Below are 44,344 nucleotides of genomic sequence, written 5' to 3'. Positions count from 1 at the left end.
GCTTCGGGGGGTGGGGATGTTGGTTCTTTTTTGTGCCTCTCTGTGGAAGCTCCCTCTCAGCCGGTGGGGGGGATTTCTGTGGGGGAGTGACTTCCCCCGCGAACGAGGGCGCAGCCCTCGCAGGGATTCTGCACAGAATAAAGTATTCGAGTGCACTCAGACCGATGCAGTGCCATCGGATTTCGGTTGCTCCAGCGGGATCATCTGCTGCTTGCCGCCCTTGGTGTCCATCAGGAACACCTCCACCTGGCGGACCGAGATCTTGATGTCGTGGGCCTTGAACTCACGGTTGATATAGCGGTTGATCTCGTCCAGCGTCGGGTTGCGGTCGCCCAGGTCGCGCACGTGCATGCGCAACTCATGATCCAGCGAGCTTTCGCCGAACTGCAGGAAATACACGATCGGCTCAGGGTCCTTGAGCACACGTGGGTTTTCATGGGCGCCCTTGAGCAGCAGCTCGCGCACCAGGTCCAGGTCGGAGCCGTAGTCGATGCCCAGCTTGAGCGTCACCCGTGTAACGGTGTCGGTCAGCGACCAGTTGATCAACTGGCCAGTGATGAACGTCTTGTTGGGGACGATGATGTCCTTGCGGTCGAAGTCGGTGATGGTCGTGGCGCGAATGCGGATCTTGCTCACCGTGCCGGACAGGTTGCCGATGGTGATGGTGTCGCCGATCCGCACCGGGCGCTCGAACAGGATCATGATGCCGGAGATGAAGTTGGCGAAGATCTCCTGCATGCCGAAGCCCAGGCCCAGAGACAGGGCGGCGACCAGCCATTGCAGCTTGTCCCAGCTCACCCCGAGGGTGGCCAGGGTGCTGACGATGCCCACGCCGACAATCACGTAGGACAGCAGCGTGGTGATCGCGTAGGCACTGCCCTGGGCCAGGCTCAGGCGCGACAGTACCAGCACTTCCAGCAGGCCCGGCAGGTTGCTGGCCAGGGCAATGGTGATGCCGGCGATGACCAGTGCACCGAGCAGGTCGCCGAGGCTGATCGGCACCATGCTGGCCGTTGCGCCGGTGCCGCTGGCGTATTCGTACAGGGTGACGTTGTTGAGGTAGGAGAATACGGTGATCAGGTCCGACCATACCCAGTACAACCCACCGATGAAGCCGCCGAGCAGGGCCAGGCGGATCAGGCGCAAGGACTGCTGGTTGACCTGCTCGATGTCCAGGGTCGGTTCCTCGACGATGACTTCGCCGTCCAGGCCTTCCTTGGCGGCCGCGCGCTTGCTCAACGCGCGCTGGTAGGCCAGGCGCCGCGCTGCCACCGACAGGCCGCGAACGAATGCCGCCTCGATCACCAGCCAGAACAGCAGCAGGTAGAGGGTGTAGATCAGGCGGTCGGTGAGTTTCAGTGCGGTGTAGTAGTAGCCGAAGCACACCGCGACGAACAGCGCGATCGGCAGCGCGGTGAACGCTACCCCGACCGCCTTGCGGAACAGCGATGTGTCACGGTGCGCCGGGCTGCTCAGCAGCAGACGGCTGAGCAGCCAGGCCATCAGTGCATAGCAGGCCAGCACCACGCCGATGCCCAGCACATCGTCGGCCAGCGCCGAAGGCTGGTGCTCGGCCACCGCGACCACGCCCACCAGGGCCAGCACCACGGTGCCGAGCCTGCGCACCCAGCCGCGCAGGAACTCGACCTGCGGCTTGTGCCAGCGGAAGTGCACCTCGGCCACGCCCCCGGGGGCCAGCACGCGATAGGCGGTGTAGAACACCAGCCAGGCCTGGGCCAGTTGCCACAGCGCGGCGCCGAGGTTGGCGTTCTGGCCGCGGGCGTCGATCTGCAAGGCATAGCTGCATAGCGCCAGGCCCAGGCTTACCGGCATGGCCAGGAGGATGTTGATCAGGATCGCCTGGGGGGTGTGCCACTGGCTGTCGCGACGGAAGTGGCCGATATCCTGGTGCACCTTGCCCAGGCGCTGGTACAGGTACTTGCGCCTCCACAGCAGTGCGCCGATCACCAGCAGCAGCGGCAGGAACAGCAGTGGGCGCTGGCTCAGGCCGTCGGCCAGTTCCTTGATGCCCGAACCCCAGGGCAGGCTGGCGACCTGGTCGGCGAAGCGCTCGGGCACATAGCGCAACCAGTCCCAGTCCAGCGGCTTGTTGCTGGGGATCCAGAACATCTGCTCATCGAGGGTGGTGCGCAGATTCTGCGCGGTGCCCAGCAGCTGCTTCTGGTTGAGCTGCAGGGTGATGGATTCGTTGAGCAGTGCCGACAGTTCGCGGTTCAGGCGCTCGAGCAGGTCGCTGCGGGTGATGGCGACTTCCAGCAGTGCCTTGCGCAGTTGCGGGGTGACGTCCTGCTCAGGCTGGGTGGACAGCAGCTTGTCGACATAGTTGACCGGGCTGCTCATCTGCTCGCGCTGCTGGTTGACCTCGAACTGGTACAGGCGGATATCGGCGATCTGGTCGGCCAGGTCGCGATCCACCTTAAGGTGCGGCAACGCCTGCTTCTGCTTGTAAAGGATCTTCGACAGCAGCAGGCTGCCCTTGAGTACGTTGATCTGCTCGTCCAGCGCCTGGTCGGCCTGGGTCAGTGTGTCGAGCTGCTGCTTGGTCTGCAGGTTCTGCTGGGTGAGTTCGTTGAGGCGGTCGGTGCTGCGCAACAGATAGTCGGAGAGCTTGAGGTTGGCGGCGCTCTCGTTGGCCAGCAGGGTGCTGCCGCCGGCCTTCTGCGCTTCGATCGACTGCTGGGTGACGGTCTGTTGCGACTGTGCCAGGCGTTTCTCGTTGATCAGTGTCTGCAGGTCCTGGATTTCTTGCTCAAGGCGTGTGGCACGCTCGATCAGCAGATCGTGGCGGGCGTTGCCCAGGTCCTGCAGCAGGCTGTTGCCGGCCAGTTCCTGGCGACGCAGCAGGGTGAGGGCGTTGAGCGAGGCCAGTTCGGCGTTGAGCTGGTTGCGCTGGTCGACGGAAATCGCCTTGCCGTTGTCCTTGCCCGATTTCAGCGCGTTGTTGATCTGCTGGGCGCGGGTCTGGTTGTTGCTGATCTCGGCCTGGGCACGTTCGGGGCGGGTCTGGGAGTTGATGATCAGGCTGTTGGCTTCGGACAGCGCCTTTTGCAGCTCGCCCTGCTGGGTGCTGCGTTCGCTGAGCATCTGCTCGAGCTGCGGCACGCTGAGGCTGGCATAGCGCTGGGCCACGGGCGTGACCTTGGTGTCCTTGAGCTTGGCCAGTTCGCGCTGGCTGTCGCGGGTTTCCTGAGGGGCGCCGGCCAATTGCTGCTTGAGGTCGGCGAGTTTCTTCTCGCTATCCTCTTTGCTGGCGATCAACGCGAGGGTCTGCTCCAGCACCTGCTGGAGCGCCTTCTGCTCGGGCTCCGGCAGCTTGCGCTCGGCAATCTTGTCGAGGCTGTTCTGGATGCCGGGAGCGGCCGGCACCTCGGCCGCCACGGCGGCGAACGACAGGGAAAGGCACAGCCCCAGCAGGGCTGCGCGGACATACACGCGCAGGGACATAGGCAGACTACTTGCGAGAGGGCACGAACGGAGTTTAGAGGAACAGCCCCGGGCCGGGCCGGGTTCCTTCGGGGAATCTGACGCCCACTTTCTGGATCTTGTTCCCGTCCATGGTCGCGACTGTCCAGATCGTGCTGTGCCATTCGACCTGGTCGCCTACGACTGGAGCGCCTCCGACCTTCTGTCGGATGAACTGCGCCAACGGCATTTTCGCATCCAGCCCGTCGAGCTTCAGGCCATAAAGTGCTGCCACCGCGCCGAGCTCGGCATCGCCTTCGAGGACGAAGTCACCGAAGAAGCGCAGGTCCAGGCCGCGCTGTGGCGCCTGGCTGAACAGTTTGCCCAGGGCTGGCAGGTTGTGCTCATGGCCGATCACGCAGAGCATGTCGCCGACCTCCAGCACGGTACTGCCCGAGGGGTGCAGCAACTGCTCGCCACGGAACAGCGCGGCAATGCGCGTGCCCTCGGGCATCTTCAGCTCGCGCAGGGCTGCGCCGATGCACCATTTTTCCGCGCCCAGGCGGTAGACGAACAGCTCCCATTCGCTGGTGATGTGCACCTCCAGCGCCGAGCGCGAGATCGGCGCTGGATCTGGCGGCACCGTGACCTTCAGCAGCTTGGCCATCCACGGCAGGCTGGTGCCTTGCACCAGCAGCGACACCAGCACGATGAAGAACGCCAGGTTGAAGAACAACTGCGCATCGGGCAGGCCCGCCATCAGCGGGAACACCGCAAGGATGATCGGTACCGCGCCGCGCAGGCCAACCCAGGAAATGAAGCCCTTTTCGCGGCCGTGGAACGCCTTGAACGGCAGCAGTGCGGCCAGCACCGACAGTGGGCGGGCGAAGAGGATCATCCACAGCGCCAGGCCCAGGGCGGGCAGGGCGATGGGCAGCAGGTCGTGTGGGGTGACCAGCAGACCCAGCACCAGGAACATGCCGATCTGCGCCAGCCAGGCCATGCCGTCGAGCATGTGCAGGATGCCGTGGCGGCTGCGGATCGGCTTGTTGCCCAGCACCAGGCCGCACAGGTAGACGGCAAGGAAGCCGCTGCCGTGCAGGGCGTTGGTCAGGGAGAACACCACCAGGCCCCCGGCGATCACCAGGATCGGGTACAGGCCACCGGCCAGGTTGATGCGGTTGACCAGTTGCAGCATCAGCCAGCCGCCACCCAGGCCCAGCAGGCCGCCGATGCCGAACTCGCGGATCAGGTGGGTCAGCAGGCTCCAGTGCAGGCCGGTCTGGCCGCTGGCGATCATGTCGATCAGGGTGACGGTGAGGAACACCGCCATCGGGTCGTTGCTGCCCGACTCGATCTCGAGCGTCGCCGTGACCCGTTCGTTCAGGCCTTTGCCACCGAGCAGCGAAAACACCGCCGCGGCGTCGGTAGAGCCGACGATGGCGCCGATCAGCAGGCCCTGGATCAGGCTCAGGTCGAACAGCCAGGCGGCGACCATGCCGGTCAGGCCGGTGGTGATGAGCACGCCCACCGTGGCCAGTGACAAGGCCGGCCACAGGGCCACGCGGAAACTCGCTACCCGCGTACGCAGGCCGCCGTCGAGCAGGATCACGGCCAGCGCGAGGTTGCCCACCAGGTAGGCGGTCGGGTAGTTGTTGAAGATGATGCCGCCACCATCGACACCGGCGACCATGCCGACCGCGAGGATGATGACCAGGATAGGGATGCCCAGGCGCGACGACAGAGAGCTGACCAGGATACTTGCGCCCACCAGCAGTGCGCCGATCAGGAACAGGCTGTTGATGGTGCTGGCATCCAAAGGCAGGTACTCCGGGATATCGCGGAAAGATGACTTGACTCGCAAGTCGCGTGCCAATCGATTCTAACCTGATGAATTGCCAGCATGTAAAGCGTTTCTGCAGATGTACAAAAGGCACCGCGGTGGGTGCCTTTTGTTGTGTTGCCTATGCGGGCCCTTTCGCGGGCAAGCCCGCTCCCACAGATTCACCACAGGCATGAAGACTTGTGCAGTACCTGTGGGGAGCTGGCTTGTCGGGGCGACGAACCGCCGCGAAGAGCCCGGTGCAGGATTACGCCTGCTTCACCTCACGCATCGGCTTGCCCTTCACCGGCGCACCGTTGGCCTTGTAGTACTTGGCCGTGCTGCGTGGCAGTGGCTTGCGGCCACGGATCTTGTCGGAGATTTTCTCGGCGATCATGATCGTGGTGGCGTTGAGGTTGCCGGTGATGATGATCGGCATGATCGACGCATCGACCACACGCAGGCCTTGCATGCCATGCACGCGGCCTTCGCCATCGACCACCGCCATGTCGTCGGTGCCCATCTTGCACGAGCAGGATGGGTGGAACGCGGTTTCGGCGTGCTCGCGGATGAATTTGTCCAGCTCTTCATCGGTCTGCACGTGCGCGCCCGGGCTGATCTCGCGACCGCGATACGGGTCCAGCGCAGGCTGGGCCATGATCTCGCGGGTCAGGCGGATGCCGTCGCGGAACTCTTGCCAGTCCTGTTCGGTGGCCATGTAGTTGAACAGGATGCTCGGGTGCTGGCGCGGGTCCTTGGACTTGAGTTGGATGCGGCCACGGCTTGGCGAACGCATCGAGCCCATGTGCGCCTGGAAGCCATGTTCCTTCACGCCGTTGGAGCCGTTGTAGTTGATCGCCACCGGCAGGAAGTGGTACTGGATGTTCGGCCACTCGAACTCAGGGCGGGTGCGGATGAAACCACCGGCCTCGAACTGGTTGCTGGCGCCGATGCCGGTGCCGTTGAACAGCCACTCGGCACCGATGGCCGGCTGGTTCCACCACAGCAGCGATGGGTACAGCGACACCGGCTGGGTGCAGGCGTACTGCAGATACAGTTCCAGGTGGTCCTGCAGGTTCTCGCCGACGCCCGGCAGGTCGTGGACCACCGGAATGTCGAGGCTCTCCAGCAGGGCGCGCGGGCCGACACCGGAGCGCTGCAGCAACTGCGGCGAAGCGATGGCGCCGGAGCTGACGATGACTTCCTTGCGGGCACGGGCTTCGACGCGCTCTTCGCTGTCACCGACCAGATAGGTCACACCCACGGCGCGCTTGCCTTCGAAGAGTACGCGGTCGCTCAGGGCGTGGGTGACGATGGTCAGGTTCGGGCGCTTCTTGGCCTGGTCCAGGTAGCCGCGGGCGGTGCTGGAGCGACGACCGTTCTTGGTCACCGAACGGTCCATCGGACCGAAGCCTTCCTGCTGGTAGCCGTTGAGGTCTTCGGTGCGTGGGTAACCGGCCTGTACACCGGCTTCGACCATGGCATGGAACAGCGGGTTGTTGCCGGCTTTTGGCGTGGCAACGCTGACCGGGCCGTCGCCACCGTGGTAGTCGTTCGGGCCGATGTCGCGGGTTTCGGCTTTCTTGAAGTAGGGCAGGCAGTCCAGGTAGGTCCAGTCTTCCAGGCCTGGCAGTTCGGCCCAGCCGTCGAAGTCCATGGCGTTGCCGCGGATGTAGCACATGCCGTTGATCAGCGAGGAGCCACCCAGGCCCTTGCCGCGGCCACATTCCATACGGCGGCCATCCATGTGCGGCTCAGGGTCGGTCTCGTAGGCCCAGTTGTAGCGGCGGCCCTGCAGCGGGAAGGCCAGGGCGGCTGGCATCTGGGTGCGGAAATCGAAGCGGTAGTCGGGGCCGCCGGCTTCCAGCAGCAGCACCGAGACGCTGGCGTCTTCGGTCAGGCGGGTGGCCAGGGTGTTACCGGCCGAACCGGCACCGACGATGATGTAATCGTATTCTTGGGACATGCAAAGTACCCTCGTTGGCAGTGTTCAGGGGGCGGGAGCGCCCGTGCGCAAAGGCACGGGCGTGGCCAGACCGGTCTTAGAAGACCGAGTTGTAGCCGCCCAGCTCGACCTGCACCGACTTGATGCGAGTGTATTGAGCCAGCGAGCTGACGCCGTTCTCACGGCCGACGCCCGACTGCTTGTAGCCGCCAACCGGCATTTCGGCTGGCGATTCACCCCAGGCGTTGATCCAGCAGATGCCGGCTTCGAGCTTGTGGATGATGCGGTGGGCGCGGGTGATGTCGTTGGTGCATACGCCCGCAGCCAGGCCGTACTCGGTGTCGTTGGCGCGGCGGATGACTTCTTCTTCGGTTTCGTAGGTGAGGATGCTCATCACCGGCCCGAAGATTTCTTCCTTGACGATGGTCATGTCGTCGCGGCAGTCGGTGAACACGGTCGGGGCGACGAAGGCGCCCTTGGCGAACGCGCCTTCGGTCAGACGCTCACCGCCGCACAGCACGCGGGCGCCTTCTTCCTTGCCCTTGGCGATGTAGCCCAGGACGCTTTCCATGTGCTGGAAGCTGACCAGCGGGCCGAAGTTGGTGTTCTCGTCTTCCGGGTTGCCGATGCGGATGCGGGCGACGCGCTCGGCGATCTTGGCTTCGAACGCCGCTTTCATCGCGACCGGGACGAACACGCGGGTGCCGTTGGTGCAGACCTGACCGGAGCTGTAGAAGTTGGCCATCATGGCGATGTCGGCGGCCTTGTCCAGGTCGGCGTCGTCGCAGATGATCAGCGGCGACTTGCCGCCCAGTTCCATGGTCACTTCCTTGAGCGAGGAGCTCGAGGCGCTGGCCATGACCTTCTTGCCGGTGGTGGTGCCGCCGGTGAAGGAGACTTTCTCGATGCGTGGGTGCTCGGTCAACAGGGTGCCGACTTCACGGCCGCTACCGGTCAGGACGTTGAACACGCCATCCGGCAGGCCGGCTTCGGTGAAGATCTCGGCCAGTTTCAGGGTGGTCAGCGAGGTGACTTCCGACGGTTTGAAGATCATCGCGTTGCCAGCGGCCAGGGCAGGCGCGGACTTCCACAGGGCGATCTGGATCGGGTAGTTCCACGCGCCGATACCGGCAGTCACGCCCAGTGGCTCGCGACGGGTGTAGACGAAGGACGATTCGCGCAGCGGGATCTGCTCGCCTTCGATTGCCGGGACCAGGCCTGCGTAGTACTCCAGTACATCGGCACCGGTGACGATGTCGACGTAGCGGGTTTCGGAGTACGACTTGCCGGTGTCCAGGGTTTCCAGCATGGCCAGCTCGTCGTTGCGCTCGCGCAGGATGTCGACGGCGCGGCGCAGGATGCGCGAACGCTGCATGGCGGTCATCGCGGCCCAGACTTTCTGGCCACGTTCGGCGCTCTCGACGGCGCGCTCGACGTCAGCCTCGGTCGCACGCTGGACGTGGGCAAGGACTTCGCCGGTGGCCGGGTTGATGGCCTCGAAGGTGGCATCGCTGCCAGCGTCGACATAACCACCATCGATGTAGAGTTTTTGCGTTCCGAAACGGGCCATAGAGTCCTCGCAAGTGCAGTGTGTGATTGGCTAGCCGCGTCGGGCTCCTGCCGATTGGGCAGTCGCTGCGTGCGATCGTTCAGCCGCCTGGGGGTTGGAATCCAGGTCGTGCTGCTTAGCCAGTTGTAGATCCATGTATTCGTAGGCGATCCGTATTGCCTGCTCGGTGTCGAACGCGTCGCCCGAGAGCGCACCGCGCAGCCACAGGCCGTCGATCAGGGCCGCCAGCCCGCGAGCGGCCTTGCGCGCATGGTAGAGCGGCAAGACACGGCGGAACTGGCAGCACAGGTTGGAGTAAAGGCGGTGATCGTTGATCCGCTGCAACCTGTGCAAGGACGGCTGGTGCATGCTGGCGGCCCAGAAGGCCAACCAGGTTTTCATTGCCGGGCCGCTGACCTGGCTTGCGTCGAAGTTGCCTTCGACGATCACTCTCAGGTGCGCCCGCGGGCTGTCGTCTGTGAGGGCTTGTCGGCGGGCGACGGTGCCTTCGCTCAACGCGTTCATGAGGTAGCGCATGGTCGCTGCGATCAGGCCGTTCTTGTCCTGAAAGTAGTGACTGATGATGCCGTTCGACACACCGGCCAAACGGGCAATCAGCGCAATGCTGGCATCTCCCAGACCGACCTGGTCGACAGCCTGCAATGTGGCGTCGATCAACTGCTGGCGGCGGATGGGTTGCATACCGACCTTGGGCATCTTGCTATCTCCTCAGGCCTGCGAGCGGACGACCTGCATCCGACTCGGCAAGGGCCAGTCTATTTTGTTTTGATTGAACGTTCAATCAATAAAGAATAAGCTCTGCGACAATTTGTGCCATTGACAGTTTTTCAGGCGGTCGAGAAAGCACGGATTGACACCCCAGGAAAACGTGTAACCCCCGGAATACAAGGCGTTGACGGGCAAGAACGATGCATGGACAGATTCTGCCGAGCGGTCGATGACCGCGCGGACGACCCTTGGAGCGGGTCAGGCGAGCTGTGACGAATGCGCGCATCCAGCAAGGATGGCAGCGTTCAGGCAGTGCCCGCCGGTCTGTTTAATTGCAGCGTTTCGATTCGGGATCACGGTTTCCAGGGTGCTTTTATAACACCTGACGCAGTGGGGCTATTGCACCAATTGCGCGGGAACTGACTGATTAGCCTCCACAGCCTTACTGCCCGGAGCATTCGTGCAATGAGTTCTGCCTCCCTGACAAAGCCCCCCGCCGAGAGGGTTCGGGTCAACCGCGTGGTGTTCTTCACCTCCGCGCTGCTGGTCCTCGCGTTGACTGCCTTGCTTATCGCTGTACCCGAAACCGCCGGCCAGGTGCTGGGCGTGGCCCAGAGATGGCTGACGCGCACCTTCGGCTGGTACTACATGCTGGTGATCTGTGGTTACCTCGTGTTCGTCGTCTTCCTGGCCTTCTCCGACTACGGCAAGCTCAAGCTGGGCGGCAAGGATGACCAGCCCGACTTCAGCTATGGCGCCTGGGCCGGCATGCTGTTCTCGTCCGGTATCGGTATCTCGCTGCTGTATTTCGGCGCATCCGAACCGCTGGATCACTACTTCAACCCGCCCGAAGGCTCCCCCGCGAGCCTCGAAGCTGCGCGCCAGGGCCTGCAACTGACCTTCCTGCACTGGGGCCTGCATGGCTGGGCGATCTACGCCCTGGTGGGCCTGGCCGTGGGCTACTTCGCCTACCGCCACAACCAGCCGCTGGCGCTGCGTTCGGCGCTGTACCCGCTGGTCGGTGAGCGCTGGGTCAAGGGCGCGGCGGGCAACGCCGTGGACATCTTCGGCATGTTCGTCACCCTGCTGGGCCTGGTGACCAACCTGGGTATCGGTTCGATGCAGGTGTCTTCGGGCCTGGAGTACCTGTTCGGCATGGACCACAGCAAGACCAACCTGCTGGTGGTCATTCTGGTGATGGCTGGGGTGGCCACCGTCGCCGCCGTGTCGGGGGTGGAAAACGGCATTCGCCGCCTGTCCAACCTGAACATCATGCTGTTCAGCGGCTTGCTGATCTTCGTCCTGCTTGGCGGCAACACCCTGCACCTGCTCAACGGCTTCGTGCAGAACGTCGGCGACTACCTCAACGGCATCGTGCTCAAGACCTTCGACCTCTACGTCTACGAAGGCGAGGCGGGCAAGTCCGAGCGCTGGCTGGGCCTGTGGACCGTGTTCTACTGGGCCTGGTGGATCTCCTGGGGCCCGTTCGTCGGCATGTTCATCGCCCGTATCTCCAAGGGCCGTACCGTACGCCAGCTGGTCAGCGGCGTGCTGCTGATCCCGCTGGGCTTCACCCTGGCGTGGCTGTCGATCTTCGGCAACACCGCGTTGGACCTGGTAATCAACCAGGGCGCCGTGGAGCTGGGCAAGACCGCGTTGGAACAGCCGTCGATGTCGATCTACCAGTTGCTGGAATACTTCCCGGCGGCCAAGGTGGTGATCGGTGTGGCGGTGTTCGTCGGCTTCGTGCTGTTCCTCACCCCGGCCGACTCGGGTGCGGTGATGATGGCCAACCTTTCGTGCAAAGGTGGCCAGGTCGACGAGGACGCGCCGCACTGGATGGTGGTGTTCTGGTCGGTGATCATCACCCTGGTCACCATCGGCCTGCTGTTCGCCGGCAACTTCGAAGCCATGCAGACCATGGTTGTGCTGGCCGGCCTGCCGTTCTCGGTGGTGCTGGTGCTGTTCATGTTCGGCTTGTACAAGGCGATGAAGCAGGATGTCGCGGTCGAGCAGGAACGTGCGGAGCTGGCTGCCCGTGGCCGTCGTGGCTTCAGCGAGCGCCTCACGCAACTGGAGCTCGAGCCGACCCAGGCGGTGGTGCAGCGCTTCATGGACAAGCAGGTCAGCCCGGCCCTCAAGGAGGCGGCTGAACAACTGCGCGCCCAGGGCTTCGAGGTGGAGACCCGCGTCGGTCAGTCGCGCAACATGATGGGTGTGCGGGTGATGATGGAAGAGGGCAACCCCTTCGTCTATGAAGTCAGCCTGGACGGCTATCTGGCGGCACCGAGCGAGGCATCTGCCGGGGGCGAGCCTGAAGTGCGCCAGCGCTTCTACCGCGCCGAGGTGTACCTGCACAACGGTAGTCAGGAGTACGACCTGATGGGCTTCCTGCCCGAGCAGATCGTGCGCGATGTGCTCGATCAGTTCGAAAGCCATCGCCAGTTGCTGGGGCGTGTCTACAGCTGATCGCCCCTACGCGTGCTGTCATGAAAAGGCCCTGTCACACGACAGGGCCTTTTTGTTTGTCTCAGCGAGCTACAGGCGCAATCACGTCGGTGCGCAGCGCAGATTGTTGGCGGATGATGTCCTCGCCTCGGGTGCAGATCTTCAGCGGCAGCTTGCTGGCCTCGAAGGTGAAGTGGGTGTGACGCAGGAGGCCAAAGCCCTTGGGGTCGTCACAGTCGATCTTCGCTGCCGGGCCTTGCTTGACCCGGTAGTGGACCACGTCCGGTGGATGGCGTGTCCAGGTGACTCGCACGCCACCATTGTCCTGATACGCATAGGTCACGTCGGGGAAGGGCACGTCCTTGGCGGGCAACAGTTCCGTCGCCAGCGTCAGGCTGTTGGCCATCAGCGCGACCGAGGGCGCCTGCTCGGGGGTATTCACGCCGATCAGGCAGAGAAAGTGCCAGCCGGGCTCTGGGCCGACGGGGGCGTCGATCGGCACTTCCCCCGCAGCGATGGTGCCGCTGTAGCCGGTCGGCTCTTCACAGGCCAGTGGGTCGGTCGTGGTCTTGAAGCGATAGCGGGGCGTGTCGAGGGTGAAGTGCAGGTTCCAGCCGGGCGGGGTGTACTGCCCTTGCTCATCGCTGGCGATCTTTTCCAGAAAGCGAGGCCGCTTGGTCACCGTTGCCGAGAAGCCGGGCAGTAGCTGGCAGCTGTCCAGTGCCAGGTCGGCCACACCTTGCTTGAAGCAGCCGAGGACCCTGTTCAGCGGCATGGCGATGTTGCGTGGCGGGGCGTCTTGCGAGCCTTGCGCATTTACGCAAGGGCTGTTTGTAGCGCAGGGCGCGCTGGCGTCGCTGGTGACACTGTTGATCACTGCGATCACCTGCTGGTCGTCTGGCGTTATCACGGGGCTGCCTGAGGCACCGGCACTGACCCCGGGGCAGTCGTTGACGCGTATGTTGCGCCAGACCCAGGGGTGCTCCAGGGCAAAGTCGGCGGGGTGCTCGGTACAGCTTGCCACGCGCAGGCCCTTGCCGATGCTGCCGGGTTCACCAATGACCACAACCGGTTTTTCTTTGGCCGGGTTGCTGCCCATGCGCAGCGGCATGATGCCTTGCGACATGACTTCATCGAGCGTGGCGTCCAGCTCAAGCAGTGCCAGGTCGGTGCCCTGCATGCTGTTCCACAGGCTGCGCTTGAGAGCGAAGGTCTTGCGCTGCTCCTGGGTGTCGATGAAGTAGTTGAAGGCGATGCTGCCGTGTGTCGGCTGGTCCTGGCCGATGCGGCCATTGCGCGTGTCCACGCAGTGGCCGCTGGTCAGGATGTAGGCGGGGCCGCTGTCGGTCGTGGGCGGGTTGTCGCGGCTGTCGATCAAGGTGGCGATGCACAGTCTGCCGTTGTCCATGGTCAATCGGCCGATTCCGCTCCAGTGCGCATGTTGCGCCTGGGCATTCAACACGGGGCTTGGTGTGCTTGCAGGTTCTGCCATGAGGGCTGCAGGGGCTAATGCACCGAGCAGGGCGGCGAGGCTCCAGGGAGATAGTGAGGGCATCAGTAGGCTCCGTTGTGGGGACACGCAGCAGCCTGTTCCGACAAGAGAGGGTGTGGGCGGTAGATATCGCGTGACCTGATGCAGGGGAGCGCGCTATTCGCGCGGCAAAGCATTATGTACCCCCCTGTGATATCGGCTGGCGCCGAGGCTATGGCTTCACTTCACAGCGAGCCTTGAGCATGTCTACTACCGCCGCGAGTCACCCACCCTATGACCTGAGCAGCGCAGTCGCTGCGCAGTTCGCCAATCGACCGACCTTGCGCCAAGTGCTCGACCGGCAGGTCATCAAGATAATGGTCGAGCAGTATCCGCTGCTCGCGATTCATCGCCCCGAGATGACCTCGGCACAGTCTCTCTCGCTGCTTTGCTCCTTGCCAGACAACACCTACCGTAACGAGCCGCTGATCGACCATCTGCTGCAGTTGGTGCTCGACGGAAAACGCGTGGATTTCACCAGCATGGGCGCTTATGCGCTGAGCCTGAATCGGTCCAGCCGCCTCTTCGCCATCAAATCGCCTTTCGAAACCAGTGATGGGGACCTGATCAAGCCTGAGAAGCTGGCCGGACCCCTCGAGAAGATGCTGCCCCTGTTACCCGACTACCTGCAGCAGGCGCAGATCGACTACTGGAATGGCGACGGTCAGGTCGACCGGGATCTCTGGTTGCAGCAGGTGCTGCGTGCCAGCCTGCTGCAAGGCCTGGAGGAGGCAGACCTGGAGCAGGCCGAGCGCGCCTGCCTGCGCCAACTGCTGTTGGGGAGCACTGATGACATCGGGGTACAGGCCGTTCGTGTGCAGATGCACTTGGGGGATCGACAAAGCAGTGAACTGTTGCCCGGTTTGCTGGTGACGACCCTGGACACGCAACCTCCGCTGGTCTTGTGGTGCCAACCGGATGGTGAGGTGCGTAGCTTCGATTCGCTCAGCGCCTTTGGCCAGGCGCTGCAACTGCAGATGGCGCGGCGCTGCGAGTTCGACCGTATGAGCTGGAGTGGTTTCACTGCGCAGGGCGATGCCTTTGCCCTGCAAAGCGGGCTGCTGCTGGAGGTCCTGCTCGAGCGTCAGGCGCGTGTGCGCTGGGGGGCGGGGGGGAGCGTCGCCGAGTTGGAGCGCCAGGTTGATGGTGCCTTTGACCCCTCGCAGTTTTTCGCCCAGCGCAGCAATGTGCCTGCCAAGCCGATGGCCTTGCAGCTCCCTGCAGGCATTGAGAGGGCCGGGCCTGGCGGGCAGGCCATCTATTTGCAGGCCATGCTCGATCTGACGCTGTTGCAGGGCAGTGCCGGTGGTGAGCGCGCCCTGGACGGGGTGGATGATCTGCGCACCTATGCAGCCCGTCGTCTTCGCGAGGAAATGCTTGCCGATCATCCGGTCGATGCCAACTATTTTGCCGAGGATCTGCTCCTGACCGTCGACACCTTCGTCAACGATGGTCATGGCCTGGGTTTCGGGCAAAAGATCGACAGCCGTATCGTGACCCTGACCGAGCTGGCTATCGGTCGCCTGGATGCTTCGCTGGGTGGCGTAGTGACGCACATCGCCCACCGTAACGAACAGTTGATCATGGATTGGATGAACGTCGATTACCTCCGTGAACTGGTCGCACGCGTCGATATCGGCGGTACCTACCCGACCTACGTCAACGACTTGCTTGCCGGTGCCACCGACAACGCCGAACGAATCGCCCGTTTCGGTCGCCAATGGCGTATCACCCTGATGTTCGATGCCGCTCGAGCGGTGGTGGTCAATCGCCTGGACGTGTCCACGTATGGTGCAGTGGCCCGCTTCTGTCGCGATGGTGACGCGCAAGCTGCCGGGGTGAGGATTGCGCCGATGGCCTTCAGGCGTTCACCGACCTCGAAGAAAGTCGATCGGGTGCATGGGTTCTATGTCATTGAGGTCGTCGAGTCCGGCCGGTGCGTGCTGTATTGTCCGCTGTATCCAAACACCGCTGTCCGTGTCGTCAAGGACGCCGATGTGTTGATGGGGGCAATCAGGACCCCCGGCAAGCTACAAAACCTGATGCTGATGTGGATGGACCAGAACGAGCGCCCAATCTACGACAACGGTGGATTCAAGGAACCTCACCTGCCGCACTGGGTGTTCGACCCCTTCAGCCCACCGGATAAGCCTGATCCTGCTCAACTGGCGCTGGAGTTCTGGGCGCAGGATATCGACCAAAGGATGTTCCAGGCGCGGCATCAGGTGCTGGTCGAGTTGGCCGATCGTTCGGCGGTGAGCAACAGCGAGTTGCGGTGGGGGGTCGTGATTGCGTTCGGTTGGGAGCTGCTCAATGCGGTGGTGCCAGTGCTGTCGGGGCCGGTGGTTTCGATCGCCTGGCTGTACATGGGCATCCGCAGCATGGCCAGCGATGTACAGGGGCTAGGCAGTGACAGCACAGGGGAGCGAATCCAGGCTGTGGTCGATCTGTTGAACAATACATTGATGGCGTTGATCCATCTGCAGATCCCCAAGAATACTGCGTTGGAGGCGCAGCGCGCTGTTACGTCGCTCGAGGAGCTGCCTCTGGCGCAGGACGTAGTGCTTCATGGGCTGCCGGAGCCTGAACACAAGCCTGTGGGGCGGGTGTGCGACTTGCACGGCACCACGCAGACGCATCTGGATTTTTCGTGGCGCGCGGCTGGCGGCCTCAACGGACTTTCGGCTTCTCAGCGCAGTCGCCTGAGCGAACTGGCGGTCGAGGTATCGCTGGCTGGCCACACGCCCGACACGCAAGGCGCAACGACGGGATTGACGGCGGTCGACGGCAAGTACTATGTCAAGCTGGGGCAAGAGGTCTATCAGGTAGTTCTCCATGACGGGACGGTGAGTATCGTGGGGTCTGATCTGACTGCAGGGCCTTGGCTGCACAACGATGGCAGTGGCTGGCGTATCGATACGCGGTTGCGCGGAGGCGGTGGGCGCGGGCGCAGCGCTGCGCAGGAGCGGCTTCGCCAAAAGATCGCCGCTACGATCAATAAGTCGCTGGAAGATGTGGACCATCATTTGCTCGAGGCAGAGCAGTCGATTCCTGAGTACCAGAGGCAAAACGCCAAGCTTGAGGAGCTGCGGACCAAGCTCGTCAAGGTGAAAGAAACACTCGACCAACCGCCTCCCACGGATCCGGACAACCTTTCCCGGTTCAACACGTTGACCGAACTGTACACCGCAAAACGCGATGCACTGCTGCGCGAGATGAACGGCCTGCGCCGGCAGCGTATCGAACTGGTGTATTCCATGTTCGAGCACTACGTCAACGCAGAGAACAGCATTGTCACGCTGCTTGATAACCCTAACTATACCCGCACGACCGCCCACGAAAGGGACCAGCGACAAACCCTCACGAATGTGCGTCGAGACCTGATCAGCTATGGCGTGTTCATCCTCGATGAAGCGGTGGCGGTGGGTAACTTCCATGAGTATGACCGGATTGCCAGCAGTTTGAGCGGGGCCACGCCGCAAGCCCGCGCAGCCCTCTATGTCAGGTGCCGGGAGTTGCTTGAGGGGCTGGTGCTGGACCAGCCAAGGATCATGGAGGTCTCCAGCCAGATGGATCGTGTGCTGGCGGTCAGCGATATCGGTATGGAGATCGAATCGAGCAGGGGCCGTGTCACCGTTGCGCAAGTCATCGCCGCTCGCAAGACGTCTACGGTCATGATCCGCTTCTTCCAGGCCATGAGCCTGGTCGAACTGGCCCTTCGCTTGAAAGAAGGAGCCACCAACCAGCATTACACGATCTTCCGTGACGCGATCGCCAGTTACCGTTTGCGTGTTGCCGCCAACTCCCACCATCTCTCGATGTTCTGCGAGCTGCCGATCGCCGAGCGCATCGAGGTGCTGCAAGGTGCCTGGGATGAGTACCTGGCAGCGATCCTCAACTGCGACCGCATCACCAAGCTGGGCAGACGTTTGGTCGATATCCAGCGCCTGGCATCCTACAGAGAGCAGATGGTGCTGTTGAAGACAATGGCAGGCGAGTCGCTGGTCGAAGCCATGCGTGAGCAGGCAGCCGGGCAAGCCCAGGCGCCGCGTCGTGCGGTTTATCCGCTGCGTGCATTGCAAGTGGCGCGCACCCATGCAGGCCAGACAGTGCTGGGTACCGAGGTCATGGTCGATGGGAAGTCGGAATTGCAGGTAAAGGGCGCGTTCAGCGCCCAGGTCCAACACCGTTTTCACAAGACAGGCGGTGCATGGTTCGAAGAGATCGCGAGCACAGCACCTGAGCCGCAATCGCGGGCCTCGACGCCGGAATCCGAGAGGAAAAGCCGTGAACTGGCTGAGGGCATACTGGCGCAGAACGAGAGCGTCATCGAACAGGCCAAGGCATTGGTGGCCAACGACGCGCAGGACAGCGGGTTGATCTCGATGCTCGATGCGCAGATCGCCGAGGTGCTGGACTTGCGCGAACAGTTGGCGGACGTGGATAGCACCGACAGCCTGCTGGGCCGCCTGGATGACGCTGTGATCCGGTTACGCGAGCAGAAGCGCGAATGCTTGGTCGAGCTTTATACCAAGACGCGCTATCCCGGTGCCCATGGGTTGAGCTTCCTCCATCAGCAAGGCTTGATCGCGGTCGAGTACGTGGGGCCGCGCAAGCCGGTTTCGGATGGTTTCCTGGATGAGTACCGCATCAACCTGCTCAAGTCGTCCGCTGACAGCAAGGGCCGACCCCTGTGGGCTGCGCACTTCCACTTCGCTGACTCCCAGGCGGCGCCCACCGCGTTCGGCAAGGGCCACCTGAAGCTCTGGAGCCAGCGCAAGATGGGCTATAGGGAGCAGATGAGGGCCGCGAGCGAGGGGCAGGTGCTGAGCATCTACCGGGGCAACCTGACCTACGCCCAGGCCAAGGACATCATTCCCTTCAACAGCCTGTAGGCGCTCTGAACGGCGCGCGGATCAACGGTTGCTGTATCGACCGTTGCGACCGTGCGCCGGCATGGCCTGGTTGCTGCGCTCGGCGATCATCTGGCGCAGTTCGATCAACTCGATGCCCTGGCGCTTGAGCCCGGGCATCTCTCGTTCGAGCACTTCGAGGGTTTGCGGGTAGGGGTGGCCGATCAGCACCGCCGAGCCTTGCTTGCGTGCAAGCTCGATGCCTTGGCGCAATTGAGCGGCGATGGCTTCGGGGGTGCGCACGTCATCCAGGAATACGTCCCGCGAGACATGCGCCAATCCGATCGCCTGGGCCTGGGCCGCCGCCACCGTGGCAGCGCTGGTGCGGCTGTCGACGAAGAACAGCTCGCGCTCCTGCAGGTTGCCCATCAACCAGGCCATGGCGTCGCGCTGTGCGGTCATGCGGCTGCCCATGTGGTTGTTGATGCCAGCGGCGAACGGCACCTTGAGCAGGGCTGCATCGAGCCTGCGGGCCAGTTCTTCGATGGGCAGGCCCGGGTGCCAGGCGTAGGGGCCGGTGGCCGGGTCCATGGGCATGTGCAGGATCACCGTACGCCCGGCCTTGTGGGCCTGGCGGGCGAAATCGGTGGCGTGCGGGGTGTCAGGCATGATCGCCAGGGTGACCGGACCGGGCAGGGCGAGGGTGCGGCTGTCGCGTTCGCTGTTCTGGCCCAGGTCGTCGATGATGATGCTCATGTAGGCCGGCGCCGCATGTGCGACACCGGCCATCAGGCAGAACAGCGTGAACAGCAGAAAACGCATGCAGGTATCAATCACCCTTGGTGATGTTCAAGCCCTTGAGCAGGCTGAGTGCCTGGCTGAGCTGGAAATCGTTGTCCTGCGGGCGCTCGGTACGCTTGCTGCTGCCGGTCGGGCGGTCGGCGCCGCCGTTGCCGTTGCCCAGGTGCCCTTGCAGGTCGGCTTCCTTGAAGTTGTCGGTGTCGGCTTCGGCCGTGAGCTTGGCCTGGCGTACTTCGATGTCCGGCACGATACCCTGTGCCTGGATCGATCGTCCGTTGGGGGTGAAGTACAGCGCGGTGGTGAGCTTCAGCGCACGGTCGTTGGCCAGTGGCAGCACGGTCTGTACCGAGCCCTTGCCGAAGCTGTCGGTGCCCATCAGCACGCCGCGTTTCTGATCCTGCAGGGCGCCGGCGACGATCTCCGAAGCCGAGGCGCTGCCGCCGTTGATCAGCACCACCAGCGGTACACCCTCGCTGGCGTCGGCCGGGTCGGCGGAGAAGCGCAGCTCGGAGTTGGCGATACGGCCCTTGGTGTAGACGATCAGGCCTTTGGTGAGGAAGTGGTCGGCCACTTCCACGGCCGACTGCAGGACGCCGCCGGGGTTGTTGCGCAGGTCCAGAACCAGGCCGCGCAGCTTCTTGCCGTTATCCTTGCGCAGCTTGGCCAACGCCTTGCCGACTTCTTCGCCGGTCTTGACCTGGAACTGGGTGATGCGGATATAGCCGTAGTCGTTCTCGAGCAGCTGGCTCTTCACGCTCTTGACCTGGATGACCGCGCGGGCCAGCGTCACATCGAATGGTGTTCCGCCATCGCGTACCAGGGTCAGGGTGATCTTCTGGCCGATCTTGCCGCGCATCTTGTCGACCGCTTCGGTCATGGTCTGGCCGCGGGTCGGGGCGCCGTTGATCTTGACGATCAGGTCGCCTGCCTCGATGCCGGCGCGTGATGCCGGGGTGTCGTCGATGGGTGAGACCACCTTGACGAAGCCGTCCTCCATGCCAACCTCGATGCCCAGGCCGCCGAACTCGCCGCTGGTGCTTTCCTGCAGCTCCTGGAAGTCTTCAGGGCCGAGGTAGGCCGAGTGCGGGTCGAGGTTGCTGAGCATGCCCTTGATGGCGTTTTCCAGCAGGGTCTTGTCGTCCACCGGCTCGACGTAGGCCGCCTTGATGCGGTCCATGACCTCGGCGAAGGTGCGCAGTTCGTCCAGCGGCAGCGGCGCCTTGGCCGTCACCTCGGTGGCCGGCACGGCAGCCGCCTTGGCGGGCTTGACCGGCTCTGCGGCACTGGCCAGAGGCGCGCCGACGACCAGGGCGATGGTCAGGGCCAGCGGGGTGAGGCGAGACGAGTGCAGCATGTCGAACGAACTCCTGATCCTGTAGGCGCTCCCGGGGGAGCATCGGTGCGGCCCGCTGTCGGGCCTTACCGTAAATGTTGCGGTGCCTAGCCTCGGCACCATTGCGCAGGGTCGGTGGGCCGACCCTGCTGGCGAATCGCGAAGTACAGACCTGCGCTGTCCTGGCCACCGCTGTCGCCGACGGTGGAAATGGCTTCGCCGGCCTTGACGATGTCGCCGGCGCTCTTGAGCAGGCTCTGGTTATGGCCGTACAGGCTGAGATAACCATTACCATGGTCGAGAATGACCAGAAGTCCAGCGCCGCGCAACCAGTCGGCGAACACCACGCGCCCGCCATGTACGGCGCGCACCTGGGTGCCGGCGCTGGCGCTGATCATCACGCCGTCCCACTTGGCGCGGGCATCACCGCCTCGCGTGTCGCCGAAGCGTGCCAGCAATCGACCATTGACTGGCCATGGAAGTTTTCCCCGGGCCGCAGAAAATGCACCGCCGTAGTTGGCGCCATCGCTGGACACCAGCGGGCCGAGCACGGTGCGGGCCTTTTTCGGTGGCGCTTGTGGCTCTTGCTGCTCGTCGCGGCGAGCGTCGGCCAGGGCCTGCTCCTTGCGCCGCTTCTCTTCTTCCTGCTTGGCCAGCAGCGCCTTCTGCCGCGCTTCCTCGGCTTCGCGGGCTTGGCGGGCGAGGGTTTCCTCGATGGTCTTGAGCACCTTGGCAAGGTCGGCCTGGTCCTGCTCGCGGGCCTGGAGCTTCTGGTCGCGATCCTTGACGTCGCTGTTGAGCTTGGCCAGTACCTGCTGGCGCTTTCTGCGCTCGGCCTCCAGTGCCTGGCGGCGGCTGTCGAGGTCGGCGCGCTGGGCCATCAGTTGTTCCTGCTGGCCGGAAATTTCCAGTTCGACATTGGCCAACTGGCGCAAGGTTTCGTTGAAGGTGCGCAGTTGCTCCAGGCGCGCCTTGCTCAGGTAGTCGTAGTACGTGAGGGTGCGGGCGAACTTCTCGGGATTCTGCTGGTTGAGCAACAGCTTGAGGTACTCCTCGCGACCGTTCTGGTAAGCGGAACGGGCCTGGATCGCGATCAGTCGTTGTTGTTCAACGCGGGCGCTCTGGAGTTTTTTTTTCTCGTGGTCAAGGCGCTCCAGCTCGCCCTCGGTCTTTTTTAGCTCTTGTTGCAGACCCTCCACCTGTTTCTCGAGATTGCCGATATCGGTCTCGGTGGACTTGAGGTCTTTCTGCACGCCGGCTTTCTCTTCCTGGAGCTTGCCCAGCATTTTCTTGAGCTCGGCGATGTCCTGGCGCGTGGCGTCCAGTTGTTGCTGGGTCTGCGCGCGCTCGTCGGCGAACGCCGGACTGAGCAGGCATGACAGGGCTAGGAGTATGAGGGCGCGGCGCATGGAATCGGGCGTACCAGGGATGGAGACTGGCCTAGTATGCCCGCCCGGGCGCGCAAAAAAAACGCCTCCCGGCGCCTCAAGGCAAGCGTTTGTCAGGAAAGTCCGGTGATGCATCGGACTAAACCCTGAAAAAACGGGAAACATACGTATCTGGTTACGTGAGTCTTGCTCGATACCATTGTGATTGGGCGTCCCCAAAGCCCGCCCGCCAATCGTTGTGTGAGACTCAAGCATGCCTACGCCCAAACGCTCCGCCCCCCCGCGCCGCTGGCTGTTGTGCGGCACCGTCCTGATCATGGCCGCAACATCCGTGCCCGCGCTGGCGGTGCAGGAGGATAGCTGGTACCTGCAGACCAGCGTCTACACCCGGCATTTCAATCCCAATCCCGAGCACAGCGAGCGTCAGGAACTGATCGGCCTGGAACGCAATCGTGCCGATGGCCTGTTGTACGGCGCGGCGACCTTTCGCAACTCGTATCGGCAGCGTTCGGTGTACGCATACGGCGGCAAGGCCTGGCACCATGAGCACTGGCCGGTGTATGCCAAGGTCAGCGCGGGCCTGCTGCATGGCTATCGCGGGGAGTACCGGGACAAGATTCCGCTCAATCGCTTCGGTGTCGCGCCCGTGATCATTCCATCGCTGGGCACGCGCCTGGGGCCTGTCGGCCTGGAGGCGGTGCTGCTGGGGACCAATGCAATGATGGTCAACGTCGGCTACCACTTCCGGTAGAACCTTCGAAAATGAAAAAGCCCGATGCCATGGCATCGGGCTTTTCTTTACAGCGCGGGCTCAGGCGTCGAGCAGAATCGACGTCCCGGTCATCTCCGCCGGCTTTTCCAGGCCCAGCAGCTTGAGCATGGTCGGTGCCACGTCGGCCAGCACGCCGCCCTCACGGACTTTGACGCTGCGCTTGCCGACATAGATGAACGGCACCGGCTCGGTGGTGTGGGCAGTGTGCGCCTGGCCAGTGGACTCGTCTTCCATCTGCTCGACGTTGCCGTGGTCGGCGGTGATCAGCGCTTCGCCACCCACCTTGTCCAGCGCCTGGACGATGCGCCCGACACAGCCATCCAGCGCTTCGACCGCCTTGACCGCAGCGCTGAACACGCCGGTGTGCCCGACCATGTCGCCGTTGGCGTAGTTGACCACGATCACGTCGTAACGCTGTTGCTCGATGGCCTCGACGATACGGTCGGTCACTTCCGGTGCGCTCATTTCGGGCTGCAGGTCGTAGGTGGCGACTTTCGGCGACGGAATGAGGATGCGCTCTTCGCCTTCGAAGGGTTCTTCACGCCCGCCGGAGAAGAAGAAGGTCACGTGGGCGTACTTTTCGGTCTCGGCGATGCGCAGCTGGGTCTTGCCGTTCTTGGCCAGGTACTCGCCCAGCACATTGTTCAGGCTGGCTGGGGCGAAGGCGGCAGGGGCGGGGATCTTCGCCGAATACTGGGTCAGGCCGATGTAGGCCGCGAGCTTCGGCAGGCGCGCGCGCGGGAACTCGTTGAAGTCGGCCTCGACGAACACCCGCGACAGTTCGCGGGCGCGGTCGGCGCGGAAGTTCATGAAGATCACCGCGTCGCCGTCTTCGACCTTGACCGCCTCGCCGATGCGGGTGGCCTTGACGAATTCGTCGCTCTCATCACGTGCATAGGCTGCTTCCAGCCCAGCCACGGCGCTATCGGCGCTGTACTCGGCGGTGCTGTCGACGATCAGGTTGTAGGCAGCGCTGACGCGGTCCCAGCGGTTGTCACGGTCCATCGCGTAATAACGGCCGATCAGGCTGGCGATGCGGCCCTTGCCCAGCTTGGCGAAGGTCGCATCGAGCAGTTCGATGGACGACTGGGCGCTGCGCGGAGGGGTGTCGCGACCGTCGAGGAAGGCGTGCAGGTAGATTTTCTCGGCGCCACGCTGCGCGGCCAGTTCGGCCATGGCGACGATATGGTCCTGGTGGCTGTGCACGCCGCCGTCGGAGAGCAGGCCCAGCAGGTGCACGGCCTTGCCGGCGGCAACTGCCTTGTCCACGGCGCCGGTGAGTACCGGGTTTTCGAAGAACTCGCCGTCGCGGATGGCCTTGGTGACCCGGGTGAAGTCCTGGTACACCACACGGCCGGCGCCGAGGTTCATGTGACCGACTTCGGAGTTGCCCATCTGCCCGTCCGGCAGGCCGACATCCATGCCGGAACCGGAGATCAGGCCATGCGGCTGGGTGGCGCGCAGGCGGTCATAGACCGGTGTGTTGGCGGCGTAGATGGCATTGTATTCGGGGCTTTCGCTGTGACCGAAACCATCCAGGATGATCAGGACCAGGGGCTTGGGCGTGCTCGTCATCAATCAAACTCACGGTTGTTCAAAGATGATAAAGACACGCATTTTAGGGCAAATCGGCCAGCGACGGCGAATATTCGTCGGTTCGCACGACCAGCGTCCCGACGGGTTGCAGATGAAGGCTGGTTCCGAGCCGGCCCGGCGGGCTTTGGCGGGCATGGGTGGCTGTGTATACTGGCCGGCATTTTCAATCGCCTGGAACACCCCTGATGGTTGCTCACTTGATTCAATTCGCGACAGATCACTTCATCCTGGTTGCGATCTTCTTCGTCCTGCTGATCCTGCTGCTGGTCAATGAAATCCGCCGCGGCGGCCAGAGCCTGAGCAACGGCCAGCTGACCGCGCTGGTCAACGCCGAGAAGGGCGTGGTGATCGATATCCGTCCAAGCAAGGAATACTCCGCCGGCCACATCGTCGGGGCGCTGAACATTCCGCAGGACAAAGTCGTCGGCCGCATTGCCGAGCTGGAAAAGCACAAAGAAAAGACCCTGATCATCGTCGATGCGATGGGCCAGCAGTCCGGCACCGTCTGCCGTGAGCTGCTCAAGGCTGGCTTCACCGCTGCCAAGCTCAGCGGTGGCGTGTCCAGCTGGAAAGCCGATAACCTGCCCCTGGTGAAGTGATATGAAGCCCGTCATCGTCTACTCCAGCGACTACTGCCCCTACTGCATGCGCGCCAAGCAGCTGCTGGCAAGCAAGCAGGTGGCGTTCGAGGAAATCCGCGTCGACGGCAAGCCGCAGCTGCGCGCCGAGATGGCGCAGAAGGCCGGGCGTACCTCGGTGCCGCAGATCTGGATCGGCAGCACCCACGTTGGCGGTTGCGATGACTTGTTTGCGCTGGAGCGCTCGGGCAAGCTCGACGCCCTGCTCGAGGCCTGATTCACGCCTCTTTCAACCATTTTCAGAAAAGGATCTGCCATGACTGACCAACAGAACAACGGCGCCGCCGAAGAGAACAATCCACAATTCTCCCTGCAGCGCATCTACGTGCGTGACCTGTCGTTCGAGGCCCCGAAAAGCCCGCAGATCTTCCGCCAGCAGTGGGAACCGAGCGTCGCGCTGGACCTGAACACTCGTCAGAAGGCCCTGGAAGGCGACTTCCACGAAGTCGTGCTGACCCTGTCGGTTACCGTCAAGAACGGTGAAGAAGTCGCCTTCATCGCTGAAGTTCAGCAGGCAGGCATCTTCCTGATCTCGGGCCTGGACGCGGCGTCGATGAGCCACACCCTGGGTGCGTTCTGCCCGAACATCCTGTTCCCGTATGCGCGTGAAACCCTCGACAGCCTGGTCACCCGCGGCTCGTTCCCGGCGCTGATGCTGTCGCCTGTGAACTTCGATGCCCTGTACGCCCAAGAGCTGCAGCGCATGCAGGAAGCTGGCGAAGCGCCTTCCCTGCAGTAATCGTTTTCGCGCGACACAAAAAAACCCTCGGGATCGACCCGAGGGTTTTTTTATGGGCGCACGCTGAGTTTCAGCCGAACTGCTTCTGCTGTTGCTGCTGCTTGGCCACCGCCTCCGACGCTGCCACGTAGGCGTCCTGGAACTCGTCGCTTTCCAGCCAGGCCATGGTGGCCGCTTCATCAGCGCCATCGAGCCAGGCGCGGTAAGCGGTAAACACCAGGACGATGTAGTCGGTGGCGTGCTCTTCCTTGTGCCCCTTGAGCACCAGCGCCAGCAATGGATCGACCAGGAACACCGAGATCATCGCCACCAGGCCGGTTTCCTGTGCTTCCTTCATCTTCTTGAACAGCGCGTCATAGCTGCCGGATTCCATGGCCTTGCTGTACACCTGCTCGACGCTGGTGCTCTCGCCCGCGCTGGCCTTGACCGCCTGGCCGCCGCGGACCATGCGGTTCTGCTTGGCCTTGGAGGCGGCGCGCTTGGCGCGTTTCTGTTGCTTGGTGTTGGAGGCCATGGGTGAATCCTTGGGGGTGTCCGAAAAAACGCGTATTGAAGCCTAGTTGGCGCGCTTCTGGATAGAGCCCATCGGTCAGAAGCTGTAGGTGCCTGTCACCACCAGGCTGCGCGGATCGCCGAACTGGATCTGCGCGGCGCTGGTCGCCGAGCTGTAGTAGGTCTTGTCGGTGATGTTGTTCAGCGCGGCGCGTACGTCCCAGTCGTGGGTGCGGAACCCGGCCAGCGCATCCCAGCGACCGTAGCCTGGCAGCACCGTGGTGTTCTGGTTGTCGGCATAGCGATCGCCGACCAGGGTCAGGCCGGTTTCGGCGTACCAGCCCAGCTCCGGCTTCCAGGTCACGAACAGGCTGGCGTTGCGTCGCGCCACGTTGTTTACCCGGTTGCCTTCCAGGCCGCCGTTGTCCTTGGCGATGATGGCATCCTGCACGCCGATGCCGCCGCGCACGTACCAGTTGCCGACCACATTGCCCTGGGCCGTCAGCTCGATGCCTCGCGAGCGTTGCAGGCCGGTGAGGATGGTGATGCCTGGGTTGTCCGGATCGGTGGTGCGGCGGTTGTAGAGCTCCAGCTCGTAGACGGCAAGGGTGGTGCTCAGGCGCTCGTCGAACCAGTCGCTCTTGACCCCGATTTCCTTCTGGCGGGTGTTCTCCGGAGCGGTTTCGTTGGTGTTGCCGGCAGCGCCGGGGGTGATGCCGATCAGGCCGCCGCCGACCGGGGAATAGGTCTTGCTCCAGGAGGCGTAGAACGAATGCTCCTGCCAGGGCGAATAGACCACGCCCAGGCGCGGGCTGGTGCTGTTGTCGTCCTGCTTCTCGGAAATGCCCCGCAGCTTGTTGGTGGTTTCCACCTCGAACTGGTCGAAGCGCACGCCCGCGAGGATCTGCCATTGGTCGTTGAGGCGGATCTGGTCCTGCAGGTAGACGCCACGGCTGTCGACCACGGTGTGGTTGTAGCTCGAAGGCACCATCGGGCCATTGTGCTGCAGGCGTCGGTTGGGATTGTTCAGGTTCAGCGGTGGTACTGCCTGGCCACCGGCGTTCGCCGCCAGGGCGGTGTACAGGCGCGGGTCGCGGCGCTGGTTACCGAACTCCAGACCCAGCAGCAGCTTGTGCTCCAGACCCCAGGTGCTGACATCACCCTCGGCCTCGAGGTTGTTGAACAGGTTGCGGGTGTTCAAGTCCTGCTGCCAGCGCTGGCGGGTCACCAGGTTGGTGCTCGGGGTGTAGCCGGTGAGGTAGGTGTTGTCGAAATCGCTGTCGAGCTTGAACAGGCTCAGCGTGTGGCGCAGTTGCCAGTTGTCGCTGAGTTGGTAGTTCAGGCGCGAGCGCAGCGATTGCGACTTGTCATCGATGAAGTCGCGCTGCGTGTCGCCATAGGTGGTGCTGCGCCCGACATCTGCCGGACGGCCGCCGACACCCGGAATGCCGCGATCCGGGGTGCGGTTGTAGCGGCTGTATTCGTACTGCACCAACCAGTTCAGGTCGGGGCTCAGTTGCCAGCTCAGCGACGGGGCGAACAGTTGGCGGTTGCCATCGACCCCATCGCGGAAACTGTTGTTGTCCTGATTGCCCATGTTCAGGCGCACGCTGATGTCGTCGTTGAGGTCGGCACTGAGGTCGGCGTACAGGCTGCGCAGGTCCTCGCTGCCGCCCTGGGCTTCGAGGGTCGAGCGCAGGCCATGCTCCGGCGCCTTGCTCACCCGGTTGACGATGCCACCCTGGCTGCCGCGGCCATAGAGCACCGCTGCCGGGCCCTTGAGCACCTCGATGCGCTCGATGTTGTGCAGGTCGCGCACGTACTGGCTGTCATCACGCACGCCGTCCAGATAGAAGTCGTTGCTGGCGTCGAAGCCGCGTATGCGCAGGCTGTCGAAGCGAGTGTCGGCACCGCTGCTGACGTTGGGGATGCCCTCCAGTGCCTTGCCCAGGCTGTTGGTGCCGTAGTCCAGGACGTTGGCGGTCTTGACCGTGTCGATGGCCTGCGGGACGTAGCGCACCGGGGTCGAGGTGCGGGTGGCGGTGCTGACGTCCTTGACCCGCGGGTTATCGCGCTCGCGTTCGCTTTCGGCGGTGACCGAGAGTTCAGGCAGGGTCGTGGTGGCAGCGCTGGCAAGGCCTGCGCTGAACATCAGCGACAGGCCCAGGGACAGGGGAGACAAGCGGCAGGGGGCAAGCATCGGCAGGCATCCAGCAGAGGTTGTTGTGAAAAGGATGCGAATGTTAATGCTTGCTATTTGCTCTTGCCTGCCTATTTGTAAAGATGAAGATTTACGAATGTATCAATTTGTAACTGGTAATTATTCGCTTTTATGCGCGTGTTTTTGTCAAGTCAACCAAGAGTAGGCTGTCTGTACGAAAGTACAGAAAAGAGAGGGAATAACTGTCTGTTCTGCGATTCAGCACAGATTTGCACCAGCTCTAGCCTTTAATTTGGTTATATCAACCTTCATTTCACGTTTTTTTGACATTGCGAAGCACACGCGGCTAGGATTCGGCCTCTACGCCTGCCGGCCATCAGTTGGCCGAGCGCCGGACGAAGCCCGCTACCTGCAAAAGGAGCGGGGTTTTCAGTTTGGATACAAGCGTCGAACCTACGAAGGGGCGTTGGTTCCTGGCGTTTTAGGTAGCAGAGCGTTCTGATTCGGTAATAAGGAAAACAACATGTTGAATACAAGGATCAGCCTGGTAGCGCTGGCACTCATCGCCGCCACTCAGGCCCAGGCCAACGACCAGGCCGAAAGCAAGGGCTTCATCGAGGACAGCCACGCCAACGTCCTCCTGCGCAACGCCTTCATCAACCGTGACAAGAAGCACCACACCAACGACCAGTCCCAGTGGGGCCAGGGCGTGATCGCCAACTTCTCCTCCGGCTTCACCCAAGGCACCGTGGGTGTCGGTGTCGACGCCTTCGGCCTGTACGCCGTGCGTCTGGATGGTGGCAAGGGTCGTAACGGCGGCGCCGGTATCGACTTCTTCAAGCGTGAGAACACCGTCGATGCCGACGGCCGCAGCTCCGCAGCCAACGACCTGGCCCGTGGCGGCGCGGCGATCAAGTTCCGCATCTCCAACACCGTGCTGAAGTACGGTGACCAGATGCCGGCTCTTCCGGTTCTGCAGTACGACGATTCGCGTCTGCTGCCAGAAAGCTTCACCGGCGCCCTGCTGACCTCCAAGGAGATCAAGGGGCTGGAACTGAACGCGGGTCGCTTCACCCAGGAAGCGCGCAAGAGCGCCCAGGGCCGTGACAGCGGCGCACTGAAGTCGATCAACGTCTTCGGTGGTAGCTACAAGTTCACCGAAAACTTCACCGCGTCGCTGTACACCGCCGACAACGAAGACGTGATGCGCAAGCATTACCTGGGCCTGAACTACGTCTTCCCGATTGCGGCCGACCAGTCCCTGACCCTGGACTTCAACGGCTACAAGTCGAGCCTGAACAAGCAGTTCGTCCAGCGCGCCGAACTGAACGGCGACAGCAACACCATCTGGAGCCTGGCGGCCACCTACGCCTTCGGCCCACACTCGATCACCCTGGCGCACCAGCGCAACACCGGCAGCACCGGCTACAACTATGGCGGTTACAAGAACCAGCCATGGGGCGTGGGTGACGGCGGTTCGACCATCTACCTGGCCAACTCGTACTGGTCCGACTTCAACGCCGAAGACGAGCGTTCCTGGCAGCTGGGCTACGGTCTGGACTTCGGTGCCTTCGGCATCCCGGGCCTGACCTACAAGATCGCTTACGTGGTGGGTGACAACATCAACACCCGCAACCTGAGCAATCCTCAGGGCTTCGGCGAAGGCAAGGAGCGCGAAATCTTCAACCAGCTGCGTTACGTGGTTCAGGAAGGTCCAGCCAAGGACCTGTCGGTCAAGCTGCGCGGTTCGTGGGTTCGCACCAACAACGCCGTCCAGCAGAACGGCTACAACGACGACGGCAACGAAGTTCGCGTGTTCGTCGAATACCCGATCAGCATCTTCTGATACTGATCTGGCGTAACGAAACAGCCCCGGCATTTGCCGGGGCTGTTTCGTTTCAAGGCTATTGCGCCAAAAGTTGCGGATAGTCGCCGAACCAATATTCCATTGCGACGGCGTCCACGCCGTTTGCCCCGGTCCAGAAATCCACCGGATAGCTCCAGTCCGACGAGCGCGAGCTGCTCGGCGCCAGACCCTGATTGGTGAAACGCTGCAAAACGCGCGGTTCCAGTTCCTATTCTGCTGTCACGTGATTGGTGATTTTCAGTGACCTCAAGTACAACACTCCAGGCGGCCTGTGAGCCATCAGGACCTTCAATCGGGGAGGTGATGACGTAGCAGGGTTGGTTGAGGGGCAACTGGGTTTTACCGCCGTCACTTACATTTCGCCAGTATATGATTACATGAACAGGCCTGTTCAATGATGTTGCTCGGCTGAAAAGTAATGCTCGATCGGCAATCCTGCACTTTCAAATTCAAACAGGACTTTCCACGTGAATGCGGTGGCCCAGCGATCAATCATCTCTCGTGCTTCATAACGATTTTCAGTGGTGCAGGTCAGTGAGAAAATAGACGTTTTCTTTTTACCTTTGTACACATTTATCGAAGCCTGGTACTCGATCATGCGTTCTTCATCCGGTGCTCTGCACCAGATGTCCAAAGTGGCGGAAATAGGGACGCCGCTATCGAGTGTTCGCTCACTGCTCGCCATGAATATGTTATCGGCGAAAAAATTCTGTGTGACCAGAAAGCGCACATGCTCATCGTCGATTGTTTCCAGAATGTCAGGGCCGATATCGACGAAGTCATTTTTCGAGATCGACCAACCGGTAGGGATACGCAGAGCCATCAGTGCGTGTTGCTGCACAATCGTTTGGATGATGTTCATATTTTTATTTCAGATAGCTGATGTGGTCTGCCTGCGAGATCGGATGCCCATGGAATTCGGGCAAACAACGCGGTACGGCAGGACCGCTACAACGACGACGGCAACGAAGCTCCCATGTTCGTCGAGTACCCGACCGACATCTTCTGATACTGAGCTTGCTGATGCCCGAATTGCGCAGATAGATCTTGGCCGACTTGAGGGCGTTCAGGTGGGCGTCCCCCTGGCGTCAAACTCGAGGCGCGCTACGGCCCGTCGTCCCTCGTAGACTTCCAGCGTACTGCCAGGGCATAACAGGTCCCTGGGGGCATTGGGGGCAAGGAAGCGCGCGGTTCCGGTTCCTATTCTGCTGTCACGTGATTGGTGATTCTTCGTGACCTCAAGTACAACACTCCAGGCCGCCCGTGAGCCGTCAGGGCCTTCAATCGGAGCGGTGATGACGTAGTAGGGGTGGTTGAGGGGAAGCTGGGCCTTACCGCCGTCACTTACATTTCGCCAGTATATGGTTACGTGAACAGGTCTGTTCATTGGTTGATCACTTTCCACAAGAGATACCCCGCGTCCAACGTGGCTTGATGCGAGCACGATTCAAATCTGCAATTTCTATGTATCTGGCTTTGCCAATACTGTCCAAATTGCTGGAGGAGAACGCTGCATTGGCAAGTTTGTCAGGAACCTTGACCTGAACGATTTTGAAGTCTCCGCCGTGGCCCATCGTCTTACCCCATGTCACAGCATCTTTGTATGACTCAGCAAACCATTTTCCTTCCATGGTGCCATTCGATGTCCACGTGCCGGTTCGCATAAGTCCGTTATATTCTTCCATGCTCATGGAGCGGTAGAGGACAGTCTCCCACCCTAGCGGGTCAATCCACATAAACGGATTGGGAGCATAGCGGTAAAGGTTCCACCCCCCCGCCAACCCTATCGGATCCGGCTGGGTAAAGCGTCCGATGTCGGGATCATAGAATCTGAAGGTGTTGTAATGCAGTCCTGTCTCACGGTCCAGGTACTGGCCTTGGAACCTCAGGTTCTGCTCCATGCCCTGGTCTGGGTTGCAGCGCTCGGCGGCAGTGTTGCCCCACACCCGATAGGTAGCTTCCCATTGGGTCTGTCCATCTTCGTCGGTCTGACGATATGGCAGACCGTTGAGGTGGTTGTGAAAATGCAGTACGCGTTGATGGGCGCCGTTCCCATCGACGCGTGCAAGGGGTTCGTGGCCAGATTCTGCATACAGGTACAGACTGTTTCGACCGTTGCGGCGCTCATGCAGCAGACGCAGGCCATCCCACAGGAAGTCGGTTCTTCCCAGCAGAAGGCCGCGTACATCGTATTGTTCCTTGGCAACGCGTCTGCCTAGTGGGTCGTAGTGCATCCTTACGCAGGTTTCTCGACCGGCATGCAGGGTGCGGACTTCCACCAGTCTGTGCTCAGCGTCGTAGCGAAAGCGTTGGACGCCTCTTGCGCTGCTGACCTTTTCAATCAGGCGCCCGAAGCCGTCGTAGCGATAGCGCTTGTCCTGATACTTCAGCAGTTGGTTGTACTGAACCGAAGAGTTGTTGATTCCGTCGAGCAGGTTTGCGGCGGGGTCGTAGTTGAACTGTTCTTGACGACCACCAGATGAGGCATAGCTTGAGCGCACCCTGGCTGTAACGTCGTAGGCAATGGTCTCAAGCGTGTTGCCTGTCGTGTGAAACTCCTCCACCTGGATCAGATTGTCGGCGCCGTCATAGCTGTAGTGCCGACGTGCGTTAGCCAAAGTGGCGGATGTCGGATCGCTTGCGTGATTGCCACGGCTGCGAAGCCGACCCAGTTGGTCGTAATCGCTGCGGTACAGCAGGCGTCCCTGGGTACGATTGATTTCTCGATGCAGCCGATCGCGCTCGAAGTCGGCGATGACGTGCCCATCGAGGTTCAGTTGATGCAGATGACCCGAGCCATACATCAAGCGGTTGATCGAACGACCATCGGGAAGAATGAGCCTGGTCTGATTACCCAGCTCGTCGTAGGAATAGCCAAGTGTGCCATGTGGTGTGTGCTCCTCGAGCACATGCCCCAGCTTGTCATAGACATAGCTCAGCGTCTGGGAGTTGCCGTCCAGGGCAATGGTCTGCACCGCGAGCAACTGGTCCAAGGCATCAAACCGGTACTCCGTGCGGCCATCGGAGGTGATCTTGGCCACGAGCCGACCGATGGCATCGCGTTCGAGCTGGTGGGCGACAGGAGTATCGGGGCTCTCTGGCGCTGGGTGGAACACCAGCCGTATCAGATTGCCCAGAGCGTCATAGCTATAGGTCTTGTGACTACCCCCCAGATCGCGTTGCATTGCCAGGCGGTCACACGCGTCCCAGGAGAATCGATAAGCTTCGCCGTTTTCGTTGACGAGCTCTACCAGTCGGCCGTAGTGATCGTACTCGAAACGCACGCTACGGCCGGCCGCGTCAACTTGGCGGCTGAGCTGTCCGCGTGCTGTGTATGAGTAGCGCGTGGTATGGCCAGTCGCGTTCACATGGGCAATCAGGGCGCCATCGGCTGCACGCTGGTACTGCTCGTGCGTACCGTCTGGCCGAGTGATGGACTGCAACCTGCCTTGTGCGTCATGGCTGTATCGAGTCGTGCAGCCCTCTGCATCCGTCACCTGTGCTAGATGGCCGCGGTGGTCGTAGCTGTAATGAGTAACGGAACCCGTGCAATCGACTGTCTCGATGACTTGATCCAGGTCGTTCCACCGCTGTGATCTTGTTTTTCCCGCAGCGTCGACCATCTCGACCATCCTGCCGTGAGGGTCATGGCGAAACCGCGTCAGATGTCCTTCAGGGTCTTCTTCACGGGTGCAGTTGCCACGCGGGTCATAGCGGTATTTCCAGCGATTCCCAGCGCGGTCGACTTGCTCTCTGGGTAGCGCCCAATGTTCCAGCCAATACGTGGATTCGCTGCGCCCGAGCGGATCCACCGTCTCGGTCAGGTTGCCGGATTCATCATAGAAGTATTGCCAGCGTCCGCCTTGAGGGTCTACCGCGCCCAACAGCTGACGTTCATCGTTCCATTCGAAATGCCAGGTGTTCGCCAGGGCGTCGGTGTGTTCCACGACTTGATACTGGTTGTTCCAGCGATGCGTATGAGTGCGTTGTAGGCTGTCCGTAACATGGGTCAGCCCGGCGATCAGGTCGTAGGAAAACTGGTATTGATCACCCTCGGAAGTCCAGTGCCGACAGACGCGCCATTCATCGCCGAGGGCTTGCCACTCATAGTGACAACGTAATCCCGAGGCGTTCCGGTGTTCAATCAGCCGTCGGTGTTCACCATAGACGAAAAGCCGCTGCACTTGGCCGCTGCCATCCCTGACTTCAGCCAGCTCCCCGAACGCGTCGTAGTCATAGACAACCAGCGGTTCGTTGCTCCCGTCACTGTACACGCGAACAATCTGGGCGACGCGAGAGGGCCATCGGGAGCTATAGCGCAATTCCATTCTGGTAGCGCCGTACGTGTCATCGAGCCCGATCAGGCGACCATGCTCGTCGTACCGAAGGTGCACCCGATTGTCATTGCGGTCACCCAACAGGCGCAGGCGCAGGCGTTGGGGATCTATTGGGGAGGGTTCGAATAATCGATAGAGGCCGTCCATATCCTCGATCAACAACTCGCCATCAGCCGCGCGTCTTACGCTCAAACCTTCGCCGGCACTGAATACTGCGTCTCCTGGGGGGATCGTGCCCATATCGATGATCCGCGCCTGCTCATCCGTGTACAGCAGGCGTTCTCCGTCATCCGAATCGGCGATCAGGTTCACGCAAACTTCGTAGGGAACGCTCCAACCTCTGCCGAGCAAACCGTCCTGGCGTTCGTCCAGACTGCTATAGAAGCGCTGCCAGACCAGTGGCATCAGCGCCGGTAGTGTGAAGTCCAGCTCCTGCTCGCCGCTCAACACTTTCGCGCCAGTGGCTGCATGCACCGGGTTGGGTGCACCGGTTATGGCACGTGTGAGTGCCCCCGTCACCTGGCTACTGACGACACTCGCGGCGCCACCGAGCAGCATGCAGCCAAACTTGCTGTAGAACTTGCCCCCACGGCCACGCAACATCATCAGCGCGGTGATGGCCAAGCCTATGCCTGGCGTCTTGCCGCTGCGGATCTCTCGTACGACGATTTTCTCGCCACCAATGCGCACGTTGTCCGATATCAGGCCGGAGTCGACGATCACCGCGTCGCAGGTGCTGCGATCGCCACTGCGCGCCGCTGGTTGGCCATTGATGCTGACCTTGGCAGAGCCCTCGGCGATATATTGGGGAGGCATCGCCGGATGCTTGGTGCACAGCACCTTGTCATCGTCCGCAGGTTCGGTGTTCGGGGCTGGCGAGGCTACGGTAGGCCGCCACATTTGCGAGAAGAACGCCTTCGTCATGTCGAGGAAGGTTTGCTCTTGCTCTTCTTCTCCTTCATCAGCCTGGCCAGCGGCAGGAGGAGGCAACACCACACCTGCAGCCCGGGCTGCAGGTTTTGAGTTTATGTAGGTATTTTGCGAACCACTGGCAATGTGGGCCTGCACTGTCGGTGGAAAAAGCGCGTTACCTATACCTTCGCAGAACCGACTCAGTGCGGTGTCAGCTCCGGTGCTCGCCATTGCCACGCCGACCACCACCCCCACGACCGCGCCCAGCACAACGCAGCCCAGACCACCGGTAGCAGCAGTGATGCCAAGCGCAGCCCCGACCGCAGCCGTGGCCAAGGCCCCGATGGCGATGGTGGCGGCGACTTCGAGTACACCGCCGACGATGTCGGCCATCATCGAGGTGTGCATCAGTGCGTCGCCTTCGCGCGCAGCCCAGAGTGCGTCGGACATGGTTGTCGTTCAGCCGAGGTTGTCGAAGTCGAGCGACTGTTTGAGAGCCGCCCAGTGCGCCGTTTCCTCCTCACCCAATGGCTGCGGCTTCACGTAGCTCAGGGCGAACATCTTGCGCGAGCCCGGCAGCAACAGCGCCAGTTGATATTGGTAAACCTTCTCTTTGCCCTTGGTGAACTGGCTCTGCAACTCGATGCCTTCCAGTTTTCCATCTGCTCCCAGCTTCACCGGCCGGGGGGGCTGCAAGCGCAGATCCAGCACCTGCTGGCGCAATCGCTGGATCTGGTCGTCGAAGTTGCTTTGCAACGTTTCCCCTTCGTTCAACAGGCTGCGGCTGACTACCAGTGAGGTGCCCAGTGTCTCGAAACGCAGGATGTTGATGCTGGTATCTCGCACCTGATCGGTCGGAAGGTCGAAGCGAAATTCGTTGAGGCGATAGTTCATGATTCGGGTGTCCGTCATTGGCGCGGGAATTTGTCGCTGACCCGACCGTCGATGCTGCCTTTGTCACCATGGCTGCCCGGTGTGGTGCCTGCTGCTCCACCGATGTTCAGGTCGAGCGTGCCGTTGGGGGTATTGATCTGTGCATGTTCGCTGGCGTTGATGTTCAGGCGTACGCCTGTGAGATTGATGTGACCGTTGGCGTTGAGCTCCAGCACACTGTCGCCGCACACCAGACGCAACTTTTCCCCGGCCTCCATCAGGTAGGTGGTGCTGATGCTGTCGGTCTTGCTGGCGCCAACCAGCAAGGTATCGTGATGGCGTACTGCGCGTACTCGATCCTGGCCTATGGTCACCATCTCCACCATTCCGACGCTCTTGGTCCGGCTTATGCCCACCGACAACGTTTCGTTCTGCTCCACCACCGTGTCCATGTTGCGCTCGGCATGCACATACAACTGCTCCTGCCCGCGCTTGTCCTCCATGCGGATCTCGTTGAAGTTGGCCGGGCTGCCGCCTTTGCTCGAACGGCTCTTCATGCCGCTTTGGGTGGCGTTGCCGGGCAGGTCGTAGGGCACGGCCTGCTCGGCGTTGTACACCCGGCCAGTGATGATCGGTCGGTCGGGGTCGCCTTCGAGAAAGCTGACGATCACTTCCTGGCCGATCCGCGGGATCTGCATCGAGCCCCAGTTCTTGCCGGCCCAGGCCTGGGACACGCGGATCCAGCACGAGCTGTTCTCGTTGGACTGGTCGTGGCGGTCCCAGTGGAAGTGCACCTTCACCCGACCGTACTGGTCGGTCCAGATCTCCTCGCCGGCCGGGCCAACCACCACGGCAGTCTGCGGGCCCTTGACCAGCGGGCGCAGGGTGCTCGAGACCGGCCGGTAGCTCTGCTGGGCGTCGATGCAGCTCAGGTTGCTCTCGAACTGCGCCGAGCCGCTGCCGCCGCCGGTTTCGAGGCGCTCCTGCACCACGTAGTAGCGGGCCGCGACGATCAGGTACTCGCGGTTCTGGTCCTGGCGGGAGAAGCCGCTGAGGCTGAACAGATGACCACTGCCAAGACCACGGGCGTTGCCGCGCAGCTCCACGCGTTCATGCAGGCTCTGCAGCGACTCGAGACGGGTGCGCGCATAGTGCTCGCCATCCTGGGTCTGCTCATAGGCGCCGGGGTAGTCGTACAGCGGGTAGTCGCCGGCCTGGTGCGGGCGTGGCATGGCCGAGCGCACGTCGATCCGTGCGCTGGGGCGCTGGAAATCGTAGTCGTTGAGTTCCAGCGAGCCGGGCTGAACCTCCTGCGCCAGGTGCCAGTCGTTGATGTGGTCGCGCTCGCGGTGCTGGCCGTCGGGCGGATAGAACGGCACCGACTCGTAGCCCGGCGCCTTCTGGTGCGCGCCATAGGCGTCGGCCATCACCAGGACGTGGCGTTCTTGTTCATGACGGAAGAAGTAGTAGATGCCTTCTTCTTCCATCAGCCGGCTGACGAAGTCGAAGCTGGTCTCGCGGTATTGCACGCAGTACTCGCGCTCGCGATAGCTGCGGCTCAGGGCGTCCTCGAAGTCCGAGAACCCCAGGTCGCGGAACACCTGCTTGATGATCTGCGGTGCGCTCAGGTGCTGGAAGATCCGGCAGTCGCTGGTGCGTGTCAGCAGCCACAGCCAGGGCCGCAAGGTGACGCGGTAGCTGGCGAACTGCCCGCGATCGACCGATTGGCTGCAGCGCGCGACGATGCCATGAAAGTGGCGCGAGCCCCCGCCGCTCATCTGCAGCGACAGACTCATGGGTTTGCCCAGCAGCTGGTTGAGGTCGATGGCCGCGTCGTCGCTGGTCAACTGCAGCTCGTAGTCGAACAGGCGGCCGAGCTCTTCGCTGCCGCCCATCTCGCTGAGGATCAGCACGTTCGGCCCCAGGGGGCTGTTGATCTGCGCCAGGCGCGTCAGTTGCGTGAACAGCATGGGTGATCCTGTTTGCGCGGCGCTCAACCGGCCGCGCTGAAGTCATAGTGCAGTTCGTTGTCGCGCGCGCCGATGCTGACGCTGGCCAGCGGCTTGCCTTCGAGCAGACGGATGAGGAACTCGCGGCTCATGTCCGGCAGCAGGCCGTTGGTCAGGATCGCGTCGATCATTCGCCCGCCGCTCTCGGTCTCGGTGCAGCGCGAGACGATCAGCTCGACCACCGCGTCGTCGTAGGCGAAGCCGACCTTGTGCGTGGCCTCGACACGTTTGCGGATGCGCTCCAGTTGCAGACGGGTGATGGCCTTGAGCATGGCGTCGCTGAGCGGGTAGTAGGGGATGGTCACCAGGCGCCCGAGCAGCGCGGGCGGGAAGATCTCCAGCAGCGGCTTGCGCAGCATGGTGGCGACCGCATCCGGTTCGGGCAGGGTCTGCGGGTCCTTGCAGATATCGGCAATCAGCTCGGTGCCGGCGTTGGTGGTGAGCAGGATCAGGGTGTTGCGAAAATCGATCTGGCGCCCTTCGCCATCTTCCATCACGCCCTTGTCGAACACCTGGAAGAAGATCTCGTGTACGTCAGGGTGGGCCTTTTCCACCTCGTCGAGCAGCACCACGCTGTAGGGGCGGCGGCGCACGGCCTCGGTCAGTACGCCGCCTTCGCCGTAGCCGACATAGCCGGGCGGCGCGCCCTTGAGGGTGGAGACGGTGTGCGCTTCCTGGAACTCGCTCATGTTGATGGTGATCAGGTTCTGCTCGCCGCCATACATGGCCTCGGCCAGCGCCAGGGCGGTCTCGGTCTTGCCCACGCCCGAGGTGCCGGCAAGCATGAACACGCCAATGGGTTTGTTGGGGTTGTCGAGGCCGGCGCGGGAGGTCTGGATACGCTTGGCGATCATCTTCAGGGCGTGGTCCTGGCCGATGATGCGCTTGCCCAGGTGGCTGTCGAGGTTGAGCACCGTCTCGATCTCGTTGCGTGCCATGCGCCCCACCGGGATACCGGTCCAGTCGGCAACCACCGAAGCCACGGCCTGGTAGTCGACGGTCGGCAGGATCAGCGGGCTTTCGCCTTGCAGGGCGCTCAGGCGCTGCTGCAAGTCGATGAGTTGTTCGCGCAGCGCATGGCTGCCTTGGGCATCGACCTCCTGATCGACCACCCCGACCTGCTCACGCAACTGGGCGCGGGTGGCCAGCAACTGATCGACCAGGGCTTTCTCTTCGGCCCAGCGGTTTTCCAGCTCCAGCAGGCGCTGACGCTCTTCGGTCAGCAGGGTGTCGGCCTGGGCTTGGCGTTGCTCGGTGGCGACACCAATGGCCGCTTCGCGGGCGATGATCTGCAGTTCGACTTCCAGCGCCTCGATACGCCGACGGCTGTCATCGACCTCTGCGGGCACCGCATGCAGGCTGATGGCCACGCGTGCGCAGGCGGTATCGAGCAGGCTCACCGACTTGTCGGGCAATTGCCGGGCGGGGATGTAGCGGTGCGACAGCTTGACTGCCGCCTCCAGGGCTTCGTCGAGGATCTGCACCTGATGGTGCTTCTCCATGGTCGAGGCCACGCCGCGCATCATCAGCAGCGCCTTTGGTTCGCTCGGCTCATCGACCTGCACCACCTGGAAGCGGCGGGTCAGTGCCGGATCCTTCTCGATGTGTTTCTTGTACTCGGCCCAGGTGGTCGCTGCCACGGTGCGCAGGCTGCCACGGGCCAGTGCTGGCTTGAGCAGGTTGGCGGCATCGCCGGTCCCGGCCGCCCCACCGGCACCGACCAGGGTGTGGGCTTCGTCGATGAACAGGATGATGGGTTTGGGCGAGGCCTGGACGTCCTCGATGACCTGGCGCAGACGCTGCTCGAACTCACCCTTCATGCTGGCGCCAGCCTGCAGCAGGCCGACATCCAGGCTGCGCAGCTCGACATCCTTGAGCGCGGGCGGTACATCGCCGGCAACGATGCGCAAGGCGAAGCCCTCGACGACGGCAGTTTTGCCCACGCCCGCTTCGCCGGTGAGGATCGGGTTGTTCTGGCGGCGACGCATGAGGATGTCGACCAGTTGGCGGATCTCTTCGTCGCGGCCGACGATCGGGTCGAGCTTGCCGCTGCGTGCCTGCTCGGTCAGGTCCACGGTGAAGCGCTTGAGTGCCTCCTGCTTGCCCATCGCAGCGGGGGCCACGGCGCCGCTGGCTTCGCCCGGCGCTGCCGCGGTGAAGCCGTCGCTGGCGGCCAGATTGTTCTCGGGGGAGTCGCCGACGTACTCGTCGAAACGCTCGCTCAGGGCCTCGACCTTGAGCTTGGCGAACTCGCTCGACAGACCCAGCAGGGCATTGCGCAGGCTCGGGGTCTTGAGGATGCCGACCAGCAGGTAGCCGGTGCGCACCTGGCTTTCGCCGAACATCAGGCTGCCGTAGACCCAACCGCGTTCCACTGCCTCTTCGACCTGCGAGGACAGGTCGGTGATCGAAGTCGAGCCCCGTGGCAGGCGATCGAGGGCGTCGGTCAGATCGCGGGCCAGGCGTGCCGGCTCGACATTGAACTGGCGCACGATGCGATGCAGGTCGCTGTCCTGCAACTGCAGCAGTTGGTGCAGCCAGTGCACCAGCTCCACGTAGGGATTGCCGCGCAGCTTGCAGAACACCGTGGCGGCCTCGATGGCCTTGTAGGCGACGCTGTTGAGTTTGCCGAACAGCGCGGCGCGGCTGATTTCACCCATGTTCCTGACTCCTTGTGCATGGCGGTTGGACCGGCTGCGCGGCGTAGTAGCGAGCGAGCTTGAGGTCGTTGGCATCGTGTTGTGGACGGCCGAGCCAGGTGTCGAAACCCAGGCGCCTGCCGGCATCGAGTCCCAGCGCGGGCACGTGCTCGCGCGCGAGAATGAGGTTCAGGTCCCAGTCCAGCTCGTGGCCCAGGTACTCGGCGACCCAGGCCGCCAGTTCCATGAAGGCCTGCCCGCCGGGCAGGAGGGCGTGGTACTGCTCCAGCGTCAGCGGGCCGAGGCACAGGCGGAACTTGTGCTGGCGATCCCAGACGTAGCGGCCCAGGCACAGGTCCACACCCAGGCGATTGGCGTCCACGCCGAGGCGACTGCGCTCGGGCAACTCAAGCCACTGGCCGACGTACTCCTCGACATGCACCGGCACGCCGAAGTAGCCCGACAGGATGCTGCACAGGCCATCGGGGTAGCGGGTCTGCGCGGCGAGGTGGCCGGAGTAGTGCAACTTGGCGGTATGCGGCAGCGGGCCTTGAGCCTGCAGCTCGGGTTGGCCGCGACCGCTCAGGGCAGCCAGGCGTGCGGCCCAGTAGTCATCGCCGGGACGGTCGTGGCTGACAGTCGGTCGTGCTTCGGCCCAGGCTCGGTAGAACAGGCTCAGCAGGCGGTGATGGAAGATGTCGAGAAAGCGTTTGCTGGTGTGGTCGGCGTGGTTGCGCTGGCGCTCACGCAGGTACTCGGTCAGGTGCAGCGGCAAGGGGCCGTTGGGGCCACCGAGGCCGAAGAAGAACTGCTCCAGGCGCGCCGGGCCTTCGTCGTTTTGCGTCACCGACGCCAGCGTGGCCGGGGCGAAGCTGCAGTCCAGGCGCTGGCCAAGGCGCACTGGTTCGTCGGCCAAACGCTGGGCGTGGCCGAAGCGCGGCAGCTCGGGGTGCTCGGCCTCCAGGCGACGCAGCGCCTGGAAGAAGTCGAACGCCCAGGGTTCGGCCTGCATGGCCTCGAGTGTGTTCACAGGGTCGGCCTGCGTCCGGGCTTGGCTTTCCATCGCATGATCTCGCCGCGTTCGCGGGTGCGCAGAACGGTTTCGGTAAAGCTGTTGATGGACACGTAGCGGGTCAGGAAGCGTTCGAACACCGCGCCGAGCAGGAACACACCGGTGCCGCGGAACGCGTTTTCGTCGAACTCCAGGGTGATTTCCAGGCCGCGGCCGAAGACGATCGGGCCGGGCATGGGCAGGCGCCGGGTGCAGGGCTTGCTGCTGACTTCGCGCAGGCCGTCGATCTGCAGGTGCAGCGCGCTGTCCTGGATATCGCCGTACAGACGCAGCAGTTCGCGCAGGGCGGCTGCGCCCTGGCCTTGCTCGGTCAGCGACAGGTAGTTCAGCGACAGTTGGCTGATCAGGCGCCACGCGCGGTTGTCATGGGCATGGCTGGCCTTGGGGCGGCTGGGGCCGGCCAGGCAACGTACGGCAGACACGGGCGCGCTGTCGGCGAGGCTGAAGTCGCTGCGCCCGTCGCCCACGCTCATGAACAGCGGCAGGTCGCGGTTGCTGCACAGCGCGCTGATACCCAGCTGGCGCAGGTCGTGGCGGTGCGGCGCCTGCTGGCCATCGACCAGGCTGATGAAGGTTTCGCTGCCCATGTAGCTCGAACGTGTGCCGTTGCGCCGCTGTTCGCTCGACAGCACCCGTTGCTCGCGGCGCACGATGTAGTAGGCCTGGTCGCGGCCATAGCGCGAGGGGTCGCGCACGGCGTAGAAGGGCAGGAACTCCTGGTCTGCACCGGTGCCGTGGCCGGTGACGTGTTGCAGCGAGTGGATCTCGAAATCGGTAGGGCGGGTGCGGTCGGCGATTACATGGTGTTCGTTGACCTTGTCGGTCAAGTGAATGCGGTCGACACGGCGCGGGAACAGGTTGATCGCCGGGGTGCAGAAGGGCACCAGGCGCTCGGCGCCGACGCTGCTTTCCAGTGTCGAGTCGAAGCGCTCGAACAGTACCAGCAGCTCCAGCTCCTGCCCGTTGCAGCGCTTGACCGCCCGTTCCAGGCCCGCGAAATCGACAAATAGAAAGCGCTGCGGCAGGGCAAAGTATTCCTGCAGCAGCCGGTAGCCCTGAAACGCCTGCGGCACCACTGGCAATGCGGCTTCACTGTCATCGAAACCACAGGGGCGCAGGGCCTGCTCCAGCGGGATGCGCTCGACCCAATCAGCGCCGGGCTGGCGGGCGAACACGGCGCAGGCGCTGCCCAGCAGTTGTTCGTAGAGACGGTAGGGCGTTTCGTCGGCGCCGTTGAGGTACAGCGGCAAGTGCGTCAGCGGCAGGCTGCACAGCGGGATCTCGGCACCGCTGCGCAGGGTCAGGCGCAGCGCGGCGCGGGCCTTGGGTTCGCTGGCGGCGAGGCGGCCGAGCACGGTGCCGGGGTTGCCGAAATATTCGGCGCGGGCCACCTGCAGCGGCCACAGGGTCACGTCCTGGGTGCTGCGAAACTCGCAGGGAGTCTGCGAGTCGCGGCCAAGGTTGGCCCGCAGCACGCTGCCACGTGGCAGCGGGAAGCCGGCACTGAGCGAGCCCTCGTCGGGGTCGGTCTGCAACTGCACCACGGTCATCGAGGGCGTCGGTGCCAGATAGTGCGGGTAGGCGATTTCCAGCAGGTTGTGGGTGAAGGTCGGGTACTCGGCGTCGAGCTTGAGCTGCACGCGTGCAGTGAGGTACGCGAAGCCTTCGAGCAGGCGCTCGACATACGGGTCGGCGCAATCGATGCCGGACAGTGTGAGGCGTCCGGCGATCTTCGGGTACTCGCGGGAGAACTCCGCTGCACTCTCGCGGATGTGCCGCAGTTCCTGGTTGTACAGCTCGAGCAGGCGCGGGTTCATGCGCGTCTCCGGCGATCGGCGGGGGCCACGTGCACTTGGCCGGACTCCAGGTCCAGGTCGGTCTGCAGCAGCAATGGCAAGGCCGCAGGCTGGGCCCAGAGATCGCCTTCGATCTCGAAGCTCAGGGCGTTGGCGTTCATTTCGCCGGGCGCGACCAGGGCCCGCACCTTGAGAGTGTGGGCGAGGATGCGTGGTTCGTAGGTGGCGATGGCCTGGTGAATGATGCGCTCCAGGGCCAGCAGGTCGATGTTCGACGCGCAGTTGCCGGCCAGGGCGGGCAGGCCGTAGTTGATCACCGAGGTGCCTGCGGGGGTATCCAGGGTGCGGGTGCTGTCGAGCAGCGATGTGGTATTGAGCAGCCAGGCCAGGTCGCGCAGCACCGAAGCCTTGAGCTGTTGCAGCGACAGCACGCGCTTGTCCGGGGCCTCCTGCGGGTTGCCGGGGTCGTCGTCGGTCAGACGATCCAGCAGCGAGGGTTGCAGGCGGTCACGGGCGGCGATGTCGGCTACCACGGATGGATTCCTTCAAGGATTCGGGATCGTGTCGACTGCTTCGCGGGCAAGTCGCAGCGGCGAACCGCCGCTCCTACAAGGGCGGT

Annotated in this window: 28 protein-coding genes; 7 read left to right on the top strand and 21 right to left on the bottom strand. The window is 62.8% G+C overall.

Annotation, left to right across the window (positions count from 1 at the left end; all coding sequences use genetic code 11):
- Positions 1-156: 156 nt before the first annotated feature.
- The 5 genes from mscK to betI form a co-directional block, all read right to left on the bottom strand.
- Positions 157-3,465, bottom strand: coding sequence for a mechanosensitive channel MscK (mscK, locus tag ACPZMI_RS19295; RefSeq protein WP_426352844.1), 3,309 nt, complete (start codon positions 3,463-3,465; stop codon positions 157-159).
- 34 nt (positions 3,466-3,499) lie between these two features.
- Positions 3,500-5,242, bottom strand: a complete 1,743-nt coding sequence (locus ACPZMI_RS19290) for a potassium/proton antiporter (RefSeq protein WP_186666100.1) — start codon at positions 5,240-5,242, stop codon at positions 3,500-3,502.
- 271 nt (positions 5,243-5,513) lie between these two features.
- Positions 5,514-7,211 carry a choline dehydrogenase gene (gene betA, locus ACPZMI_RS19285; protein ID WP_186665639.1) on the bottom strand — a complete coding sequence of 566 codons (1,698 nt, stop codon included), beginning with the start codon at positions 7,209-7,211 and terminating at the stop codon, positions 5,514-5,516.
- 76 nt (positions 7,212-7,287) lie between these two features.
- Entirely contained in the window at positions 7,288-8,760 is a 1,473-nt protein-coding gene (gene betB, locus ACPZMI_RS19280) for a betaine-aldehyde dehydrogenase (protein WP_186665641.1), read from the bottom strand.
- 30 nt (positions 8,761-8,790) lie between these two features.
- The gene (gene betI / locus ACPZMI_RS19275) at positions 8,791-9,456 is read right to left on the bottom strand and encodes a transcriptional regulator BetI (RefSeq protein ID WP_186665643.1); all 666 of its coding nucleotides are present in this window, start codon (positions 9,454-9,456) and stop codon (positions 8,791-8,793) included.
- Between the two features lie 534 nt (positions 9,457-9,990).
- Here betI and ACPZMI_RS19270 point away from each other — a divergent pair.
- Positions 9,991-11,937: a BCCT family transporter gene (locus ACPZMI_RS19270; protein ID WP_346655287.1), complete on the top strand. Its 1,947-nt coding sequence runs from the start codon at positions 9,991-9,993 to the stop codon at positions 11,935-11,937.
- A 61-nt stretch (positions 11,938-11,998) separates the two neighbouring features.
- On the opposite strand, the gene ACPZMI_RS19265 is transcribed toward ACPZMI_RS19270, so the two are convergent.
- On the bottom strand, positions 11,999-13,471 hold the full coding sequence (locus ACPZMI_RS19265) for a trypsin-like serine peptidase (RefSeq protein ID WP_411383451.1): 1,473 nt from the start codon (positions 13,469-13,471) through the stop codon (positions 11,999-12,001).
- A 179-nt stretch (positions 13,472-13,650) separates the two neighbouring features.
- Here ACPZMI_RS19265 and ACPZMI_RS19260 point away from each other — a divergent pair, with 179 nt between their 5' ends.
- The gene (locus tag ACPZMI_RS19260) at positions 13,651-18,342 is read left to right on the top strand and encodes a dermonecrotic toxin domain-containing protein (RefSeq protein ID WP_426352843.1); all 4,692 of its coding nucleotides are present in this window, start codon (positions 13,651-13,653) and stop codon (positions 18,340-18,342) included.
- A 21-nt stretch (positions 18,343-18,363) separates the two neighbouring features.
- Here the strand turns inward: ACPZMI_RS19260 and ACPZMI_RS19255 are convergent, their stop codons facing one another.
- The 3 genes from ACPZMI_RS19255 to ACPZMI_RS19245 all read right to left on the bottom strand — a co-directional run bounded on the left by ACPZMI_RS19255 (position 18,364) and on the right by ACPZMI_RS19245 (position 21,843).
- Positions 18,364-19,122, bottom strand: coding sequence for a divergent polysaccharide deacetylase family protein (locus ACPZMI_RS19255; protein ID WP_186665648.1), 759 nt, complete (start codon positions 19,120-19,122; stop codon positions 18,364-18,366).
- A gap of 7 nt (positions 19,123-19,129) precedes the next feature.
- Positions 19,130-20,455, bottom strand: a complete 1,326-nt coding sequence (locus ACPZMI_RS19250) for a S41 family peptidase (RefSeq protein WP_186665649.1) — start codon at positions 20,453-20,455, stop codon at positions 19,130-19,132.
- Between the two features lie 86 nt (positions 20,456-20,541).
- Positions 20,542-21,843: a murein hydrolase activator EnvC family protein gene (locus tag ACPZMI_RS19245; protein ID WP_186721449.1), complete on the bottom strand. Its 1,302-nt coding sequence runs from the start codon at positions 21,841-21,843 to the stop codon at positions 20,542-20,544.
- A 232-nt stretch (positions 21,844-22,075) separates the two neighbouring features.
- On the opposite strand from ACPZMI_RS19245, the gene ACPZMI_RS19240 reads away from it, so the two are divergent.
- On the top strand, positions 22,076-22,573 hold the full coding sequence (locus ACPZMI_RS19240) for a sn-glycerol-3-phosphate transporter (RefSeq protein WP_426352842.1): 498 nt from the start codon (positions 22,076-22,078) through the stop codon (positions 22,571-22,573).
- A 60-nt stretch (positions 22,574-22,633) separates the two neighbouring features.
- On the opposite strand, the gene gpmI is transcribed toward ACPZMI_RS19240, so the two are convergent.
- A complete protein-coding gene (gene gpmI / locus ACPZMI_RS19235; RefSeq protein ID WP_186665652.1) occupies positions 22,634-24,169 on the bottom strand; it encodes a 2,3-bisphosphoglycerate-independent phosphoglycerate mutase in 1,536 nt (511 codons plus the stop codon).
- Between the two features lie 206 nt (positions 24,170-24,375).
- On the opposite strand from gpmI, the gene ACPZMI_RS19230 reads away from it, so the two are divergent.
- The 3 genes from ACPZMI_RS19230 to secB are packed head-to-tail and all read left to right on the top strand — an operon-like array spanning position 24,376 to position 25,567.
- Positions 24,376-24,789, top strand: coding sequence for a rhodanese-like domain-containing protein (locus tag ACPZMI_RS19230; protein ID WP_186711900.1), 414 nt, complete (start codon positions 24,376-24,378; stop codon positions 24,787-24,789).
- 1 nt (position 24,790) lies between these two features.
- Positions 24,791-25,045 (top strand): glutaredoxin 3, encoded by a 255-nt coding sequence (gene grxC, locus ACPZMI_RS19225; RefSeq protein WP_054891214.1) that lies wholly within the window; start codon positions 24,791-24,793, stop codon positions 25,043-25,045.
- Between the two features lie 39 nt (positions 25,046-25,084).
- Positions 25,085-25,567, top strand: coding sequence for a protein-export chaperone SecB (secB, locus tag ACPZMI_RS19220; RefSeq protein WP_186665655.1), 483 nt, complete (start codon positions 25,085-25,087; stop codon positions 25,565-25,567).
- A gap of 70 nt (positions 25,568-25,637) precedes the next feature.
- On the opposite strand, the gene ACPZMI_RS19215 is transcribed toward secB, so the two are convergent.
- Together ACPZMI_RS19215 and ACPZMI_RS19210 are read right to left on the bottom strand one after the other, a co-directional pair.
- A complete protein-coding gene (locus ACPZMI_RS19215) occupies positions 25,638-26,081 on the bottom strand; it encodes a hypothetical protein (protein ID WP_186665657.1) in 444 nt (147 codons plus the stop codon).
- Between the two features lie 75 nt (positions 26,082-26,156).
- Positions 26,157-28,259, bottom strand: a complete 2,103-nt coding sequence (locus tag ACPZMI_RS19210) for a TonB-dependent receptor (RefSeq protein ID WP_426352841.1) — start codon at positions 28,257-28,259, stop codon at positions 26,157-26,159.
- 484 nt (positions 28,260-28,743) lie between these two features.
- Here ACPZMI_RS19210 and ACPZMI_RS19205 point away from each other — a divergent pair, with 484 nt between their 5' ends.
- Positions 28,744-30,066: an OprD family porin gene (locus ACPZMI_RS19205; RefSeq protein ID WP_426352840.1), complete on the top strand. Its 1,323-nt coding sequence runs from the start codon at positions 28,744-28,746 to the stop codon at positions 30,064-30,066.
- Positions 30,067-30,124: 58 nt separating this feature from the next.
- Here ACPZMI_RS19205 and ACPZMI_RS19200 read toward each other — a convergent pair whose 3' ends face one another.
- The 9 genes from ACPZMI_RS19200 to tssE form a co-directional block, all read right to left on the bottom strand.
- The gene (locus ACPZMI_RS19200; protein WP_186711597.1) at positions 30,125-30,277 is read right to left on the bottom strand and encodes a hypothetical protein; all 153 of its coding nucleotides are present in this window, start codon (positions 30,275-30,277) and stop codon (positions 30,125-30,127) included.
- 201 nt (positions 30,278-30,478) lie between these two features.
- Positions 30,479-30,949 (bottom strand): hypothetical protein, encoded by a 471-nt coding sequence (locus ACPZMI_RS19195; protein ID WP_186721441.1) that lies wholly within the window; start codon positions 30,947-30,949, stop codon positions 30,479-30,481.
- A gap of 532 nt (positions 30,950-31,481) precedes the next feature.
- On the bottom strand, positions 31,482-35,786 hold the full coding sequence (locus ACPZMI_RS19190) for an RHS repeat-associated core domain-containing protein (RefSeq protein ID WP_426352839.1): 4,305 nt from the start codon (positions 35,784-35,786) through the stop codon (positions 31,482-31,484).
- 9 nt (positions 35,787-35,795) lie between these two features.
- Positions 35,796-36,230, bottom strand: coding sequence for a DcrB-related protein (locus ACPZMI_RS19185; protein WP_426352838.1), 435 nt, complete (start codon positions 36,228-36,230; stop codon positions 35,796-35,798).
- Between the two features lie 14 nt (positions 36,231-36,244).
- Positions 36,245-38,179, bottom strand: a complete 1,935-nt coding sequence (locus ACPZMI_RS19180) for a type VI secretion system Vgr family protein (RefSeq protein ID WP_186665665.1) — start codon at positions 38,177-38,179, stop codon at positions 36,245-36,247.
- A 23-nt stretch (positions 38,180-38,202) separates the two neighbouring features.
- A complete protein-coding gene (gene tssH, locus ACPZMI_RS19175; RefSeq protein WP_426352837.1) occupies positions 38,203-40,878 on the bottom strand; it encodes a type VI secretion system ATPase TssH in 2,676 nt (891 codons plus the stop codon).
- On the bottom strand, positions 40,871-41,920 hold the full coding sequence (gene tssG / locus ACPZMI_RS19170; RefSeq protein ID WP_186665667.1) for a type VI secretion system baseplate subunit TssG: 1,050 nt from the start codon (positions 41,918-41,920) through the stop codon (positions 40,871-40,873). Before tssG ends, tssH begins: the two co-directional genes overlap by 8 nt.
- Complete coding sequence (tssF, locus tag ACPZMI_RS19165) at positions 41,884-43,746, bottom strand: type VI secretion system baseplate subunit TssF (protein WP_426352836.1); 1,863 nt, start codon at positions 43,744-43,746, stop codon at positions 41,884-41,886. Before tssF ends, tssG begins: the two co-directional genes overlap by 37 nt.
- Positions 43,743-44,258: a type VI secretion system baseplate subunit TssE gene (tssE, locus tag ACPZMI_RS19160; protein WP_186665671.1), complete on the bottom strand. Its 516-nt coding sequence runs from the start codon at positions 44,256-44,258 to the stop codon at positions 43,743-43,745. Before tssE ends, tssF begins: the two co-directional genes overlap by 4 nt.
- Between the last annotated feature and the right edge of the window lie 86 nt (positions 44,259-44,344).

This window comes from Pseudomonas wayambapalatensis (genome assembly GCF_049942315.1).
Lineage (GTDB): Bacteria > Pseudomonadota > Gammaproteobacteria > Pseudomonadales > Pseudomonadaceae > Aquipseudomonas > Aquipseudomonas wayambapalatensis.
The sequence above is the reverse complement of the archived record's forward strand: the minus strand, read 5'-3'. Positions and strand labels throughout refer to the sequence as shown.

Coding starts and splice junctions, on each gene's coding strand:
- mscK (WP_426352844.1), bottom strand. CDS start 3,465: ATGTCCCTGCGCGTGTATGTCCGCGCAGCCCTGCTGGGGCTGTGCCTT.
- betA (WP_186665639.1), bottom strand. CDS start 7,211: ATGTCCCAAGAATACGATTACATCATCGTCGGTGCCGGTTCGGCCGGT.
- betB (WP_186665641.1), bottom strand. CDS start 8,760: ATGGCCCGTTTCGGAACGCAAAAACTCTACATCGATGGTGGTTATGTC.
- betI (WP_186665643.1), bottom strand. CDS start 9,456: ATGCCCAAGGTCGGTATGCAACCCATCCGCCGCCAGCAGTTGATCGAC.
- ACPZMI_RS19265 (WP_411383451.1), bottom strand. CDS start 13,471: ATGCCCTCACTATCTCCCTGGAGCCTCGCCGCCCTGCTCGGTGCATTA.
- ACPZMI_RS19260 (WP_426352843.1), top strand. CDS start 13,651: ATGTCTACTACCGCCGCGAGTCACCCACCCTATGACCTGAGCAGCGCA.
- ACPZMI_RS19255 (WP_186665648.1), bottom strand. CDS start 19,122: ATGCGTTTTCTGCTGTTCACGCTGTTCTGCCTGATGGCCGGTGTCGCA.
- ACPZMI_RS19250 (WP_186665649.1), bottom strand. CDS start 20,455: ATGCTGCACTCGTCTCGCCTCACCCCGCTGGCCCTGACCATCGCCCTG.
- ACPZMI_RS19245 (WP_186721449.1), bottom strand. CDS start 21,843: ATGCGCCGCGCCCTCATACTCCTAGCCCTGTCATGCCTGCTCAGTCCG.
- ACPZMI_RS19240 (WP_426352842.1), top strand. CDS start 22,076: ATGCCTACGCCCAAACGCTCCGCCCCCCCGCGCCGCTGGCTGTTGTGC.
- gpmI (WP_186665652.1), bottom strand. CDS start 24,169: ATGACGAGCACGCCCAAGCCCCTGGTCCTGATCATCCTGGATGGTTTC.
- ACPZMI_RS19230 (WP_186711900.1), top strand. CDS start 24,376: ATGGTTGCTCACTTGATTCAATTCGCGACAGATCACTTCATCCTGGTT.
- grxC (WP_054891214.1), top strand. CDS start 24,791: ATGAAGCCCGTCATCGTCTACTCCAGCGACTACTGCCCCTACTGCATG.
- secB (WP_186665655.1), top strand. CDS start 25,085: ATGACTGACCAACAGAACAACGGCGCCGCCGAAGAGAACAATCCACAA.
- ACPZMI_RS19215 (WP_186665657.1), bottom strand. CDS start 26,081: ATGGCCTCCAACACCAAGCAACAGAAACGCGCCAAGCGCGCCGCCTCC.
- ACPZMI_RS19210 (WP_426352841.1), bottom strand. CDS start 28,259: ATGCTTGCCCCCTGCCGCTTGTCTCCCCTGTCCCTGGGCCTGTCGCTG.
- ACPZMI_RS19205 (WP_426352840.1), top strand. CDS start 28,744: ATGTTGAATACAAGGATCAGCCTGGTAGCGCTGGCACTCATCGCCGCC.
- ACPZMI_RS19195 (WP_186721441.1), bottom strand. CDS start 30,949: ATGAACATCATCCAAACGATTGTGCAGCAACACGCACTGATGGCTCTG.
- ACPZMI_RS19190 (WP_426352839.1), bottom strand. CDS start 35,786: ATGTCCGACGCACTCTGGGCTGCGCGCGAAGGCGACGCACTGATGCAC.
- ACPZMI_RS19185 (WP_426352838.1), bottom strand. CDS start 36,230: ATGAACTATCGCCTCAACGAATTTCGCTTCGACCTTCCGACCGATCAG.
- ACPZMI_RS19180 (WP_186665665.1), bottom strand. CDS start 38,179: ATGCTGTTCACGCAACTGACGCGCCTGGCGCAGATCAACAGCCCCCTG.
- tssH (WP_426352837.1), bottom strand. CDS start 40,878: ATGGGTGAAATCAGCCGCGCCGCGCTGTTCGGCAAACTCAACAGCGTC.
- tssG (WP_186665667.1), bottom strand. CDS start 41,920: ATGGAAAGCCAAGCCCGGACGCAGGCCGACCCTGTGAACACACTCGAG.
- tssF (WP_426352836.1), bottom strand. CDS start 43,746: ATGAACCCGCGCCTGCTCGAGCTGTACAACCAGGAACTGCGGCACATC.